Genomic DNA, 57671 nt, shown 5'->3' on the forward strand with positions numbered 1-57671 from the left:
CACAAATATCGGAAATACGGTAACTCCTTGAACCCCCTCAGGTTTTCAATTTTTTCTTGACGGCTATTTCCGATAACCATGTCTGTCCCTCCTGTGGGAACGCCTGATTGAGATGCTCTGGCCGAACTTGTATCTGGTCTAGCTCGCCGATGATTTCCTGGAGCGCTCCCATGATGCTCTCCGTTTGTTTTAGGTCCCTGGTTTTTAGGTTGACCAGGTCGGTGTTTATGCCGGCAAGGAAGTCGCGGAGCGGCTGAACCTCGTTGGCAAAAATCGTTAGCTGCACTTCAAACATGGCTGGGTTATCAGCTAACACACCAGCACCTGCGCAGTGGCTGCAAACTCTCCATTGTCGGTCGATGGCTATCCCTGCGCATTGACTACAAAGCCTCACGAGCAGCTGTTGTCATCCGGCTAGCTCTTCGCTCGCTGCGGGCGCTCGCTCCGCTCATTCGCTAGCCTCCTGCCATCAGCTGTAGAGGTTGCGGGTACTCAAACGGATCAGTGATGGGCTCTGGTTCGATCTTGCGGCACATCACAACTAGATACTGTTTGTCTGCGACGATTTGAGCCATGCAGCGATTAACAGGCCTAACGGCAAAGCCAAGCTTCTCAAGCTCTCTCGATGTAATCGTGAAAGTGTCTTTGCCGTCTTGAGCTTCAAAAATGTAGTGCTGGCGCTCGCCGTATGTGCCGTGGCCGGTGATGCGTGTCAGTTGGAACTGTGGTTGATTCGCTAAAGAAACGACGATGCCATCCCGAGCAAGAGCAGTCGTACTAGCAGCATGACGGACACCATCACTAACAGAAAGATCAAGATTCTTCGGAACACTACTCGCCACAGAATCTTTAACAGGCGCCCTATCGGCTTTGCGGCCTTCAACAACAGAGACCATAGCCATTCCAAAAGCAAGGAAGCCAAATAGCATAATCGCGAGATAGAAAAGTAGCTTCGGGCTTTTGAAAATCTTGAGGCCAACCAGTGAGTCTCTGTGTTCGCCGGTTTCTGTGGACTTGTAGCATTTCCAGATTCTGGGGTCTGCTTTGTACTCGCGCGCCTGGATGACGTGAGAAAGGGATTTTCCGCTGTTCTCTGGGTCATGCTTGACCTCCTTCCAGCATGGTTTGAACTTCCAGGGAAGCACGCCGGTCATGTTGCGGTGACGGAATGCAAACTCGGTATTAAGACGCAGCTCTTTGTGAACCTTGCCGATATTCGGAGAGACTAAAAACACATCCCAATTGAAGTGTCTGTGCCGCTCGAAGGCTTCCCATAAGGTGCTTGGGCGTTCGATGTGTTGGGTGTTGCCCTCGGAATCTGTCCAGGCAACCGGCTCAACATTGTCATCGGGTTTGATAGTGACCGAGTTTGGATCGAAGCCGCCCCGCCCTTCCCTATAAAGTGTTTGGCACTCATCCAAAACCAGGAGTGCGGCAAAGGGTGCCCAGTGAAACCAGCGCGCTAGATAATCCTTGGCTTCGTCATTGCCTTGGGTATCGATATATAGAAGCTCCGCATCCTGGGGAATGTTTACGCCCAGGGCTTCGCAGATGCGGTCAATGCAGTCGAAGCCTTTGATGTTGGTGATAACCGTGCGCCCTTCCTGCAAAGCAGGAACGGCGAAGCGCTGTACAACGCCAAAGGACTTAAAAGAACCGTTTGGGCCGTGGTGGATTGCAATCGCCATTACCAGCCCACCATGGAAAGAATAAATCGGGTTGTGGCCGCGTTCAGCAGTATGTTGATGCAATCCACCAGCCGGAAATAGTTGATATAACCCATCGTCTGAGAGTCAACGCCGCTAAAGGCTTGGCTCACTAATTGGCTCATCTGGAAGCTGTCGAGAATGGTCGAAGCTACTTCCCAAGCCATTTCGGCGGTCCAGATCTTCATTTCGATATACAGCGCAGCAAACCAAAGCAAGGCTTGCTCAAAGAATGAATCAGATTCTTCCTTGAGGTTGCCGAGCCAATCGGCGATCCATTGCAAAGATTCGAAAACTTCCATGGTTAACGCCTCAGTAAAATTAGAGCTGCGAGGAAGGCGCACGCGGCATAGAAAACGTTGCCAACGTTGCCGAGCTGGGGAGCAAATTTAGAAATAGAAAAATCGACATCCTGGCCCATGATGTTGCGGTGTTCGCTAGGTAAAGAGCCACCGCCCGAGGGCAGATCGAAGTCGAGCTTTGATTCAATCTCGCTTTGAATGGTGTTGACTGTGTCTTGCCAATCTTCCTCGGCTTTGTCGTAGCGATCTTGCGCATCTGAGGAATATTCGCCGGCTTCTGGCTCGGTAAAGTCGCCGGCGCACATGGTGTACCACTGCTGTAAAACTAAAGCGCACTGGGCATCATCGCCCGTACAGGTGGGCGCTAGATCACAAGATTCTGAGGCTGTGGCATCGCCGTCGCCGTCGCAATCGCTTTCATTTTCACTGTCACAATTGCCATCACCGGAACCATTGCCATCGCCGCCGCCATCGCCAGAGCCTGAGCCGTCGCCACTGCCAGAGCCATCCCCGGAGCCATCCCCGGAGCCGGAACCGTCGCCACTGCCAGAGCCATCCCCGGAGCCATCCCCGGAGCCGGAACCGTCGCCACTGCCGGAGCCGTCCCCGGAGCCCGAACCGTCGCCACTGCCAGAGCCATCCCCGGAGCCATCCCCGGAGCCCGAACCGTCGCCACTGCCAGAGCCATCCCCGGAACCATCGCCGGAACCATCGCCGGAACCATCGCCGGAACCATCGCCGGAACCATCGCCGGAACCATTACCTGCCGTGCAGTCTCTGCCGGTTACGAGCCCTTTGCCTGTGCAGTAGTTGCTAAAGCAAACGTTTGAGCCATAGGAAGAGACTTCGCAGCCTTTATTGCAAATGTTTTGAGGGGTGGAGTCGCCGTTATGGGGGAAGCTTGCAGAGCCAATAATTTCGCCGGCTCGGTCCGCACAATCTTCGCGGCAGAGGCCGTTTTCGTCTGGTGTCGTACCTTCTGGGCACTCATCATAATAATATCGATAAGAAACCGCCGAATAATTTTCAAGGTGGGGGTCTGGGGGAAGAGATGAGCAAGAGCCCCCGTATTGATAAGCGCTGACAGACCCGCTGTCTAAATTGGTTAGCTGTACATAGTCATAATAAGGGGTGGACGCTGAATTATGTTGTAAGCAGGGGGATACGCTCCCCGCGGCAGCTGCACAAGCGTCTCGCGCTTGGTTCCAAGCCTCGTAGGTTCCTACAACGGTGTCCGTACAAGAGGACACTTGCGCATTTGATGAAACCGAAAAGAAGAATAAAAAAAGACAGGCGAAAAACCGGGCCGCCTTTGCGGCCCACCTTGAAACGCTATCGATTGGAAAACCCAACATAGAAAGCTCCTATCGATAGCATTACAAGAAAAACGGTCGTGAGCACGGTTAGCCTTTTTTGAGCATGGAGATAACCATGTTCACACCGACAACCAGGGCAACCAGACCAACAACACCGGCAACGGCTGCAGCTACTGCGGTGCCGCCTGCGGTGTAGGCCGCATCGATGTCAGCGGTGTCTACTGCATAGGTTTGCGCAGAGGCAACCAGGGCAGTTGCTGCTGCGGCCATTTGGGTTTTTTTGGTGCGGATGAATTGAGTCAAAATTATCATTGGTAGCTTCCTTGGTTTAAGCGCGTCGCATCGTTGACACGACATAGTTAAGGGCTACCCCACCGATGAAAAAAGTGAGGGAGCCAACTGATAACACCCCGTACAGTTGAAGGTCGAAGGTGAACAGTTCGGTCATAACGGAGGCCAAGTTATTGATGGCCGCCGTTAGGTTTTGTATGTCCTGGGACGTTGGGTCCATCAGGCTGCTTTTTTGCTATCTACGGGCGCACACTTGCCGTCACCCTCGAAGTAGGTTGTGAAGTTGCCGCCGTTCTTCCATGGCTGAATCCAGATGGGGGCTGTAACTTCATTGCCGCGCAGTTTTTCGTAGTACGCGGGCAGACCGGCGTTGAGCTGGTCACGGCTCACTTGAACATCAGTGATTACGGTTTCGCCCTGATAGCCGTTGGCCTTGGGGGATTCGAAACCGACATAGGTAATTAAGTAAGGGTTGCCGTCGCGGTCTTTCTTGGTTACTTGCTTAACGCCGACAATTGTTCCGCGGATCATGTAAGACATAGTTCGAGCTCCTCTCGATCAAATGATTTGGCCCAATTGAGCCTTGCAGGTACGCCCCCGGAAACGCCCAGGGAATTAAAGATTTCGTTAGGAGAGAAACCGCCCTTGTCATGCAGCAGGCCAAGCAACTTGCCGTAGGCGGTGCGGGCGCATTGGACTAGGTGGAGGACGGTTACTTGCGCCTTTTCGCGAACGGTGCGGATCACCTCGCGGGCGGCAGATATCCAGTTAAGTGCGGGATAGGATCCAGCCAGATAGGCTGCGGGTTCCCGCAGTGCGTCGAGCGGAATTTCTCGGTGTTTGCTCTTAAATTCGATTTCCCATCGAACCCAGCGAGACAAGGCGTCGCCAAGTTGTTTGCCTTTTTCGTAGACCCGTAAGAATTTGCCATTAGCACGATTGCCAACGTTTAAGGTGCAACCGTTACCGCTGCCCATGTCATCAATGTAAGTAGAATTCGGGGGTCTGCCGCTGGTAGTGAAGGCGCCATCTACGTAAAGCTGCTTCGCATCATCGACTGTGCGAGAGCCTTCGTGATCGTCGTAGGCAATGTCCAGGCGGGTAATGCGCAGGTTTTCGAAGAGTGCGAGCTTGTCGGCTACCCTGCCCCAGTCTTGAACCTGTGTGCATCCCTCGCCGCTGATGTAAACCTGAAATCTGGCCGGAACTGTACGGATGGTGCCGTCTGGCATGGGTACAGAATCATTGCCACCCCATGCAACAAAGCCATGATTGTCATTGAATGGGCGGCTATGCTGGAAATTATTGCGGCCCTTGTCTGCCTGCTCACCTAGTGAAAAAGGTAAGACTTGGCGAAGGAAGGTCCAAATAGATTCAAGCGGGCTTTGATCATAGCCGGCCCCATTTTTTGGGTAGGTGGTATGAACATCTGCGATAGGAATCGTGAAGGACAGTGTATCGATCAGGATTTCGCCGCTATCGCGGCAAGGGTTTTGTGGTGTACCGGAGTGAAAGGGACTTTCACCCCGTATTACTGACGGGGTGCAACCAGCACCGTTGCGCTGTGATCCTACATTGTCCATAATTTGATCCGTTCATTCCTACTGAACACAAAAAGCCCCGTTGGCGCGGGCATCGGGAGAATTGGCGTTCTCCCATCGAAACCCGAGTAGTTGGCGCTACTCGGGTTTTTTATTGGCTCAAAGTTGATTGGCGTCAACCTTGTCAATCCCAATATATTGTGATTTTTTAATACAAAGAAGTTTGTCTGTCAACCTTGGCGCGGAAATACACAATTATGATTAGCAGGTCACAGGAAATTGGGATTGACCAAATGTCGGCGCTAGGAAACAACGTCAGGCGTATAAGAAAAGAGGTAGGGATTTCGCAACAGCAAGTTGCAGACGCGACGGGAATGTCGAAGAACACAATTTCAAACATTGAAACAGGAAAGACAGCAGCCAACTCAAACTCTGTTCTCAAAATATCAAAGGCGCTGGGCTGTACAGTTGATGAGCTGATGAAGGGCGTTGAAGAGGGATGGACTGGAACGGAGGGCGATCACATCAACAGGCTGTGTGAGGAGCTAAAGCAGCTACCTGACGAAGGGCGCAAACAGATAGTGCACACACTACAAGCATTAATTGTCTACTGGAAATACAGGCAAGAAGACTAACCGCCCTTACCCCGGGAAACCGGGGTAAAGTGTGGGTGTAACTGAGACCCACACTTGCTATCGCCTCGCTTCGCTCGTTGCTGGGCAACGCCGTCAAGCCGAGCAAGCACGGCCCGCCGACGCAGCCCGGGATTTAAGCGGCCGCCAGGCTCTATAAATATTTATATCTACAAAAACACTAATTGCAAAACAGCAGGCGTAAGTACTTGATATCAAAAGGATATAATTTTGCTCTGCCTGGTGTTTTTGATGGGAGCGCCGAAATTTTCATAACTCCTCAATATCCATTTGTGCCTCTTGGTCTACCGCCTTCCTAACTAGCGATGGTCTAGCAATTCTGTGCAGGGCCTGAATTCTTACCATGCGCGTAATTGAATAACTCTTTGGATAGCGTGCGGCCTCTTCTCTAATCCATGTGCGGCACTCTGCCTCTTCTCGGAAATCGCAAAGTAATAGCGCATATAAATCTTCGTCGATACTGACGCTCGTTGAGATTTCGTCCTTGGTTTTTACGGGAATTATCACGGAAGCCATTTGTATCTCCTTATAAATATTTATAGGTGGAGTGTATATAAATATTTATAAGGTGACAATATAAATATTTATATTGGGCGTACTTTCTAACTTGAAGAAATAGGGGTTTTAAATGTGGTGGGGAATTATTTATAGGTGGGTTCTATTGGGTTGACGGGCTTAATCAATTATCACAAATATCGGAAATACGGTAACTCCTTGAACCCCCTCAGGTTTTCAATTTTTTCTTGACGGCTATTTCCGATAACCATGTCTGTCCCTCCTGTGGGAACGCCTGATTGAGATGCTCTGGCCGAACTTGTATCTGGTCTAGCTCGCCGATGATTTCCTGGAGCGCTCCCATGATGCTCTCCGTTTGTTTTAGGTCCCTGGTTTTTAGGTTGACCAGGTCGGTGTTTATGCCGGCAAGGAAGTCGCGGAGCGGCTGAACCTCGTTGGCAAAAATCGTTAGCTGCACTTCAAACATGGCTGGGTTATCAGCTAACACACCAGCACCTGCGCAGTGGCTGCAAACTCTCCATTGTCGGTCGATGGCTATCCCTGCGCATTGACTACAAAGCCTCACGAGCAGCTGTTGTCATCCGGCTAGCTCTTCGCTCGCTGCGGGCGCTCGCTCCGCTCATTCGCTAGCCTCCTGCCATCAGCTGTAGAGGTTGCGGGTACTCAAACGGATCAGTGATGGGCTCTGGTTCGATCTTGCGGCACATCACAACTAGATACTGTTTGTCTGCGACGATTTGAGCCATGCAGCGATTAACAGGCCTAACGGCAAAGCCAAGCTTCTCAAGCTCTCTCGATGTAATCGTGAAAGTGTCTTTGCCGTCTTGAGCTTCAAAAATGTAGTGCTGGCGCTCGCCGTATGTGCCGTGGCCGGTGATGCGTGTCAGTTGGAACTGTGGTTGATTCGCTAAAGAAACGACGATGCCATCCCGAGCAAGAGCAGTCGTACTAGCAGCATGACGGACACCATCACTAACAGAAAGATCAAGATTCTTCGGAACACTACTCGCCACAGAATCTTTAACAGGCGCCCTATCGGCTTTGCGGCCTTCAACAACAGAGACCATAGCCATTCCAAAAGCAAGGAAGCCAAATAGCATAATCGCGAGATAGAAAAGTAGCTTCGGGCTTTTGAAAATCTTGAGGCCAACCAGTGAGTCTCTGTGTTCGCCGGTTTCTGTGGACTTGTAGCATTTCCAGATTCTGGGGTCTGCTTTGTACTCGCGCGCCTGGATGACGTGAGAAAGGGATTTTCCGCTGTTCTCTGGGTCATGCTTGACCTCCTTCCAGCATGGTTTGAACTTCCAGGGAAGCACGCCGGTCATGTTGCGGTGACGGAATGCAAACTCGGTATTAAGACGCAGCTCTTTGTGAACCTTGCCGATATTCGGAGAGACTAAAAACACATCCCAATTGAAGTGTCTGTGCCGCTCGAAGGCTTCCCATAAGGTGCTTGGGCGTTCGATGTGTTGGGTGTTGCCCTCGGAATCTGTCCAGGCAACCGGCTCAACATTGTCATCGGGTTTGATAGTGACCGAGTTTGGATCGAAGCCGCCCCGCCCTTCCCTATAAAGTGTTTGGCACTCATCCAAAACCAGGAGTGCGGCAAAGGGTGCCCAGTGAAACCAGCGCGCTAGATAATCCTTGGCTTCGTCATTGCCTTGGGTATCGATATATAGAAGCTCCGCATCCTGGGGAATGTTTACGCCCAGGGCTTCGCAGATGCGGTCAATGCAGTCGAAGCCTTTGATGTTGGTGATAACCGTGCGCCCTTCCTGCAAAGCAGGAACGGCGAAGCGCTGTACAACGCCAAAGGACTTAAAAGAACCGTTTGGGCCGTGGTGGATTGCAATCGCCATTACCAGCCCACCATGGAAAGAATAAATCGGGTTGTGGCCGCGTTCAGCAGTATGTTGATGCAATCCACCAGCCGGAAATAGTTGATATAACCCATCGTCTGAGAGTCAACGCCGCTAAAGGCTTGGCTCACTAATTGGCTCATCTGGAAGCTGTCGAGAATGGTCGAAGCTACTTCCCAAGCCATTTCGGCGGTCCAGATCTTCATTTCGATATACAGCGCAGCAAACCAAAGCAAGGCTTGCTCAAAGAATGAATCAGATTCTTCCTTGAGGTTGCCGAGCCAATCGGCGATCCATTGCAAAGATTCGAAAACTTCCATGGTTAACGCCTCAGTAAAATTAGAGCTGCGAGGAAGGCGCACGCGGCATAGAAAACGTTGCCAACGTTGCCGAGCTGGGGAGCAAATTTAGAAATAGAAAAATCGACATCCTGGCCCATGATGTTGCGGTGTTCGCTAGGTAAAGAGCCACCGCCCGAGGGCAGATCGAAGTCGAGCTTTGATTCAATCTCGCTTTGAATGGTGTTGACTGTGTCTTGCCAATCTTCCTCGGCTTTGTCGTAGCGATCTTGCGCATCTGAGGAATATTCGCCGGCTTCTGGCTCGGTAAAGTCGCCGGCGCACATGGTGTACCACTGCTGTAAAACTAAAGCGCACTGGGCATCATCGCCCGTACAGGTGGGCGCTAGATCACAAGATTCTGAGGCTGTGGCATCGCCGTCGCCGTCGCAATCGCTTTCATTTTCACTGTCACAATTGCCATCACCGGAACCATTGCCATCGCCGCCGCCATCGCCAGAGCCTGAGCCGTCGCCACTGCCAGAGCCATCCCCGGAGCCATCCCCGGAGCCGGAACCGTCGCCACTGCCAGAGCCATCCCCGGAGCCATCCCCGGAGCCGGAACCGTCGCCACTGCCGGAGCCGTCCCCGGAGCCCGAACCGTCGCCACTGCCAGAGCCATCCCCGGAGCCATCCCCGGAGCCCGAACCGTCGCCACTGCCAGAGCCATCCCCGGAACCATCGCCGGAACCATCGCCGGAACCATCGCCGGAACCATCGCCGGAACCATCGCCGGAACCATTACCTGCCGTGCAGTCTCTGCCGGTTACGAGCCCTTTGCCTGTGCAGTAGTTGCTAAAGCAAACGTTTGAGCCATAGGAAGAGACTTCGCAGCCTTTATTGCAAATGTTTTGAGGGGTGGAGTCGCCGTTATGGGGGAAGCTTGCAGAGCCAATAATTTCGCCGGCTCGGTCCGCACAATCTTCGCGGCAGAGGCCGTTTTCGTCTGGTGTCGTACCTTCTGGGCACTCATCATAATAATATCGATAAGAAACCGCCGAATAATTTTCAAGGTGGGGGTCTGGGGGAAGAGATGAGCAAGAGCCCCCGTATTGATAAGCGCTGACAGACCCGCTGTCTAAATTGGTTAGCTGTACATAGTCATAATAAGGGGTGGACGCTGAATTATGTTGTAAGCAGGGGGATACGCTCCCCGCGGCAGCTGCACAAGCGTCTCGCGCTTGGTTCCAAGCCTCGTAGGTTCCTACAACGGTGTCCGTACAAGAGGACACTTGCGCATTTGATGAAACCGAAAAGAAGAATAAAAAAAGACAGGCGAAAAACCGGGCCGCCTTTGCGGCCCACCTTGAAACGCTATCGATTGGAAAACCCAACATAGAAAGCTCCTATCGATAGCATTACAAGAAAAACGGTCGTGAGCACGGTTAGCCTTTTTTGAGCATGGAGATAACCATGTTCACACCGACAACCAGGGCAACCAGACCAACAACACCGGCAACGGCTGCAGCTACTGCGGTGCCGCCTGCGGTGTAGGCCGCATCGATGTCAGCGGTGTCTACTGCATAGGTTTGCGCAGAGGCAACCAGGGCAGTTGCTGCTGCGGCCATTTGGGTTTTTTTGGTGCGGATGAATTGAGTCAAAATTATCATTGGTAGCTTCCTTGGTTTAAGCGCGTCGCATCGTTGACACGACATAGTTAAGGGCTACCCCACCGATGAAAAAAGTGAGGGAGCCAACTGATAACACCCCGTACAGTTGAAGGTCGAAGGTGAACAGTTCGGTCATAACGGAGGCCAAGTTATTGATGGCCGCCGTTAGGTTTTGTATGTCCTGGGACGTTGGGTCCATCAGGCTGCTTTTTTGCTATCTACGGGCGCACACTTGCCGTCACCCTCGAAGTAGGTTGTGAAGTTGCCGCCGTTCTTCCATGGCTGAATCCAGATGGGGGCTGTAACTTCATTGCCGCGCAGTTTTTCGTAGTACGCGGGCAGACCGGCGTTGAGCTGGTCACGGCTCACTTGAACATCAGTGATTACGGTTTCGCCCTGATAGCCGTTGGCCTTGGGGGATTCGAAACCGACATAGGTAATTAAGTAAGGGTTGCCGTCGCGGTCTTTCTTGGTTACTTGCTTAACGCCGACAATTGTTCCGCGGATCATGTAAGACATAGTTCGAGCTCCTCTCGATCAAATGATTTGGCCCAATTGAGCCTTGCAGGTACGCCCCCGGAAACGCCCAGGGAATTAAAGATTTCGTTAGGAGAGAAACCGCCCTTGTCATGCAGCAGGCCAAGCAACTTGCCGTAGGCGGTGCGGGCGCATTGGACTAGGTGGAGGACGGTTACTTGCGCCTTTTCGCGAACGGTGCGGATCACCTCGCGGGCGGCAGATATCCAGTTAAGTGCGGGATAGGATCCAGCCAGATAGGCTGCGGGTTCCCGCAGTGCGTCGAGCGGAATTTCTCGGTGTTTGCTCTTAAATTCGATTTCCCATCGAACCCAGCGAGACAAGGCGTCGCCAAGTTGTTTGCCTTTTTCGTAGACCCGTAAGAATTTGCCATTAGCACGATTGCCAACGTTTAAGGTGCAACCGTTACCGCTGCCCATGTCATCAATGTAAGTAGAATTCGGGGGTCTGCCGCTGGTAGTGAAGGCGCCATCTACGTAAAGCTGCTTCGCATCATCGACTGTGCGAGAGCCTTCGTGATCGTCGTAGGCAATGTCCAGGCGGGTAATGCGCAGGTTTTCGAAGAGTGCGAGCTTGTCGGCTACCCTGCCCCAGTCTTGAACCTGTGTGCATCCCTCGCCGCTGATGTAAACCTGAAATCTGGCCGGAACTGTACGGATGGTGCCGTCTGGCATGGGTACAGAATCATTGCCACCCCATGCAACAAAGCCATGATTGTCATTGAATGGGCGGCTATGCTGGAAATTATTGCGGCCCTTGTCTGCCTGCTCACCTAGTGAAAAAGGTAAGACTTGGCGAAGGAAGGTCCAAATAGATTCAAGCGGGCTTTGATCATAGCCGGCCCCATTTTTTGGGTAGGTGGTATGAACATCTGCGATAGGAATCGTGAAGGACAGTGTATCGATCAGGATTTCGCCGCTATCGCGGCAAGGGTTTTGTGGTGTACCGGAGTGAAAGGGACTTTCACCCCGTATTACTTTCACCCCGTATTACTGACGGGGTGCAACCAGCACCGTTGCGCTGTGATCCTACATTGTCCATAATTTGATCCGTTCATTCCTACTGAACACAAAAAGCCCCGTTGGCGCGGGCATCGGGAGAATTGGCGTTCTCCCATCGAAACCCGAGTAGTTGGCGCTACTCGGGTTTTTTATTGGCTCAAAGTTGATTGGCGTCAACCTTGTCAATCCCAATATATTGTGATTTTTTAATACAAAGAAGTTTGTCTGTCAACCTTGGCGCGGAAATACACAATTATGATTAGCAGGTCACAGGAAATTGGGATTGACCAAATGTCGGCGCTAGGAAACAACGTCAGGCGTATAAGAAAAGAGGTAGGGATTTCGCAACAGCAAGTTGCAGACGCGACGGGAATGTCGAAGAACACAATTTCAAACATTGAAACAGGAAAGACAGCAGCCAACTCAAACTCTGTTCTCAAAATATCAAAGGCGCTGGGCTGTACAGTTGATGAGCTGATGAAGGGCGTTGAAGAGGGATGGACTGGAACGGAGGGCGATCACATCAACAGGCTGTGTGAGGAGCTAAAGCAGCTACCTGACGAAGGGCGCAAACAGATAGTGCACACACTACAAGCATTAATTGTCTACTGGAAATACAGGCAAGAAGACTAACCGCCCTTACCCCGGGAAACCGGGGTAAAGTGTGGGTGTAACTGAGACCCACACTTGCTATCGCCTCGCTTCGCTCGTTGCTGGGCAACGCCGTCAAGCCGAGCAAGCACGGCCCGCCGACGCAGCCCGGGATTTAAGCGGCCGCCAGGCTCTATAAATATTTATATCTACAAAAACACTAATTGCAAAACAGCAGGCGTAAGTACTTGATATCAAAAGGATATAATTTTGCTCTGCCTGGTGTTTTTGATGGGAGCGCCGAAATTTTCATAACTCCTCAATATCCATTTGTGCCTCTTGGTCTACCGCCTTCCTAACTAGCGATGGTCTAGCAATTCTGTGCAGGGCCTGAATTCTTACCATGCGCGTAATTGAATAACTCTTTGGATAGCGTGCGGCCTCTTCTCTAATCCATGTGCGGCACTCTGCCTCTTCTCGGAAATCGCAAAGTAATAGCGCATATAAATCTTCGTCGATACTGACGCTCGTTGAGATTTCGTCCTTGGTTTTTACGGGAATTATCACGGAAGCCATTTGTATCTCCTTATAAATATTTATAGGTGGAGTGTATATAAATATTTATAAGGTGACAATATAAATATTTATATTGGGCGTACTTTCTAACTTGAAGAAATAGGGGTTTTAAATGTGGTGGGGAATTATTTATAGGTGGGTTCTATTGGGTTGACGGGCTTAATCAATTATCACAAATATCGGAAATATTGGGCTTGTAACAAGCCCTCTAGCTTAGTGACTTTCTTACATCGCCAGCTTAAATCAGCTTTCTGGGCTCTTCTCCTTCTTCATGCTAGAAATCACTATTCCCTAAGCAAGTACCGAATTAGATTGACAGCTCAAGGCTAGATTCCAGATATTACTTCAACGCCACATGATAAAGGTCTTATGACATGGAATATCACCATATTAAATATGAGCAAAATGGCCCTGTAACCATCGTTACTTTTAACCGTCCAGAGGTTAAGAACTGCATTGGGACACGCGCTCACCGCGAGCTGGTGGATGCTTTCGATCGCTTTCGTACTGATAAGGGAGCTAAAGTTGCGGTAATCACCGGCGCTGGCGATTCTGCATTTTGTGCAGGGGGTGATTTGAAAAGCAATCTTGCTGCAACCGAACCCACCAATCACCCCGATCCTGACGAGGCTGTTTTATGTCCTGTAGAACCCGCTGATATTGCCCGGCATAATCGAGGTGAAGCTCCAGGCATTATAGGTCCATCCCGCTGGACCGATATTTATAAGCCTATCATTGCGGCTGTGAACGGAATTGCTTATGCGGGTGGCTTTGAGTGGGCATGTTTTGCTGATATGCGGATTGTAGAAGAACACGCATCCTTTGGTATGACTTGTCGTCGTTGGAATATCGGCTTAGCCGATGGTGGTACTCAGCGTCTGCCGCGTATTGTTGGTATGGGGCGAGCGCTGGAGTTAATCATCACGGGAAAAGTTATTAATGCTGAAGAAGCGTATCGCATTGGGTTAGCCAACGAAGTGGTGCCAAAGGGAGCCGCATTAGATCGTGCCGTTGAGTTAGCACAGTATATCTCCACCCTTCCCCAGCCAGCGATTCACTCTGATAAAGAAGCCGCCATTCGTGGTTATGGAAAGGATCTTGATGAAGGCCTACGAATTGAGGCTGAGTGCTTTAACCGATTATTCAGCGACTCTGAATCCAAAGCAGAGCTGTCCGAAGGCTTGAGGCGCTTTAACGAGCGCGATCATCCTGACCGAGTGCGAGGACAAGCCAAAACACCCGGTATTATTCGTAGCGAAATGGAGTAATTACGATAAACCAAAAGAAGGCTGTATTTGTAGTAGAGGCCCATAGTGGCTATATGGGCCTCATTACTTTGGTGAATCAGTGGGGTTCTTATCGTCACTTTTATGATCTGGACAGGCGCCCTCTTCCCAAGGCCCAGTCTTTATTAGACGCTTGAATCGGATACATGTTTTTTATTTGCTTTTGCGCTCAACCATTCGAATCCATATCCTTACTCCAAGCCATTGGCAAAAACGCATCATCGAGACTGACATTCAGATTGTGGGTAGAGTAATTCGAGAGTACTTTTAGGCTGGTTCCAACTATCACCTCTAGAATCGTCTCTTTCGTATAACCTGCTGCAAGAAACGCCTCAACCTCTTCTTCTGTAGCCCATCCACGTTTCTCATTGATAATGACACTGAATGCTCGGAGCGCTTCGAGTTTAGGGTCATCGAGTGTTTTGCCGCTACGCAGCGCCTTGATTACATTTTCATCTACACCAGCCATTTTGCAAACTGCGGTATGCGCAGCCATGCAGTAGGTGCAACCGTTAAGGCGGCTGTTTGTCATCAGGATTATCTCTCGCTCCGTTTCGCTCAAGCGAGAGTTATCAAATAATCCCATAAGTGTTAGATAGCTCTCTACCATTACAGGTGATTCGGCCATGGTTGCCATTAGATTGGGTACAAATCCCATTTTCTTTTTAGCGGCTTCTAGAGTTTGCTTAGAGGCTTCTGGTGCTGTTTCAATTGTGTAACGTGTAAAATTGACCATGAGTCTTACCATATAAGTTGGGTTTTACGGTGCTCGATATCGATTTATATTGAGTGCTCGCACCTCTTTGGCGCTAGTCAGCGCTAAAGAGGTGGAGTTGTTTACATACTATGCAGTTGTAGACTGACTCAGCTTTTCAAGTACGGGAAATAAGTCGCTGGGTTCGGGGCGACGCGTATAGTCAGGATTCACCTCCGCATATGCGATTGTTCCATCGGTATCTATGACATATCTTGCTGGCATAGGTAAGTTCCACGCGCCGTCACGATGGATGGTCGGGAGTTCGACTTTGAACACCTTGTGGAACTCAATTACATAAGGTTGTAATGTCCAGCGGATACCAAATTTTTCAGCAAGCTTTCCACTTTGATCAGTCAGAATTGGGAAGCTTAACTTGTTATCTCTCTGAGATTTGCGGCTTTCAGCGGGCCCTTGCATGGAAATAGCAGCCAGCGTTGCGCCACGCGCTTTGATCTCTGCAGCAACTTCTTCTAACGCTTGCAGCTCAATATTGCAGTAAGGGCACCACACGCCTCGATAGAACGTTAGAATAACGGGCCCTTTGGTAAGGAGTTCTTCCAGGGCAACGTCGTTACCTTCTGAATCTGGCAATGTAAAGTATGGGACTTTCTCCCCTACTTTAATCGAACGCTCAACTTGGCCACTAGCAGCCAATTCCTTGGATGATCTGGCAAAGGCTTCAAATGCTCCTTCCGGGGCCTGTTGCTTAAATACTTCTTTGAAAGCATCTAGTTTGTCTTGAAGAGACATAACCTATTCCTCTAATGGTTTAAAGTTTGGAAGCGCGAGCTTTGGGTAAGCCTTCGATGGGCCAAGAGGCGACGTGCTTAACTCTCCAATTGGCCTCTATGCAGGTACTTACGCCAAACCACTATTGGGAAGATTAGTTACTTTGATTTGCGCTATAAACATGCTATTTTGAAACTCATTGTATCCATTAGGGACACAATCTGTGTTTCAACAAGCCCATTTGAACGAAATAGTCGTATTTATTGCCGTAGCCGAACACGGAAGCTTTACAAAGGCAGCGGCATCATTGAACTCAACCAAATCAGGCGCTGGTAAGGCAGTTAAGAAGCTTGAGGAGGAATTGGGTCTTAAGCTATTCAACAGAACCACTCGAAGTATCAGGCTGACAGAAGAAGGCAAAATATTTCTGGATGCCGCAAAACATGCGTTAGAAACAATCAATGAGGCCAGGCTTTTGCTGCATGCCAGGAAGGATGAGCCTGCCGGACGATTGCGTATCAATTTGCCAATAGGAATAGGCCGAAATATTGTCAGTGCTTTAAAGGGGTTCACGCAGTTGCACCCCAAGGTTACGGTCGAGGTCTCTCTTTCAGATAGCCTGGAGGACGCTATTAAAGGAGAATGGGATGTCGTTGTTAGAATTGGCGAACTAGAAGATAGTTCTTTTATCGCAAAAACATTATGCGGATCTAGACGTATTTTGTGTGCTTCGCCTGAATACCTTTCCCAGAAAGGTAAACCTAAGAATTTGGAGGAGCTGAGAGAGCATGATGCTCTTGTTTTCAGAGCGCCTACAGGAAAAGTAAGAGCCTGGTCATTTCGAGAAAATGATGACTCAATTACTGAATTCTCCCCTTCCCCGCTGGCAATTTTTAGAGATGGACGAACACTGATAGATGCAGTAGTCGCTGGTATGGGTATTGCTCAGGTATATGATACTGCTCTCGGTTCTTCTATTCAGACTGGCGAAGTTATTGAGTTGTTTCCTGAGAAAGTAGTACCCGGTCCACCGGTTAGTGCACTGATTCCCAGTGGTAGAGCGATGCCTGCGAAAACGAGAGTTTTTATCGATTTTCTACAAAGCGTGCTGGATTAGGATTTAGGGTGTCAGGTGAAATCGCAGAATAATTTCATAAAGAGAACCCCCTCTCTAGTTCTAGAAAGGGGGAGATTGGTTGACGAAAACCTTCTGGTTGTTAAGTTTGGGCCTTTCGCTAAGCAATGCTTTTAAAGGTTGGTTTGTCCTTTTCTAGCTGTGGTGCTGAGTCAGCAAAAACATGCAGGAAAGTCGTAGGATTTGGGCGTCTGCGATAATTGTCGGTCTCATCTCCGAATAGAACCTTGCCACCTTCGTCCAGTGCTATCACCGTAGCCATAACAGTATCCTTAGGGTACCCAGGCATTCCTGCAGGAGAACCGCCAATATCTTCAATGCCTAAGGCTTTAGCACCCATTAGGTTGTCATCTTGAAGAATTTCAAAATGACCAGGCAGGTCAAGCTTGTCGGCTAACTTCCTTGAGTTGTCGTAGCCTTGGTTAGAGATAAACTTTACCTTCACATCATATTGCTTAAGTGTCTCAGCATACTTCTTCACTTCTTTTAACTGGTTCATACAGAATGGGCACCAGTTGGCTCTAAAGAACACTAATAGTGTTTTAGATTCGTCAAAAGAGGTGGAAGACACACTTGATTTATCTAATCGATTAAAGTTCATTTCAGGCAGTTTTTGGCCTTTTGATATGGCTTTGCTCTTTTTACGGTTGTAGACGGAGAATGACCAGATATACCAGTGAAGGGATAGGAAGCCCAGAGCAGCAGCTGCAATAGGAATGTATAGAGACAAGGACATTGGAGCCTGGTTCGAATAAGTTGAATAAGCAACCAATGCAACTCCTATAAAGTTAACGGCTTGAATAATTGGTAATCTTTCTGATGTTCTTGAAATGCTGAACACATTTGTTAAGACCATCAAGAAAAATGGTAAAGGCAGGGTCGCTAAAAGTGCGCCGACCCAAACCGGATCGCCACCAGATATATAGATCATGATGCCGGACCCTACTCCGCCAAGCATGTTTAATAGAATCATTGGTAAAATAAGTTTTGCTTTCATTTCAAGCTCCTGAAGCGTTGGGTTTATGTCCAAAACTTGCGATCTATCCTAGTACATCACATTGACTCAATAATCAGTTCGAATAGAGAAACAATGTTGCGAAAACGGATACAATTGAATTTATTTTATCGATCTATTAGTTGTGGCTGGCATGAGTAACTTACACTCAGTTCTAGCAGGAATTTAGTATTTCTTAACAAATAAAGGAGCTAGTAAGCTGGAAGAAGGTGTAAAGATGTAGACAAGATCAGACCACGATCTGACAGATCGTCTTGAATAAGAAGGGTTTATCGGTTTTGATGAAAGTGCCTAAACCTAAAAGCAAAACCAAAGATAAACCCCATGATCCATACTAATGATCGCATCATCAAACATTAACTGCTAGGTGATTTCGATTGCAATACCACTCCAAACGTAACTATGCCTTCCAGCGTTTTGATGGCGCAACGTTCGCCATCCAATATCAGCCCTCCAAACTGGTTGATCTTCATTCGGGTTATAATATTTGATTGTGGACCCATCCTTGGCAACCAGGATATTATGGAAACCCATTTCATGAGCAGACCCAGGGGAAGGGCCTCGAAACATCATAAAAGCGCAATTGTAAAAGGTGTCGGCACGCAAGTTCCTCGGCATTCCCCCATTACTAGCTGGCTGTATAAGATTTGTAAACAACGCATTATAATCATTTCTATTGGCCGCCTGCGCGAATTGAAGGCACATGTCTTTCTGAGTCGCGTCATATAAAATCCGACCGGTACGCCCAGGGCACTGGGTATTCACATAGTTTCGCACACGCATCGGCGAACTATTGTTGGCCGCCACTAAGGGATGGTCAGCACCGTTTGGCATAGGAGGTAGGTCCGCATTCTGCCATTTGACGGCGTTCCACAGAGTCCCTTCCACAAATGCCTGTGGCCTTGGTGCACGGATGTCGTATCCTGACACTGCGATCTCGGTGCAGTGAGCGGCGCAAGAGTTGCCGACCTGGCTGGGTAAAGTTTTTAGATGCAACATCAAAATTTCCTTTTTTGTTATGTCTGATAGTGAGAGTAGTGAATCCAGTGTACCAATTTGATAGGCATAATATATATAACGGAGTGGAAAAGAATAATACGAGTTATTACGTAATCCTCTCCTCGATGACGCTGATTGGCTGTAACAAAATTGAATTGATTACGGCGATGCTGATCGTTGTAACAGCTAACGAATTTCTGTGCTCAGACCCTGGCATCTCGTACATTTTTGCTTGTAGTGCATTACCTGCATTACCCGGTAGAGCAACCTCACTTGAAAGCTGCCTTGCTGTACCTTAATAATGCTGTACTTTTGAATCTACACCGGCCTTTTTTGAGATTTCCTTCTCTATCCGTAACTGCTTACTTTCTCGTCGTAATCGATATAATTTCGAAATTTCACTCAGAGTGCAGTCAAACTAAAGTAACTCATTCTTGAGTAAGTAGCGGCTGCGATGGATTGAGGCGATGATTCCTTGCGGAAGATCTATGCTTACAAAAACAAGGGTTTTCATCGTTTATTTTGAAAAATGAGCTTAATTAAGCTTCTGGATGTTTAATGTAATAAGGGAGCAATCCAAAGGCCATCTGGTACTGGCTATGTTGTTTGATCCAAAGGTTCCTGGAAGTCAGTAAAGCTCAGTTATACAACTTAATCCTTAACAGACGAGTCCATATTTTTATTGGATTCTAAGCTCCAGCATTATTCTCTATTATATGTCGTATTAACTAATGTATCTTTGAGCCCAGGCTCCAATAACATTGCCGACATATTCAGCATCTGATTTCTTCATAAGCAAGTGATCGGCTTTATCTAAGGAAATAAAACTTTTTGGATGGTGCGCGGCGCTAAATATTTTTGCAGCATGATCAATAGAAACAGTGCTATCTAGTGGTGAATGCATAACTAGTAAAGCTTTCCTTAATTCCTTAAGGTTAACCAAGATGTCTGCTTCATTTATATCGTCGATAAACTGCTTTTTAAGTGTAAACTCTCGGCCAGCAAGCACCACTTTTGCCTGTCCTGTTTTATTGATGTTATCGAGCTCATCTTTAAACATATGTTGGATATGTTTTACATCACTTGGAGCGGCTATAGTAACAACAGCTTTAGCTGTCTTTAGCATACCAGCGGCTTTTAATACGGCAGCACCACCAAAACTATGCCCAATTAGCAATTTTGGCGCTTCAAAGCGGTTTTTAATTTCATTGCAAGCACTAAGTAAGTCTTCAACATTAGATGAAAAGTTAGTATTGGAAAAATCTCCATCACTGTTACCTAACCCAGTAAAATCAAATCTTAATACTGATATTCCTTTGCTAGTCAATGATTTGCTAATAGCGCTCGCAGCAATGATATCTTTTGAGCATGTGAAACAATGTGCAAAAATTGCATAGGCCTTTGGGTTCCCGGTGGAATTTTCTAATTTACCCTTTAATTCTACACCGTCACGATTTGGGAAATTAAATTCCATAATATTATCCAATATATATTGATGAATTACTTCAACTTTTCAGCATACTTCTTCACTTCTTTTAACTGGTTCATATTGAGGTAAAGACGCCCCATTGTCCGCTCCAGTTACTTCAACTATTGCATGGACCTACAAAGCCGCATTCGACTTTGCCAAAGTAATTAATGCTTGTATCGCCTTCTATCCGAATCAAGTGGTAACCGAAAAGGTTGAGGCCTTATTATGACAGTATAAAAATTGGTGATTACACCGGTATAAGATAGATGGCTATTTGGACTGTATCAATCAATCCATATGACTGCTGGAATATAGGAATTCCACGGATTTCCGTGAAGGCCTAATGCCCTTAAAGAAAATAGAAACTTTGCGATTCGTTATACTTCTCCACCTTTCTGCAAGCACTTGTAGCGAAGGATCACCCCGCCCGATTTAAGGGCGTCCGCCCGCATGAGTTCAAAATTCTTCTGGATGGCGTCAGCTTTGAAGAGAGGTGAGCCTGCTCCAAGCACGATGGGGGCAAGGCATATCCTGTATTCGTCTACCAAGCCCCTTGCGAGCAGAGTAGCTACAAGGTCTGCGCTTCCGAAAACGAAGATATCTCTCTTCCCTGTCTCCCTCTTCAGCGCGCGAACGTGTTCGCCGGCCTCGCCTTTTAAAAGGCGAGTGTTTGACCAATCGGCGGTTTCAAGTGTGCGAGTGATGACAGCTTTCTCAAGTGAGTTCATCATGTCCGCAACCGCCCCCGTTTCATTCCTCCAATGACTGGCCATCCCCTCATAGGTGCAGCGTCCAAACAACAAGGTGCCGATTTCATCGCCCTGCTGAAGAGAGAAAGCTTCTAACTCGTCGCCCCACACTGTTCCGTGATGGTCCAACGCCCAGGGCGCAGTGCCTTCAAAGTACCCGTCCAACGTCATCACATTCCAAACAACTAAACGCCTCATATCCTGTTTCTCCTAAACAAGCGATTGAGTAGATGAATTCTTCCCTTTGTAGCTGGATGATGTGTGGCAGGCACCCGTATTAGCCATATTCGTTGTGTCTACGCCACCAATGATATGGCTGTGTCTGCTGAGTGCCGTCGGGAGCCGCTTCCCAGTTTTCCTGGCGGCCGAGCGGTGTGAGATCCAAAAGAGTCCACACCGTGCCAAGTGTTTCGACACCTCGGCCGTTAGTGAAATAGGTTCGATAGAGGTCCTCTCCATCGCGGAAGAAAACGTTGATACCAAATCCGGTAGCCACATCTAAATCAGCGTTGAAGCTGTCCTTGGTTTCATACCAGGGGATGGCCCAACCCATACGTTTCTTGAATGCCTCTATCTCAACGATCGGCGCTTTTGACACTAAGACGAGAGAGGTGTCTCGGGCATGCAGATGGGCAAGATGAGGGATCTGATCGGCGACCATGCAGCAGCCTTCGCATGGGCTGGGATCAGCGGGCTTCAACATATGGTGGTAAACGATGAGTTGTGAATGGTCATCGAACAAGTCAGCCAGAGTCGCAGTGCCCCCTGGACCCTCAAAGGCATAATTTTGTTCGATCTTCACCCAACCCGAATACCGTCGTATTTCTGCCATCTGGTCGTGCGCACGGGTCAGCTCCTTTTCTGCTTTGCGGAGTTCAGCGAGTTCATCCTTCCAGGCCTCCGGTGACAGGATCTGCCGGACTACTCCGGAGATCTCCTTAGTTTTCCTGCTCTGAATTAAAGCCATAATCAGCTCCAGATCTTGAGTAAAGTTGAGAAGAGTACTTCCCCATGAACTCATACTTCCTCGGCGGCTGCCTCTATCGTGGCGATATCGATCTTACTCATGGACATCATCGCCTTAAAGGCACGCTTCGCTTTGTCACGATCAGAGTTCGTTGTCAGATCCAGAAGCTGTCTTGGTGTAATTTGCCACGAGTGGCCCCAGTGATCCTTGCACCAACCACAGGCGCTTTCTTGTCCACCATTACTGATGATCGCCTCCCAGTAGCGGTCGGTTTCTTCCTGATTCTCGGTGACAACCATGAAACTAACGGATTCATTTGGCCTGAAATTCGGACCGCCATTCAGACCAATAAACTTGCGCCCGAGTACGGTAAATTCGACAGTCAGTTCACTGCCTTCCTGACCGCCAGGGTAGTCGGTCACCGCTTGATTAACTCGATCTACATGACTATCTGGAAAAGTTGCGGCGTAGAATTCCGCCGCCTTCTTTGCTTCGCCATAGTCAAACCACAGGCAGTTTACGAGTTCAGTCATATGTATTCTCCTATGCTTTGGACAGTATGCGGTCTCTTCACCGTCAGCTTTGAAGGTTGCTGCAATGCGCTCCATATCGTAACTGCGCCCTGGTTCAGGTTTGATAAAGACCCCTGCCCCTTTGGTATTTGTGATGAATGGCGGTCTCGGTACCCTCTCGAGGAGGATGTTCTGTTACCTCACTCGGCATGATAAATATCGTCTAGAACTGCTTAGTCAAATCTGCGCTATGCCAAAGGTCGCTTGGGATCGATGCGAGTTGTTCATCGATGCATCGTTTTTTATCGCTCCATAGCGCCTTTGCCTGAAATTATTTTGTTGCGGAACTTGGCTATTCTCGAAACCCGTGTAGCCGGTTTCTTGGCTGAATTTAAGTTGAAGGCATAGCTTCGCTGGCGCCCTGGTGTTAATGCATGAAACGCTTCTGCAAGCTCGGGGTCGGCATCCATGGCTTCAACCAGTTCATCTGGGAGCTTGATATCGCGTTCTGCTTTTGGGGGCTTAATGCCGGCTTTGGCATATCCCTTCGCTTCCTCGATGTAAGCCCGTATAACTGATTCGAGCTTTGTCACTTGGTCGTTGGATTTCAGGGGGATCATATGTGGGTGTTGGGTATTCTCACCAAGCTTTTGAAGTAAGCCTTTGGGGTCTTTCAATAACGCCGCATCCATAAAGCTAATGAGGAATTTCTCTCGAAACGCTCCAAGGATGACAATATTCCGACCGGCGAATGTGTAGCAAGGCTGCCCCCATTTTACGTGCTCTTCCAGATCCATGCTCTGGCATATCCGGCGCAACTCATTAAGGCCGGATTTCCATTTCTGGGTCGAGCAATCAGGCGTTGCAAAGCGTTCACAACGTCCACAACCTTTCGAAAAATAATCTGCGATATCTGAAATCATTGCCATAACCGGTTGTCCCGTACGAGCAAAGTCCCTGCCACTATCAAACTATCATTTTTCCGGAGTTAGATTTTGATGTCTCCTCCTCTACGGCTCCTGCCTTTGAACCCTTGTAATTTAGCAACTATGGCGTTCCATATTTATCTGTGAGTTTTGATCAGCGTCATAATATGCCAGCTTGCGATTGGGCTGCCGGCGTTAATCTTGTTGAAGCGAGAAATCTCCAGTGGTGATACTTCCATCCCGCATGTAAGTTACGCAAATAGCGCCACAATCTGTCGTCGTAGATTGCTGTACATCGAACCCCAAAGGGGTCACACCAGCACCGAAGAGGCGCTTTCCTTTGCCCAGAACCAAGGGAAAAATCAGCAGTTTAAACTGATCTACCAGGTCTGCTTTAAGTAGAGTCTGAATAAAATTGGCACTGCCCGGAACCAGCAAGTCAGGACCATTGATAGCCTTGATTTCACGAAGTCGTGCGACCGGATCATCGCCCAGCCATTCGCTGCCTTCCCAGGTAAATTCAGGTTTCGTGCGCGAGGCCACATACCGTATTGTACTGTCAATTTTTTGGGCCATCTGGATTTCTCCATCATCAACACCCTCAGGTGGAGGGTCAGCAGCTACTTTTGGCCAATGAGCAGCAAAAATATCGTAAGTCCGATGGCCAAGCAGGAGTTCGAATGGGGCTGCGAAGACATCTCCCATAAATTTACCTACACCTTCATCGAAATAAGGTACCACCCATCCACCATGCTCAAAGCCCCCTGAAGTGTCCTCCTCTGTACCACCGGGAGCCTGCATCACGCCATCCAGACTAACAAATGTGTTTACAATTATTTTTCGCACACAGTTCTTCCTTGGTGATTTTGTTGATCAAAATGGCGTCTCGAGTTGTGCTTAGGCTATTGCTTTCAATCACCATTGAGACTTGAAGAGATAGGTTATTGATCTTCTTTATTCGACTTCCACCCTTGTTGCCTCCAGGTAAGCGGCGAGATTAGAAAGAGCGCACTGCCATCCATTGCGTGTTCCGTCGATCATTCCCAAACCGACCAAAGAGGTGATCTGTATCGTCACCTGGAGTTCAGTCGCGCGCTTATTTTGACTAATCGCCACGGTGATCAAAGAGGCACTCAATAAAGAGTCGTCGGTATACACACGCTCGGTAAAAAGCAGGCGATGCGGCTTACTGATGTCGTAGTAGTGTGTTTCGACTCGGAATTGCAGATCATTCTTTTGGCCGCACCGATGTACGTCAAGGCCTCCGACACGAAAGTCGTTTTCAATAAACTCGACTGCCTCATCCTTAGAAGGTGCCCCCCATATTGATCGGGCTTTTGGGTTTTCCCATGCTGAAAAAACCTGTTCTGCTGGTGCTTTGATTGTTTTACTGATGGATATGGTGTCGTGCGATAACTGTTGGCTCATGCTAGTCCCTTTGCTTAATGGCAGTTCCCAGGCTACCGACTAATAGTTAGCCGATTGGATAACTATAAAAAGCAATAATAGTTAGGTCAATGGATAACTTCCTAGTGGCGCAAATGAGTAAGAGAATTGTCCTCTATCTGCTCAAAGTGAGGTGCAATGACATAACAACTATGATCGGCAATGTCATAAGGGGGTGCGGTATGTGAGCCGATCACGCCCTCCATTTTTTTAACAGAAGATCAAGTAGTCGGCTATTAGAATGGAGTGGTGACCTACAGGGTTTGTAATATGGCACCCTGTATCTCTATCGTACTCAGTCATCCTGTCCTTCAGCGCCAAGTGCTTCGACAAAACTCGCCATTCTTGCCATCCGGCCTTCCCACTGGGCCGTCTGTTCATTAATCCAAGTTTCTGCAGCTGTCAGTTGCTTCGGCTTGATCTCGCAGGTTCGTACGCGCCCAATTTTCTTGGATCGGATCAAACCCGCATCCTCCAGTACACCAATGTGCTTCATGAATGAAGGTAGTGCCATTTCAAACGGTTTAGCGAGCTCGGTGATTGATGCCGGTCCGCTGATCAGGTGCTGAATGACAGCGCGGCGCGTTGGATCTGCTAAGGCTTGGAAGACTGTATTCAGATTTTCGTGATTGTTACCCATTTGACTAAGTATATAGGTGTAAAATCGTTAGGCAATGGCCGCGGTTTGCTAATGCCCGAAAAAACAACCTAACAAAAGTGCTTCATCTCTTCCCTAAAAGATATGTTTTAGTGTTAACAGAAAGCAGGAAACCTCCTGATAAAAAGAACAAGGTGCAATAGTGATCGATTTTTCCTATCAAGCGGACGTTCAAACCAAGCCTATCTCCTACACCGTCAGGGCAACACCGGAAGAAGTCTTTACAGCCTGGGTTACGCCGAGCATGGTTGAAAAATGGTGGGGGCCTGACGGTTTCACTACGCGTGTGCTCAATCTCACGGCAGAGGTTGGCGGGAGTTTTGCTTTTGAGATGACAGCTCCAGACGGTAGCTCTTGCGTAATGTCTGGAGTATATCGTCGTGTCGATAGACCGAAGTTTCTAAATTTTGAGGTCCATAAACATTGAAATCTCAGCTTGCCACATGGCACCGAACCGCAAAAGAATTCGTCATTGGTCGAAGTTGTGTTCAAAAGCAGTGAACTTGGCACTGTCGTTTCGCTTACGCATTCACTTCTAAACCCTGACTACGCAGAGCTGGCAGCGATCAGTTGGGCCCAATCACTTCGATGTATGGAGGCTCGATTTTCTGGATCGGCAAATCTGATCTGAGATGGCAAGGTGTCTTGATGGCAGTCATGAGTCTGTGCACATCTTACACGCTGTCTAATTTGATACTACCAACCACATGCGCATTTAAGGCCTTAAATTCTTCATAGCGTTTTCGGCCGTATAAAATTTGACCAATATGCCTATCAGATGTGTGAAGAATTTTCATTGAAGGCAGCGGCTAATTTACCGCTGCCAGCGTATATCTGATCAGTTAGAGGTTCTGCACTTTAAAAGTCAGAAAGTAACCTTCGGTACTTAAGAAAACCTGTAGTTGCTGATTCAGTACACCACCCTGCTCTTTTGCTGTAATAACCCACTGACGCTGATCGTTAACACGCTGCATAGCTGCGCTGAGCGGCTTGTCAGACCAGGACTTGTTAAGCTTACCCTCTTTGATTAGGCGAGCGACTTCCTGGCTGGCGATACCTTTGGCTTCTACCATGGATACAGTGGCAAAATTGTCTCTCTCATGGTCACCATGGGCGAAAGCAAGATTTGCGAAGCCTAAGGTAACTGATACACAGATGACTGGAATAAGTTTGTTCATAATACTCTCTTTCTTCTCGGTTTTAGCGAATGTTGATCAAAAAGCGTTACTGTTTGAGTCCAATAACCTCGTAGAACCCCTTTGTTTTTAGAGTGATCTTCACAGATTCCTGACCGTTATTTTTCCAATACCAGCCATGGGAACCATCAAAAGGCGTGGTGAGAGAGCCACTCATCTTGTTTGCGGTAGCAATAGCAAAACTCTCAAAGTAGCCGGTAGTATCGCCTGCGGGTTCGCCGTGAAAATCAAAGTAAAGTTCACCACTCTCCGTTACCCACTCGTACTCCAGATGGCCGTATTTATCCAATTGAAATTTGTATTCAATCCCACGGCCAGCGGGCACTTCAATAGTTGTAGTGTCAGTCCGATAAGCAAAGGACTGCTCGCCACGCTGCACTACTTCTGGTACAGTAATTTCCTGCTCTTGACTGTTTAATTCAGTCAGCCCCAGTGCACTGCCGATTCCAGTAGGATCTATATTGTATTCAGCTGGCAGGATTACTGTGGTCAACATAATGGCTGCAAGCACGCCAGCAGCAAGTGTGGATTTAATCAGCGTTTGTGCAGACTGCACTGGCATTTCAGTTGTATTCATTCTTTAAGCTCTAAATTTGAGTTCTTTCTGTTCAATTAACTTAATAAAGTCACTTTCTGGCTAACTAACCTACGAAGTAGCCTGTCATCTGGTAACCCACCAACATCAGTCCACCACTCATTAGTAAGGTATTTGTCATAGTGGAAAAGCGCAGAAAACTGTCAAAGCGACGCCAATAATTGATGGCGAGAAGAATAAACAGCAACGCAACAAACTGACCAATTTCTACTCCGACATTAAAGGCCAGAATGTTCTCCACCAACCCATCGCTGGACAGCTTGAATTCCTGTAATTTGGTTGCCAAACCAAAACCGTGGAAGAGTCCAAAAATCAGTACGGCAGCCTTGGTATTAGGCTGGAAGCCAAAAACCCGTTTGAAGCCGCCGAGATTGTCGAAGCCTTTATAGACAATGGATAATCCAATAATGGCATCGATCAAATAGGCATTCACATGGGTGTCGTTAAGCACTCCAAATAACAAAGTTAAGCTATGACCGAGCGTAAAAAAGCTTACATAGATAAGAACATCTTTTGATCGATATAAAAAGAAAATGACTCCCACCAGAAACAGCAGGTGGTCATAGCCAGTCACCATATGCTTAGCGCCAATATATAGAAAGGGAATAATAGATACCCCTTCATTGCCGGCGAGAAAAGTCTTGGTCGCATCGTCCACCCCATGGGCAAATAGCGGCATGGATATCACCATGCCTGCTATCAGCGCCATCAAGCCGAAAACCGTTTTTAAACTATTGTGCAACGTTACTATCTCCCGTTATTAAAGTTCTAAATTCTTGTGAACCAGAGCGCACACAGGCCCAGTTAACTGGCTCCAGCCAGAGCCACTTCAGGGTTATCTTGTAAGCTCTCCGACTTGGCATTCCTGCCATGTAAAATTCTGTAGAGTGCCGGCAACACTAAAAGTGTCAGGATTGTTGATGAGACAATACCGCCAATAACCACCGTAGCCAGTGGGCGCTGTACTTCAGAGCCAATACCAGTATTCAGGGCCATGGGCACAAAACCGAGTGAGGCAACCAGTGCAGTACTAATGACCGGACGTAATCGGATCAGGGCGCCCTCAATAATGGCCTTTTCTATGCTGTAACCTTGGTCACGCAGGTCGCGAATAAAGGAAACCATCACCAGGCCGTTAAGGATGGCAATCCCGGAAAGTGCGATAAAACCAACGGCTGCGGAAATGGAGAAAGGGATATCCCGCAACATTAAAGAGAGCACACCGCCGGTTAATGCGAGGGGTATACCGGTAAAGATAATTGCCGCATCTTTTATGGAGCGAAGCGCCAGCAGGAGAAGCCCCATAATCAACACAAGGGTCAGCGGCACTACAATCGATAAGCGTTCAGTAGCAGACTGTAGCGTTTGATAGGTTCCGCCGTATTCAACCCAGTAACCGGGTGGTATTTCCACTTTATCGGAAACGGACTGCTGTACATCAGCAACAAAGCTACCCAGATCCCTACCCCGCACATTGGCCGTTACCACTACCCTGCGTTTACCGTTCTCGCGGAAAACCTGATTGATACCGGTAGTGAGTTCCAAGCTGGCAATTTCCTCCAGGGGCACATAGTTGCCATTGGGTCGATGAATCGGCAGTTTCTTTAGCGCATCCAAATCCTGACGCAATACCTCTGGCAAACGCACAACAATATCGGTGCGGCGGTCTCCTTCATAAAAGCGGCCAGCAACCGTACCTCCCAGGGCGGTTGCCAGCTGCTCCTGTACCTGATTGATAGCCAGCCCATACTGGGTTAGTGCGGCCTGGTCAGGAACAATGGCGAGAACCAGTAAACCGCTGGTTTGCTCCATCTGTATATCAGCAACGCCTTCTACACTGCCAATAGCCGCTTCAATTTCACCGCCCAAACGCTCTAATTGCTCAAAGTCATCGCCAAAGACTTTGATCGCCAATTCCGCACGCACCCCCGCTAAAAGCTCGTTAAAGCGCATCTGGATTGGCTGGAGAAATTCATAGTGGTTGCCGGGGATTGGCTCTACCAGCTTTGCCAGCTCTTCTACCAATTGCTCTTTCGGCTTATCCGGATCTGGCCACTGAGACCTGGGTTTCAGGATAATAAAATTATCGGCAACACTTGGGGGAACGGCATCGGTAGCCACTTCCGCAGTCCCAATTTTGGCGAATACACGCTCCACTTCGGGCAACTCTTTAATCCGCGCCTCCAAGGATTTTTGTAGTGCAATCGCTTGTTCCAGGGATGTGCCGGGAATACGCAAGGCGTGCATGGCAATATCGCCTTCATCCAGATTCGGCACAAATTCGCTACCCATTCTGCTTGCCGTATAGCCGGAAACCAACACCAGTAGCGCAGCAATAGCGACAACCATGCCACGCTGGCGCAGTGCAAACTCCAGGGCCGGGCGATAAAAGCTATTCAGCTTCTCAAGTGCAGGGTTTTTCTTTTCGATCACCGGTTTGCGAAATAGCAGCGCTATGCCGGCTGGCACCAAAGTGATGGAAAGAAACATCGCAGAAAGCAGCGCAATCACCACGGTAATTGCCATCGGATGGAACATCTTGCCCTCCACTCCAGTCAGGGCAAAAATGGGTAAATACACGGCTGTGATAATGAACACACCAAACATGGCCGGGCGAATCACTTCCCGCGTCGATTGAAATACCAGGGTAAGCCGTTCTTTTAGATCTAACTGGCCACGCTCGCGGGCGGATTCGCTGAGGCGTCGCAGACAGTTCTCGACAATAATGATGGCTCCATCCACCAACAAGCCAAAGTCCAGCGCCCCCAGACTCATCAGGTTTGCACTTACGCGGGCCTGAACCATGCCTGTGATGGTCATTAACATGGCCACCGGAATGACCAGCGCAGTGAGAATTGCTGCGCGAACATTCCCCAGCAGCAGGAAAAGAACCGCGATAACCAGCAGCGCACCTTCCATAAGATTGGTTTGGACCGTGCGCAGTGTCTGGTCAACCAGACCGGTACGATCATAAACTGCTGTCAATGTGATACCAGGCGGTAGACTCTGTTTGATACTCTCTAATTTTTCACCAACTGCACCTGCAACGGTGCGACTATTTTCGCCAACCAGCATGAAAACGGTGCTCATCACCACTTCCCTGCCGTTCTGAGTAGCCGCCCCGGTGCGCATTTCGCGCCCCTCTTCGATCTTGGCCAAGTCGCCAAGGCGAACAGCAACGCCATTCACTTCCGCAACCGGGAAATCTTTCAGTGTCTCTAACGAGCTTGCCTGCCCAGGAACCCGCAACAACCACAGGGCGCCACTGTGTTCAATAAAGCCTACACCACGGTTACGATTGTTCTCCTCGATCGAGCGAATCAGGTCTTCCTGCGTCAGGCCGAATGCCAGCAGTTTATCCGGCTCTATAGCAATCAGAATTTCTCTCTTGAACCCGCCGATCGGATTGACTTCCACCACACCAGGTACACGCAGTAACTGCGGGCGCACAATCCAGTCATGCACCGAGCGCAAGTCCTTGGGCGTTACGGCACTGCCATCAGCATTGGTGGCTCCAGGTTCGGAGTCCACTGTGAACATAAAGATTTCGCCAAGACCTGTGGCGATGGGTCCAAGCTCCGGCTCCAAACCAGCAGGCAGTGCACCACGTACACTAGTGAGCCGTTCATTCACTAACTGGCGGGCAAAATAAATATCGGTGCCATCTTCAAAAATCACCGTAACCTGGGACAACCCATACCGCGAAACGGAACGTGTATAAGCAAGGCTCGGCAATCCAGCTATTGCATTTTCCACAGGGTATGTAACCCGTTGCTCAACTTCTTGTGGGGTATACCCCGGTGCCTCCGTATTAATAACCACCTGGATATTGGTGATATCCGGTACTGCATCAATGGGCAGCCGGGTGAAATTCCAAATGCCCAAACCGCACAGTAGTAGCACAAGGGCAATAACCAGCCCGCGATTTTGAATTGAGGTTCTTATCAAGTACTCAAGCATGCCGAACCCTCAGTGATCGTGGGATGCACCGGACTTTTCAATGTCCGCTTTAATGATGTAGCTGTTACCGGTGACATATTCGATTCCCGGTCGAATCCCCCCCAGCACTTCTACCCAATCACCGGCTTCACGCCCTAACTCCAACATACGCACTTCATACAGGTCGCCCACCTTGGCATAAACGACAGTAAAATCGCGGAACGCCTGTAAACCGGAACGCTTTACGGCGAGAGGCACCTCATACTCAGCAACTTGGATATCGCCGCTTACAAAAGAACCCGGTGCGAGGCCTGCGGGAATATCTTGCAGTGACACTCGAACGGCGGTGGCCTGGTTGGGGTTCATCAAAGTATCAATTTGTTTCACTACCCCGAGCAGAGGGGTTTCCAGGGACTTGATATTTACGGAAACGGGCGCGCCCGGGCGAATCTGGGGGCGTGTCGAGGGAAAAACATCCAACTCTGCCAACAATGCAGTATCATCGGCAACCGTTAATAAAACTCGACCTGCGGTCTGTTCACCAGGGTTTACATTACGCTGGACTACTACACCGGCAATTGGGGATTGAATAGTGTAGGTGTTTAGGTTTTGATTGCTGTTAATGGCAATTAGGGGTTGCCCTTTATTAACGCGCTCCCCCAATCCCACCTGCACAGTTTCTACAAAGCCATCGAAACGCGCACTAATTTCACGAACCTGCTCTGGATCTACAATAAGCCTGCCGTAAGCGCGGCTGGTTTCACTCATCCTGGCTGGGCCAACGGTTTCCGTATCAATTTCCATGGATTCAGCAATACCGGATTCGATACGGGTTCGCCCCTCAAAATTATCGTATTGCCAACGGTATTCTTGCCCCTGGTACTTGGCTGTTAGAGTCACAACAAATGAGTGGGGCTCATAGATCACCATATCACCACGCAGAAAATCCCCCTCGGGCCTGAATTCGATGTGGTCCTCTCCATCTCCAAGCCTTGTAAGAATCACTTTAAGATCAACCTGTTGAGGATTAACCAGCTCTCCATCGTTACTCACCCAAACCCGAAACTCCGGGGGAACACCAGTTTCATAAATACTTAGCTCAACGGCAAAATCACCTTCTCGCAACATGCGCCCACGATTGGGCCCTTTTTCCGGTTCCGCCTCTGCGACAGCTCCGGCCGCATAGACACTGCCGCTGCCACTAAGGAACAAGGAAAGTAAAGCACTGAATATCAGGCTGGAAAAAACTGCGGATCTCATATCTCGCTCTCGCTTATCTGTGCCAATGACAGGCCGGTAAGTTTTTCAATTTCAATCAGGCTAAGGTGTGCGTTGTACTGTGCCTGGAGCAGTGAAAGCTGCGCATCGCTAAGCCCTTGTTGGGCTAGAGCCAATTCCGAGTAGTTGTAGCGGCCACGTCGATAGGCTTTTTGCGTAGCGGTGAGCGCTTTATCCAAACTGGGAATCATCTTTTCATTCAAGGCGGCAGCCACGTGCCGGTGATGCTGTAGCCTTTGGGTCATCACAAAGAGTTGTGTATCCAATGCAATCTCTTTCGCATTTCTTTCTGCTCGAAAACGATTCTGTTCCGCCCTCAAAGCAGATACCTTGCCGCGATTGCGATCGCCCTTACCTAGAGGGATTGCGAAGCCAGCCACTAATCCATAATCTCCGCTCGCTTCGTTGCGACGAATTCCTGTATCAATCCGCCACTGAATGCCCGCTTCTGCACGTGCCAAATCAATTTCCGCCTGCGCCACGCGCTCGCGGCTCATGAATATTTCCAAATTTGGGTTGCTCGCCACCAAGCTTCGCAATCTAGATAAATCAACCTCCGGAATGACACTGGAAAGAGAACCAACCACCGCTCGAAAACTGGGCTCTCTGGAGCCCCACTGGGCAGCTAATTGATATCTGGCAATATCCAACTCGTGCTCGACATCTTCCACAGCTAAGAGTCGACGCTGGAAGTCGACTTCCGCCCGAAAAGCATCGGCTTCATTCGTTCTGCCAACACTAACCTGGCGATTAATTTCGGCGGATATCCCGCGAGCCAGGTCGACAGCTGTTTTAGCAATTTCCAGGCGTTCCTGCTGAGCCAGGACTTGGAAAAAGTAACGCGCGGTATTTGCGGCAACTTCTAATTCAAGAACCTGCTTTTGGGCCTCAATCACGGAGGTCTTACTGCGTGTAGCCAATACACGTTTTTCTGCGAGATCACCCTGTAATAGCCAACTGATGCCTACTGTTATCTGGGAACTGCCGTTGCCATCGCTGTCCTTTTCCTCCCCCACCCCCTCGGCGGCAACACTAAGCTCCGGGCGTGGTCCAAGCTTGGCGTGCTTCGATAAAGCATCCACAGCCTCAAAATGATATCGGTAACCCGCCAGTTCAGGATGATTTTGCAAGCTTTTAAGAATTGCCTGCTCATAAGTGAGGCCCGATAACTCCTCGCCCTGCTCTGCCTTAAGGGACCCACTTAATGCGACTAAAAAGAACACAGCTCCGGCCACAAAAAACCGATCAGCAGTCGGTTTTTTAGTTATGACTAAACGCAAACAATTAAACACTTCGGCTTCCTTAGTGGGAGAAAAGGGTTTCGACGGTGTGGTGGAGCGCATCCACCGACACAAGGCAAGTGCCAGTGAGAACTACGAACAATCCAGCTAACAATAAAGGGGATAAGTTTCGCCCCTTATTATCAGACAGCAAATAACGAATACGGGCATCCAACTGGTCAAGAGCGAAATAACAGACCAATGCTGAACTTCTCTCTTTGGGCTGCAACCCATTGGAGATACGGGTTACCTTAAGCAGGGTTTGGGCGATAAAGGTCTCACTCCACCCCTGCCTATGGGCATAAGCGTCTGCACGCTGCTCCATACACAGCGCCATTTGCTGATTCAGGTAATTCCCCAAACGCGTAGGGAAAAAGCTGGCAAACAAAGCGAATATTAATTTCTTCAGAGGATCAAATTTTTGCGCATGGGCTTCCTCATGTAGGCGCACCACCTCAAATTCTTCCGCTGTTAACTGGTCTCGCAGACCGCTGGTATAAAACCCTTGCGGACGGAGCAGACCACTGGTGAAAGCTTGGGGACCCTGAGCCTGGATAATGCTCTGATCAGACTGATCCCTTTCGCAAAGTTGCATTAACAAACGGAGCTGGGCCAAATGGCGATGAGCTCGTTTAAAACTTTGAAACACCAAAAACCCGGTAAGAAAAAGAAATGCAATGGTAAAAACACCATGCCAACTGTAGAGGTTAAAAGCATTGATATGGTGCCAGTGCGCCAGTGATGCAACGCCCCCCAAAAGGCTGGGGAATGCCAGGATAACAGCGGCAGTGGAAGCCGCGAACCACGGCAGCAATACCGCACTCCATAGCAGTAAACGTCGGCTACTGGCAGACAGGCGAGGTGAATGCCGGGAAGCAGAAAGGCAGGCAGCTGATACCAGTAAAATACCGACAAACAGGCCAAGCGCTGCAATAGTCAGCAGGTTTAGCCAGAGTGCAACCTGCCCCAAAATCATTAGCGATCACCCTGCTGGCGCTTAATCTTCTGGCTTTCGATCAACTGCTCCAGCTGCTCCAATTGGCTTTTGCTCAACTCCGATGAGATGGAGGTAAATGCGGCTACCAACCCGTTCTCATCATCAACGAACTCACGAGTAACGTCTTGAATCAGCTGTCCGACAAACTCGTAGCGCTCCACTGCCGGGCTGTATTGGAATGCATGCCCCTGCTTCTCCCGGGACAGCAAACCTTTCTTGTAAAGGCGATCCAGCGTGCTCTGGATCGTATTGAGAGAACCTCCACGGGCCCTGCTCAAGTCCGAGTGGACCTGTTTGGCATCCGCAGATTTTCTATCCCAAAGATATTGGAGCACCTGTTTCTCAAGATCGCCAAGTCGCATAGACCATTATTCCAACTGTTAAAATCATTCCTTGAATGATGGTAGAGCGACAAAAACCGATCGTCAATAGGTTTTTGATCTAGACTATGGATACATCAACTAAAGCCTCCTTACTAAACTGTTATCAAGCGGTGAAAGTATTGGACGAATGTTAGTTAGGTATAATCAGGGCTCGCAAGGATTTGTCCGCTTATATTTTTTATATAGCGATCTATTTTGTGGTCAGATAATGATTTGTATTGACGACTTAATATGTCGTCTAATAAATCAAAATGTCCTGCAAAATTCTCTGTAGGTTTCATCTCAATCTTATTACGAATGTTATTTATATTTTCTTGAAATTGGTGGAACTCATCCAAAGTGAGGGGTTCGGGATCTGGAGATATTGGAAGAAAGCCAGCCGAAATTTCTTGTATGTCCCCGTTTGCATCAAAATGATAAAGAGAGCCTGCATGCTGGAATCCTGGTGGGATTCTAGTAATAAGATCCCTATTGTTAACAAACCGAAAGAAACTGTCTGGGTATGAATTTCTTATTGTTTCAGAAAAATCTTGATGCCCTGTACGAGGTTGCCCAAATGTACAAATACCATAGATTTCAAACTTACTACGCCATTCTACACTAGCAATTGCTGCTAAGGCTCCCCCTAAACTATGCCCAGTTATCCACATAGGTTTATCCTTGGGAAGATGCTCTATTAGCAATTTTTCAACATCATAAAACGCATCAAAAAAACCATTATGCACAGTGCCATAGTTGGGGTTGTGAATTGGAAATAAGTTAATATTTCCAACCCAGTCGCCAATTCCTTGAGTCCCTCTAAATGATAACAATACGTGTGAATCGGTTTCAGCAAGAAAACACTCAGTATTTTTTATATCCAGAAATAAAGCGTATAAGTAGCCCCAATCATCTAATGCTGTGCTCTCGACAACTTCCTTCTCCTCATATGATAACTTGCTAGCGAGTGCCATAGAGAGAACACTAGGCCATGAGAAACCGGGGTTTGCTAAGCTATTAATGGAGAAAGTCACAAAGAGGTGCTCCGCTAAATGTGGAAAAATCAACTAAATGCGCCAAGTACTCACTTCTAGGATGGATCTTCACGTTATTCAGCTTTGCACTCTCTTTAGCCTAAATAAATATCGATAGAAGTATAGGTCACAGATGGTATTGGCAGGCGATGTAAACGCCTGCCGTACTTTCTGTTCATCCTGAATATCTTGAGCACCTAAAAACAGAGTTCCTAGGCCAAACTTTTCGTTGATTCAGTCCATCATTGGTATGGTCTCCCCTGCCTTATAGGCGTTCATGATCCCTGCTCAACTGAGCGCAAGCTCAGCTGTATCGGCCTCGCTTTCCGAATCGATGCCGGCTGGGTTGCCCTCAGTTGGATCAAAACTGTCGGCACGTGCCATACGCCAGGCCCGGGCATAGAAGCCCCCCTCGTCATGTGCCCTGAGCAATTCGCCAGGCTTGAGGTAGACGTGGATTTGCGAAAATAGCTGAACTTCTGTGCCACCGGTACGGCGTACTAGGTGTTTTCCTTCTAGCTGTGCTGGATGCTCTAATCCGGCGGCGGCTAACATCTCGGCCAGGGTACTAAGGGTGTTGTTGTGGAAATTATGTACCCTGTCAGCTTTCTCCGGCACCACCAGGGCTCGCTGTCGCAGCTTGTCTTGGGTGGCTACGCCCGTGGGGCACTTGTTAGTGTGGCAGGATTGGGATTGGATACAGCCGATTGCAAACATAAAGCCGCGTGCCGAGTTGGCCCAGTCGGCCCCTATAGCCAGCACACTGGCAATATCGAACGCCGAGATTATCTTGCCGCTGGCACCTATCTTGATCTTGTCTCGCAGGTTCAGGCCTACCAGGGTATTGTGGATAAACAGTAGGCCTTCGCGCAGGGGCACGCCGATATGATTGGTGAATTCCAACGGTGCTGCTCCAGTACCCCCTTCCTTGCCATCTACCACGATAAAATCTGGCAATATGTCACTTTGGAGCATGGCCTTTGCGATGCCCATAAACTCCCAAGGGTGTCCGAGGGCCAGCTTAAAACCTACTGGTTTACCGCCGCTAAGTTCCCTCAGTTGTTTGATAAAAGTCAGCAACTCAAGGGGGGTAGAAAAGCTGTTGTGGCTCGAAGGTGAGATGCAGTCCTCGCCCTCAGGTACGCCGCGGGTGGATGCTATCTCCGCAGTCACCTTGTGCCCGGGTAGGATGCCGCCATGGCCGGGCTTGGCGCCCTGGCTGAGTTTTAGCTCAATCATCTTAATTTGCGGGTTACGAGCCTGTGCCTTGAAGCGGTCTGGATCGAAGCTGCCGTCCTGGGCTCGACAACCAAAGTAACCCGAGCCTATTTCCCAAATCAGATCGCCGCCGAACTCGTGATGATAGTGGCTGATGCTGCCCTCCCCTGTATCGTGGGCAAAGTCCCCCAGCTTGGCGCCCTTGTTCAGGGCCCTGATGGCGTTGGCACTGAGGGACCCAAAGCTCATAGCGGAGATATTGAAGATCGAGGCCGAATAAGGCTGGCTGCACTGAGGTCCCCCTATGAGCACCCTGAAGCTCTTGTGCTCTCTGACCTCCTTGGGGCGTATGGAGTGATTGATAAACTCAAAACCAGGTTTGTAGACGTCAATCAAGGTACCAAAGGGTTTGGATGCATTCTCATTCTTGGCCCGGGCATAGACCAGGGAGCGTTGGGCCCGGGAAAAAGGCAGCTCGTCTTCTTCTCCTTCTAACAGGTACTGGCGTAGCTCTGGGCGAACACGTTCCATGAGATAGCGAATATTGCCCAATATGGGGTAGTTACGGCGCACCGCATGGGATTTTTGAATCAGATCGTAAATTCCTAGGAGACTCAGAAGGCTGCTGATTGCGGCAATAGACCAGAGCCAGGAGTAAGAGTCCAACAGAGGCAGGCTGACGATAGTCGTGAGAACACAACAGCCAAAAAATGTATAGCGATTGAGCAGGAATAGTTTCATCATTGTATTTCGTACAGGCTATTGCTGTTTTCTCTCCTTGAAGAATGTATTTTCTACCAGCTCGGAGTCAATCGCATTTACGTGGATATTCTATGTAGTTACTTCACTAACTCACGTCTTGATCAATCTCGCCAAGAAAAAGCTAGTGTATCAATTAATACATAACCATCAATAAACTGCATATCATCTATATAAAAAGTCTCACAATAAGTTTCAGTTTTGAGGGTTATATATAATCCACTACGTCAAAAGACTGCCCAGTTTCATTGGTTAAAACTGCATGACGATACGCTTTTGCAGTGTCCGACGCTGAGATGCCGCTAGAACTATCCATACCCATTATATCCATGGTTTCTTTCACAAAATGTGGACTAACAGCATTCAAACGAAGCTTATGGCCGAGCTCTAACGCTGTGGCTTTCACAAAGGATTCAATGGCCCCATTCACCAGGCTGAGTGCAGAACCGCCCCGCATAGGATGTTGAGCCAAAACACCTGAAGTTAAAGTGATACTGCCACCCTCTCGAATATAGTCACGGCCAATCTGGAAAATACTAATTTGCCCTAACAACTTACTGTTGATAGCTGCCTTAATTTGATCAAATGTCAGTTCCTCAACTGGCGCAAAAACTGCATTTCCTGTGGCTGAAACTACGGCGTCAACTTGGCCGACTTTCTCAAACATGGCCTTGATAGATGCCCTGTCCTCAATATCAACTCTGTAGTCGCCTTTGCTGTGACCTACTTTTACAACTTCATGGTCTTTAAGTTCAGCCACAACTGATTTACCAATGGTTCCGTTAGCGCCAATCACTATAATTTTCATGCTATAACCGTCCTTAGTTTATTAATTAAAATATTTAGCTATTCTTTGGTCATAATGGAAAAGTTGTGCCTAGAAATGCACCGCGTTAAAGGTTTTAGTGTAGCTACTAATCAAATGGAATCTTGTGTTCCGGTTTACCTTCAAACTCAACTCTTATCAGATAGCTTGCGCAATATATATTGGAAAACGCAGTGAAATGGTTTTGATTTGGATGTGAATATGATCCTTGTAGGTAATTTTTCATTGTGAGTTCATTTGATCTATCTCATCTTGCAGTTTCTCCAATTCCTCCAATACATTTAAAAATTTTTCACCAAATTTTGTAACTGTGTATTCAACCCTGGGAGGAATCTCGTTATAGCTCACGCGTTCCAAGATACCAAACTCTACGTTTTTACGGAGACATTCATTAAGTACTTTTGCACTCAGACCCTCCACACTGCGTACCATCTCTCCTGGTCGATTTATTTCCAAAGCCAGCAAACGGTAGACTGTAAGCGACCATTTACAGCCATAGATAGTCTCAACCATCCGGGCGCTTTGCTTTGGTGGCGCCTTTCTTAGGACTTTCTTTTTGTTTGGTTCCATAAATACTTACCAAAAAGTAACTAATACACCGAATTGTACCTACTTTTCATCAGGGCTTTGCTTTGCCTAGACTACTTGCACGCTATCTACATTATCTTATCGAGGAAAATTTGTGAACGAGACTATAGTTGAAGCTAAAGACAAAGATAGACGTGAGTTGGCCCTTGTTGTGGGAGGATCAAGTGGAATTGGGCTAGCTACTGCGGAGCAGCTGATAAAACAAGGGATAACGCCCATAATCGTTGGTAGTAAGGAAGCAAAGCTAAAAAAGGCAGAGGATTATCTATCTACCTATGGTGAAGTGAAAACGCTCCAGGCAGATCTTTACCAAGAAAAAGATGTCAGTGCTCTCATTGAGCTTATCGAGAAAGATGAAGCTCATTATCGATACTTGGTTAATGCTGCGGGTTATTTCAACCCCAAGCCATTTCTATTGCATGAAAATGATGACTATGACAGATATCTAGAAATCAATCGTTCGTTATTTTTTATTACCCAAGCTGTTGCGAAGAATATGATAAAGCATGGCTCTGGTAGTGTAGTTAATATTGGTTCTATGTGGGCCCAGCAAGCAATTAAAGCCACTCCATCTTCAGCATATTCAATGGCAAAGGCTGGGCTCCATGCCCTAACCCAGCATTTAGCCATGGAGCTTGCCGAGTACAACATAAGAGTTAATGCAGTCTCTCCAGCAGTCGTGAAAACACCAATTTATGAGAACTTTATTGATCCTAATGAAATAGATGAAGCACTATCCGGATTTGATTCTTTTCACCCCATTGGGAGAATTGGTGTGCCAAATGATGTTGCAAATGTTGTTAACTTCCTTCTAGGTGAAAACTCTAGTTGGGTTACCGGTGCAATTTGGGATGTAGATGGTGGTGTAATAGCTGGAAGAAACTAACAGATATCTATTAAGTTATTCTTTGTGAAGATAAAAAGCTCAAGTATGCCTAGTTAAATACTGTGGCCGAATCAGTCATAAGATTTGGCCACACTCTGACCTTTCTATCAGTAAGTTAATGAAAATCTTTTCTTAAGCAATAATATCGCCCAACTGGAAAGTACAAATGGTGCTGTTAATACAACGATGCCAGTATTGATAAAAGCCATTGCGATGGGCACGGTTAATGCACTCCCCACAAGTGGAGCAAGCCACTGCTTACTTCTACTTGTTAAGGCAATAGCACAAAGTGATGCATTGTAGCCAAAGATTCCGGCAAGAATGAGTGTTGTCGATAAAGATAGAAGCTCAGCCAATAATGTAGCAAATAGCCCACCAATGATGCCCCAAAGGGCATGTAACTTATTGGAAATGAAAATCCCAAGCAAAAAACAAGCCCCCGTAATGGCATTATTTTGGAAGATAATCTGTCCTATACCTTCGAATATCCCCCAAGTTGAGATTTTCTCACTCATCGATGTTATAGCTGGCTCTAGATTGAGTGCCGGAGCCATGGCCCAGATAACCCATATCACCATAATGTATGGTGCGGTATAAGCTGGAAGAGGAAAGTGAATCATCATTAAGCGCATTATTAAAACGGTTAGAGCGCTTCCAGCAATAATTAAGAAAACGGTGAGTGACGAAGGTGCATATAAAGAGAATACGACTACACCAATCAATGCGCCATTGTACCCAAATAGCCCCTCTTCAATATCATTCACCGGGTAATGTTTAATATGTGCAAAAATTGTTGAGGAGATAACACCAACTAGGACTCCAATAGCCATAGTGATGGAGTTAACTGCCACACCAAACAAAAACAAAGCTCCACTCAATGCGTTCTTCTGTAGGATGACTTGGCTAATTCCCCTGAGTAGGCTGACAAGGAAACAACAGACCTTTGTGGGTATCGATTTCTTCATAAGTCGCTCAATCTAATTCACTCCTTTGTACTCATTGACAATATGACGAATGAAATACTGAAACTTCTGTAGATATTGGTAGTCGATACTCTTTCAGCAATTTGATTGTTTTAAATTAACTATTGGTTAGGTATTGTAAACGTATATTGATTTTCCTGACTGACTTCTTCAATAGGTACTGATCGCCATGGATCGACGTGATTTTTCTAAAGTTTTTTTGGGGGCTGCCATCGCATATACCCTGCCCCAGCCACTCTTTGCGTTAGACGCTTTATCAAATAATACAGCGAAAGGTGTAGACGAGCTTCAACGTCTTGTACGTCATCGTATTCTTAAGCAGCATGGGGCACATGCCGCGGTTACAGGCACCCTGAAGCCCTCTGGTCGTCGCATCATTACCGTTCGGGACCCTGAAGCCAAGGATGACTACCAGCTAGGCGGTGATACCATTTTTGAAGTTGCCTCGCTAACTAAGATTTTTACCGCTCTGCTACTAGCTGTTGAAGTCGTACATAAGCGCGTAAGGCTCGACGACCCACTTCAGAATTACGTACCAGATGGAGTAAAGGCTCCAACTTTTAAAGGACGACAAATCACCCTCACCGACCTGGCTACACATGGTGCTGCATTGCCGCTTAGGCCCAACAACCTTGCTACATCTGTACCCGATGCGCCGAATAAATATGCAGGTTATTCCTTTGAACAGCTCTATGGCAGCTTACCAAGCTACCACCTGCAAACTAGTCCAGGCTCTCAATTTAACTATTCAAACCTGGCTTTTGGACTTTTAGGTCAAGGCATTGCTTTGAAGTCAGGCCGCTCTTTTGCAGAGATACTGCGAGAGCGTGTGACAGAGCCACTGGGGTTGAGTGACACTACTTTAGAGGATGACCCGAGAAAGGCAGCACGACGCGCTCAAGGCCATGACTTTTACCTCAGCCCGATTGGCCCCACTAGTGATGGTGTACTCGCTCCGGCTGGTGGTTTGCGCTCTACTGCCAACGATCTCCTCACTCTTCTCGACTTGTTCACCAACGGCCAGGGCCCTAAGGATTTGGTGGCTGCCTCGCGTTTGATGTTGTCGGTCGATAGGCCTGGAGGCAGTGATATCACTCGTATGGCCCTGGGTTGGCGCAGAACGACGACCCATGGAGAAACCTATTATTGGTCTAACGGCAGCAGCGATGGATCACGCACATTTATGGGCTTTAACCCAGCACGGAGAGCCGGTGTTGTTGCCTTGGCAGATGCTGCGAGTGGCGAAGGATTAGACGATATCGGCCACCATTTTTTGAACCCCCAGCAAACAGTATCTACTAAGATCGTCCCTACCCCAGATTTCATTACTTTACCTGAGAAAGTTCTTTTAAGGGGGATCGGACGCTATGAGCAGGCTAAGGACGATGTCATCGAGATTAGTCGTGGCTATACGGGCCTTATTGTTTCAGCGGGATACGGAGAGTTCGTCATTCGACCGCAATCATCCACACTATATGCATCTAAGATGGTACCAGGGCTAACTATCGAATTTGAGGGAGCCGATGTGGGCCCTGTTGTTTCGCTGACCCTCCGCCAAGATGATAAAACCTATATCTACAAGCGTGTACCTTAACTTGGAAGTCCAGAGAAGAGCTCAAACTCTTCTCTCTTCTCTTTATTATTAAGAAGGCCCCTACCCACTCAACGTACAGTAAGAACACATAGTTTTTATACTTCGTGACTGGGATGGAATTGACAAGAACGAATTACATAGCGGCCGGCGATCACCAATTGTTAACATAATCCAACATTAGCAAAAGACAGTTCAAGTTTTTGTGGTTTCAGCGGGCCACATGGGAAATAGTTGAAAACCCCAGCGCAAAATCATCTGGGCTTAATTTAGGGGGTAAGTTTATCTCTTAAAATGGGTAACTTGGTGTTTTCATTTTGATCTTAGAAATTTAATTAGATCAATACCTTCTGGTGAGATGCGTGCTGAATCAATTGAATTTATTTATGTATACGCTTGGGGTTTCTCAATAAGTTTTGAGGGGTATTTCTGAGAGGTTTTTCCGCCTTTGTGTTGAGATTACTTGCAGAAATTCATTTCTCTACTAATTACATACCTTATCCCTACGTCGTTAAGGATGCTCAGAATTTACTCATTATTGGGGATTTTGATAATAATTTCGATACTAATTTTGGAGAGTTAATATGAAGATGTCCTACCGGTGGCTTAAATATACCCTCGCCACACTTGTCAGTTTCACAGCGGCTTCACAGATGGTAATTGCGGGCAATAAAGATAATCTAATTACTAATCCGGCGGCACTTGAAGCCATGGGTTTTGATAGGGCGGCGTCTAATGTATATGTAGCTGAAGGGCTTGACCCAGAAAGTCCATTTGATTTTTCCTTATATGCATCGGGTAATCCTGATTCCCAAGAGGGGCTATTCCCCACAGGGAGCACAGACTATTCACCAATTATGCCGAAGTCATTTATTGGGCGGCAGGATACTACTGGGTCGGAATGGTTATATTCCGTAGGAGGTGGCACTGAGCTGAGCCGGCTTGGCACTGAGCGGTTTGCCGATGCCCAATTTTGGGATCTACCTAATGGTGGAACCTTGGAGTTTTTTCGGTGGTGGTGGTCTGATAATGACCCCAATTCTTCGATGGCAGCTATGCTATTTGAGGTTTGTCAACCGGCCTTCGGCGCTGGTGCAATAACATTCACACTTGTAGTCAATAGTACGAGCACTGATGCAGCTAATGGATCAACCGCAATTAACATCCCTAGCCGCCCGATTAATACACAAAGCTGTTATTACCTTGCAAGGGTAAGGTTTGATGCTGCTACCAACCTTCTAAGACTGCAAAAAGTTCGGCTCCAATTTATTCACCCATGAGATTGTTCAAACGCTAGTGGTATTCTTATGTGAGGTCTCCTCTGTATGGACGAGGCCTTGCTCATACTATTCATCACAAATGATTGTGGTCTAAGGTATACCATATTTTTCAGCGAGGCGTTCAATATCCGCTTGGGATCTAGAGTTCTTGGGACATTTGGCTCTAAACCAGGGGTTCACATCGCTATCACTGCCAGCCGGTAAATCTTTCAGGTCAAAGCATTTATCACCGAGTTGAACAAAAGTACCTGTCGCTGTTGTGTAGAGGGCATCTTTTGTTTGAAGCTGGCGAACTTTGTTGTTCTCTCGGTCTAAAGCTCTCTTTAATCTCGGATCAAAAACCACCGCTTTGCTTTTTGCTCCAGATTCAGCGGGAACCGTTAAAGTAACGGCTTTTTGAGACGATAAGTTTTCGGGCTGAGTAGTATTTGCTAGGTCTCTATGTTCACTGGTTGTCACTCTACTCGGGGCTTCATGTTTTGCTGAATTCCGGATGAGGGCGGTTTTGCAGTAGCTGAAGCCGCAGGCAATACTTCATTCTGCCCTACTTTCGGTTTTGTAGTGGTTACAGACCTTTTGGGCCTACCTGCACTGTCTGGGCTGTTTATTGGCGAGTTCGCAGTCGGTTTTTTATGTTTTAAGATAAACCTAAATGTAGATTGTTTGTTCAACTGATTATCTGGTGGCACGGACACTGGAATTGTCAATAAAACCATATGCAAACTCAGTGCTATCGCCAGGGAAACCCAAAGGCGCCATGAAATTGATGTTTCGTTATCTTTATATACTAAGGGGGGAGGCTGGAATTCCATCTGACTTAATCACTTCCGTAGAATGCCTCGGCAAGCACCCAAAAAGAAAAGATCTGACCTGTTGGCTTGCGAGGTCCCAGATCTGACTAGATTTAAGCCAAAAAGTTCTTTGTAAGTAATCCCCCGGTTTATATGGCGAAGTCCAACCCATGCTTTAAATATGAAGAGCTACCTAGATTACTAACATAAGTGACACACGTCTGCCCGCCAAAAAATCCAGCGGACTCAAGTAATTTAACGCCTTCCTTGGGCGAGTATTGATTCGGAACACTGGATCATCAATGCGTCTTTTGGGTATCTTGCTAATTTCTAAACTCGCAAGGATAGAAAAATCACTACTGAGGCGGTTGGCGCTTCATCATGACACTAAGAGCATGAGTGGTATTCAGACAGCGAAGTTCACTAAATTTTCAAAGAAAGGCTTGGTGCTACCAATGAAAAAGCGAAAACTGCTAGATCTAGTCAGAACTGGGATAAGTTCAATAATGCTTTCTTTTCAATGGGGGCAATCATAATAATCCCATGAAGGTTGCGAAAAGCCATCCTTTCCCAAAATATCTGGCCTCCCCTTGTACATAGAGTAGACTTTAAGGATTTGCTGAAAAGCTACATATACATAGTCGGGAGACTTAATAAACCTATCTTCCCTGAGGCTCCAATAATACATGGCATCACTATTATAAATAGCAAAGTGGTAATTTCGTTTTCTTGCGCTGGCTAATCCACTTCCAACTTCCTGTGAAGGCAAGTATAACTTGAAGTATACAGCCTGCTTTATAACCTCCTTCAAATTTACATGTTTAAAGTTGGTGATAAAACATGCAGCCTCCGATCTTTTATGTGGGGCAATAATACAGTAGTTACCTATTCCCAGAAGTCGGTCCGCATCAGATTTTGCCCTGTTTGAGAAATCACTACCAATAAACCAGTAAATCACTGTCGTTATTATGGTGGGGGTAACCAAAATAAGTAGAACGCTAAAAGCAATCGTGAGAAAAAATTTTGAATTGATCGTATTTGAAGCCATATAAGGCAACCTGCTGACCACACTGAAAAATTTAATAGTGAAGTATTTAGTTGTTATTTGGGGGATTAAAAACAGGCTTGAATACTAAAGCTACCTGATGCTCCTGGCCGCTGTCTTTTAACGGAATGACTCCTGAAGTGAGTCTTTCTCCATCCAGCGTCAGTGATTCGATCTCCCGTGGACAGCCACCGCAATTACTGATGTCGATCTCATAGCGACTGCAGCCAAAGCGCAGGGATAAGTGATAGTTATGCCAGGTTTGCGGTAGGCAGGGTTCGATCACCAAGTGATCGCCATCAAGAATTTTTGCCCCAAGTAATGCTTCTAGTGCACTGCGATACAGCCAGCCGGACGCTCCGGAATACCAAGTCCAGCCACCGCGCCCCACATGGGGGGCCACACCGTAGACATCGCCGGCTAATACATAGGGCTCTGTGCAATAGCGCTTTACGCCTTCAAGGGTATCGGTGTGGGTAATTGGGTTTAACAAATTAAAGTAATGCCAAGCCCGCTCGCTCTGGCTGAGTCCGGCCGCGGCCCAGACGGCCCATGTGGCGGCGTGGGTGTATTGACCACCGTTTTCACGAATTCCCGGTGGATAACCTTTTATATAGCCGGGGTCCTTCTTGGTTTTGTTAAACGGTGGCTTAAGCAACAGTATTTGCCGAGCGCACTCGTTTACCAGGTGCTGGTCGGCCGATTCCATCGCTTTGCGGGATCGCTCAGTGGGTTCCTGCTGGGATAGCACCGACCAGGTTTGTGCAATTAGGTCGATTTTGCACTCGTCGCTGTTCTTAGAACCAATCGGTGTGCCGTCATCGTAATAAGCGCGCCGATACCAGGCGCCGTCCCAGCCGCTGTCTTCTACTTGCTGACGGAAATTTTCTCCCAGCTGACGGTAATATTCCGCCAGTGCAGAATCGCCGATGTAGTCGCACAAGGGCGCCATATCCCGACAAACTCGCAGTAAAAACCAGCCCATCCACACACTCTCACCGCGGCCGGTGGTACTGATACGGCTGAAACCGTCGTTCCAGTCGCCATTGCCGATTACCGGTAGCCCGTGAGGCCCTACGGCGCCGGCGCGCTCAATTGCGCGGCAGCAGTGCTCGTAAAGAGACCCAGATTCATCGCTGCTTTCAAACTCGGCGTAGCGTTCGTGCTCATCTTTGCCCAGTGGTGCCCCGGCAAGATAGCTGACCGGTTCATCCAGGATTTGGTAATCACCCGTGGTGCGAATGTATTGGGCTGTAACAAATGGCAGCCACAGTAAGTCGTCGGAGCAGCGGGTGCGCACACCGCGCAAGGGATTTTCATGCCACCAGTGCAGTACATCTCCATCCTGGAATTGGCGTGAGGCAGTGCGCAAAATATGTTGGCGTGTCCAATCGGGATGTGTCCAAAGCAGTGCCTGTACATCCTGAAGCTGATCACGGAAACCAAAGGCACCACTGGATTGATAGAAGCCGCTGCGGCCCCAGAGGCGGCAGGCCAGGGTTTGATAAGGTAGCCAGCGGTTTACCATCAGCTCGGTGGCCTTATCGGGCACTCGCACCTGAACAGAGCGCAGATAATTCTCCCAAAACTGTTCGAACTCGGCCTGGGAGTTTGCGGCTCTTTGTGGATCCCGGAATTCACCGGCCAAATCCAATGCCTGGGCACGATCAATCCCCTCCCCCATCACAAAATAAATGTGTTGGGTTTCGCCGATAGCCAGATCAATATGGACTTGATAAGCGGCGCAAGGGTCGCCGCCAGACTGCACCTTCCCGGAGAGGCCAATCCGAAACAGTGCCTCCGGTGCCTGTGGGCTCCCGGTACTGCCAATAAACTCATGCCGATCTGTGGTCAGACCGTGAGGTGGCAGGCTGGCAGTCAGGAAGGCGACACCGGGTTTGGCATCCGGGACAAAGGCGTTGCGGGCCAATAACGTATTGCTTTCTGGTATGAACTCATTGACCTGATGAGCCCAACTGTTGCCGCGGGTCAGTCCCATTACCCACTCCACGTAGTAGGTGGCAGTTAATCGGCGAGGCCTGTTCCAGCCATTTTTCAATGTCAGCCGGCCAATTTTCACCGGAGCAGTGCGATCGACCGTAATACGCCAGGACTGCTCAAGGCCGTGGCTGTTATGGCGATACTCGGTGTAACCTGCCCCATGCCTTACCTGATAGTCGGTCTCGGCGGGCCGCGGGGCCGGGGTTGGAGACCAAACCTGGGCGCTCTCTTCATCGCGTAGGTAGAGGGTTTCACCACTGGGGTCGCGGACCGGATCGTTATTCCAGGCGGTCAGCCGGTGTTCACCACTGTTGCCGCTCCAGGTACAGCAGGAGCCCCCTTCGGATACCAGACAACCGAAGTTGGGATTAGCGATGATATTTACCCAGGGTGCAGGAGGGCGCTGGCCCGGTTTTTCCGGCTTGCCTGACTGTAGATGCAGGATGTACTCGCGCCCATCCGCTGAAAATCCACCCAGGCCATTATCAAATATAAGATCATTTGGGCGTTGCAGGGCTGGTGTTGGTAACTGGACATAACCTGCAGATTGCACCGGTACAAAAGGAGGCAATGGCTGCATCTGAGCCTGTAGTGCGGTGGCACTATTCTCCAGCTGTGTGGCCACTGGCCCTGCTGAGGAATCGAGCAATACCCGTGCTGCAGCCAAAAGGCCCATACGATCAGACTCTGGCAGCTCCTGGCCTGGCACCATCACCACTGAGCCGTTTAGTTTGCGTATAGTGCGACCGCGAATATCGGCGATCATCTCCTGTAACCTGTCGCGGGTCTGCTGGGAATAACCGGCGGAATCCTCATCAACAATAACCAGGTCAATAGCCAGGCCGCGGCCGCTCCAGAGAGTGTGGGCTTGCAGAATGGGCTCGGCAAAATCAATGCCCTGCTCACTGCGCACCTGCAGTAACAGGATTGGGTTATCTCCGGAGATGCCACGGCTCCACAGGCAACGCTGAATATGATGACTGCGGGCCAATACTCGGGAAGAGGCGCGCAGCCCGCCGGAGGGAGCTAGTACAGCGGAGAGCAACTCCATCATCCAGTAAACATCTGCCGCAGGGATACGCAGGTTGTGTAATTCCTGTTCAGACTGCATTCGCGCCAGGTCGTATACCCAACGTGCCTTGGGCCGCGAGCGATAAGAGCGCAATACAGCCAACAACTCCCGGCGTGATTTACTGGCGCCAGTCAGGTAGATCACTTCGACTTCAGAATGAGGCGAAATAGAAATTTCTTGGGCTGAGGCAATTACCGGGTCTAATACAGGGCCAGTGGTTCCCGTGAAGCCTTCCAGGCCTCGTTGCAGAGCCAGAGGCCTTGCCGGGGACCCGCCGCGGCCGAGGAAACGTACCCGATCGGTTTCCCAGCCCAGCTGGTGACTTACATCGGCAGAAACCAATGCGCAGTGGGCTAGATATATCGGTTTTTCCTCGCCGCTGCGAGGCCGCCTTCGATAGAGCATCACCTGCTCATCGGGCAGGTACTGGCTCTCCACAAACAGTTTGGCAAAGGCGGGATGACGCTGGTAATCGCGTTCTGGCGCTAGCACCACCTCGGCATAATCCGCCAGCAGCAGGTGGCGGCTGCGATTGCTCTCATTTTTGATTACCAGTCGGCGAGCTTCTAAGTCATGCTGGGAACTGAGGGCAATGTGTAAGCGGCAGAATAACTCCGCTTCACGGCGCTGGAACTCTACTTCCTGTGGTGAGAAGTTGGCCATACAGTGGCCGGAGTCTCCGCCACAGGGGGCCAGCCCCACAGAAAATAGTTCGCCGCTATCCAGATCGCGGACATAATTCCAGTGCCCGCCCTGGTGTTGGGTCGGATCTGGCTGCCAGCGTGTCAGGGCAAGATTGTGCCAATAGCTGCCACCTGAACCATCTGCTCCCAGCAGCAGTGTGTGGTGGCCGTTAGAGAGCAGGTTGTATTGTGGATAGGGTCTCCCCGGAAGAGCAGACCAGCTCTGCAGGGCTCCTTCGGCGTGGAAACTGCGCTGTAGCCCCGGCTGTTGCCAGGGTCTTAGGGCCGGCCGCGCGGTGGGCAGGCGCTCGTGCAGTAGTGGCGTCAGGCCGGCAATGCGCACATCGCTGTGGAAGCGTTGTTGCATTATGTCATCGTGGAGGTAGTTATTAATGGCCAGCAGGATCATGCCCTGGTGGTGGCTCATATAGGAGCGCACAGTGCGTGCGCGTCGAGGTATAGCTTTGGCCGTACGGCCATAGTCAATCGCTTCATACAGGCCGAACTGGCCGTAACCACCTTCGGCGCGAAGCTGGCGCAGGTTCTCCATAACCCCTGCGGCATCGAATGGTAGTGCCATCATGGAAGCATAAGGCGCTATAACCAGGCGTTCACCGAGGTCGCGACGAAAACCGATACCTGGCACTCCAAAGGCACGGTATTGGTAGTGCAATTGGCTGTCCAGTTCGTAGTAACCGGATTCGGCGATACCCCAGGGCAGTTCGAAACGGCCGGTAAACTTGCGATGCACTTCAATGGCATTGCGACAGGCCCGCCCTATCAAACTGTGCTCTGGCGTTTCCATAAACAGCCGCGGCATTAAATATTCAAACAGGGTCGCACTCCAAGACATCAACACCACCCGGCGATGAAGGTGCCGAAATGGTCGCTCAAGGTGGCGCCAGTGGCGCGCCGGTACATCGCCTTTGGCAATAGCGAGGAAGCCGGTCAGGCGCGATTCTGAGGCGAGTAAATCGTAGTGGTTGGCGTCTAGTGCAGCATCGGTAATGTTGTAACCGATATGAAATAGATGCTGATCGCGATCGTAGAGGAAGGCGAAATCCATCTCTTCCACCCAGTTGAGTGCCCTGGTGGAAAGGCTGGTAATGTCTCGGCAATAACTGGCGGCATTTTCCCGTGCGCTTTCCAGTGCGTTGTGCATTTTTTCACACCAAGAGGCGGCTTCATCGTGCCCTTGTGGTTCTGCAGCGAGGTGATTTTGCAGTTGCAGCAGTTGTTGTTCCGCAGCATCGCAAAAGTCTGGCATGGTCGATAGAGAAACCGGGATTTTCAAAGTGTCTGCGAGGGAGAGGTAAGCTTTTCTGACTTGCTCCACACCCTCCCGGCAGACTTTGGGTGGTACCTGCATAAGTCGCAGCCAGGGTTCGAGCGCCTCCTGATAGCGCCTCGCGGCCACCGCATGGCGGTGCAATTCATCGAGCCATTGGCGTAGTCGACCGAGATCCTCTGCGCTGAAGTTTTTTTCGTCACCCTCGATCAGCGCCAGCATCTGCTTCTGTAGCCAGGGTACATCTCTCTCATAGATATCGTCGATGGTTTGCCACCAGCGATTGTGCTCCGCGCCGGCTTGTAAACGTTGGCGAAACTGCGCTAGCTGCGCGTTGATCTCACGGATTTCATTGGGGGCGGAGTCCGTATCGACCGGCTGCAGGGTTTCTGCCATGGCATCGAGGGTATCGGTGATGCCCAGTACCAGCTGGCGTCCACTCAGTGGTTCAGTTTTCAGGGATTCCAGGCCGGAGGCCAGGGTTAGTAGGCTGCCGGCCAGGTTGCCGCTATCCACGGTGGAGACATAGCGGGGGTTGAGCGGGTGTAGTTCGCGGGTTTCGTACCAGTTGAGGAAGTGTCCGCGATAGCGCTCCAGTCCGCGCATACGGTCGAAGCTGTTGTTGAGTCGAGCTAATAGCAGGCTGAGATCAACGTAACCAAAATCGTAGGCGCTGAGAATAGAGAGCAAGCCCAGCCCGATATTGGTGGGGGATGTACGCCGGGCCAGGACCGCCAGGGGTTCTTCCTGATAATTATCTGGCGGCAGCCAGTGATCGTCAGGCCCCATAAAGTGTTCGAAGAAAAACCAGGTTCGCCGGCTTAGCAAACGCAACTCGCGCTTGTCCTCTTCTGTTAGAACTGATGGCTCCAGCTCTCGCGGTAAATTGATATGGTGAAGAAGTTGGGGTGCAAAGAGCCAGGCCAACAAAAACGGTGCTGCAGGTAAGAGACTGGCGGGAACCCAATAAGCCAAGCCTGCAGTTACCAATAGAGCGATCAGTGGGGAAACCCACATCGCACGCCAACTGCCAAACGCAGTCAGTGCACTGCTGACAGAGCGATTCACATGTGCCGCTGATGTCCACTGCAACAAATGGCGGTGGGAAACGCGCAGCCGATAGAGTGTGCGTACGATCGCATCCAACGCGTTAATCGCTTGCACCGGGAGCAGAACCAGCGATAGCAGCCAGTGTAAAAAGCGCTGCTGTAGAACCGCCGGCCCTCCCCGGAAATGAAGATGGGCGCGGCTGGGATCAGCGATGCTGCGCCAGACCATCGATAGTAATTCCTGCCATACCGATGCGGAAGACAACAAAAGTAGCGCCGAAGTCCAAGCCCAGGCATGGCCCGGTAGCCAACCGCTCCAGGCGAGCAGAAAAAGTGCCAACAGGCAGGGGGCCTCCAGGCTGCGTCGCAGATTATCGACGATTTGCCAGCGCTGAATTGTCGGTAAAGGGTTGTCGACTTGTTCACCGCTATCGACCGGTACACGTTTGCCCAGCCAGGAAAGTATCTGCCAATCACCGCGAATCCAGCGGTGCGAGCGGCGCAGCATGGCGAAAACATTAGGTGGGTATTGTTCGTAGAAGACTGCATCCGACAGCAGCCCTACACCACCGATGGCACCTTCGATTAAATCGTGGCTGAGGATGGCATTTTCTGGAAGATGCCCGGCCAGGGTCTGGGAGAAAACCTCCGGGTCGTAAATTCCTTTACCGGTAAATATCGCCTCGCCAAACAGGTCCTGGTAGGCATCCGAGACGGCGTGGGTGTAGAGGTCTACGGTGCGATCACCGGCAAAAATCTGGCTGAATAGAGTTCCATCAGAGCTAGCCGGGTCGGTTTCCACCCTGGGCTGTAAAAATCCATAACCTGCTACCACTCTTTGTGTGCTGCTTTTGACCACTGCGCGATTGAGTGGGTGCGCTATGGCACCAACGAGGCGTCGTGCGGTGTCTGGTGGCATCTGGCTGTCGGCATCGAGAGTGATGACATAGCGAATGCCTTGCAGTTGTTTGCGATCGCCAAAACAAGTGGTAAAACTGTGCTCCTCATTGCCAGACAATAGTCTGTTGAATTCGATCAGTTTGCCGCGCTTGCGCTCCCAGCCCATCCAGCAGTTTTCCAACGCATTCCAGCGACGCTCACGGTGTAATAGTAAAAACGGTGATCTGCCCTCATCGACCCTGTGGCGTTCGTTCAGGGTTTCAATAGATGCTTTGGCGATTTCTAATAATGTTGTGTCCTCACTGGTACTTTGCGTATCGGCGTCTGCAAAATCACTTAAAACTGCGTAAACAAGATTCCTATCTCCGTTGTTGAGGAAATTGATTTCCAGACACTCGAGAATCCTTTGCATATCCTCCGCATCGGCAAACAGTACCGGCATAACCACAACCGTGCGGTATTCACTGGATATGCCCTTATCAAAATCCAGTTTTGCCAGCAGGCGCGGGGGCAAGCAGTGGGTAATCAAGCCGTTAACCAGAGCCAGGGCCATACCGACCACTGGCACTGCGGTAACCAGCAGTACCAATAACGTCAAAATGATAGAAGCACCGCTCCAGAGTAGATAAACAGCCAGGGCAAGTAGCGGTGGAATCGAGAAAAGAGCCAATCCGGAAAAGAATACCCTGGATGCCTTGTGCAATAGCTGCCAATGAAGGCGCTGCAGAAAGCCAGGGCGATAGTCCATCAGGGTTTCCAGCTGTGGACGCCCTTCATCTATCAGGTAGTATCCCACATGCCGGGTGCGCTTATCGGTTTTCTGTACGCCGCTCAGTTCCACCACGCACTGGGCAACCTGCTGCTCGGTTTTGCCACTGCCGCGTGCCAGCTTTTCTATCACATCCCGGTATCTATCGCGGGTTTCAAAATCCATTCGGCGGTAGGCGTCTGCAGGGTCTTTGCGCAATATATGTTCTACACGGCTGAGGGACTCAACAAAATCCCGCCAGTTACAACTGCGCAGTTCTCGCAGGCTAATGATACCGCTGGCAATGCCAACGCTGAGTTCCTCTTCTGTAGCGGTATGTCCTCCCAAGGCATCCTCGGCCAGCTGCGCCAAGTGCTCCAATAGGCAAAGGCGTAAAAGTGCGGGCAGTGCCCAGAGTTCGCCGGTGGTTAAAACAGCATCCTCCTGGTAGTGCTCAACCAACAGGTGAATGGATTGAATATCTACGGGTTGGGAGAAGTCGGTGATCAATGCATCGGCAAGGACATGCAAACGCAGGTCGACACTGCCGTCTTCGGCAGAAACTTGTGGCAACTGCTTTAAGTAGTTCACCGGCAGGGACTCACATACCAACTGCAGGGCTTCCTGGACCACATGGCGGTTATCTAGTAGCCACTCTTCACTGCGAGTACTTTTTTCGCCCGCCTCTACCCGAGTGGCGAGATGCCGATAGATTTTCTCGAAATGTTTTTCTAACTGACGCAAGTGCAGTCGCAAGCGGTAGCCACCACCGGTACCGACAGGGCTTGCGTGCTGCTTGGCCAGCGCGGCTATGTCTTCCAGGCGCTGCTGTTCATTATCCCGGTTCGAATTGTTACCAATCCCGTGGGCGGTACTCCCAGATTGAGTACCGCTTTGCTCGGACTTTGCATGTACAAAGAACTTGTACCCCTGGCGAGCGCCCTGCTTTTTCCAAAACCGCAATTTCATCGATGCGCTTCATTTCTTACCGGAAGAGTTGAGTGGCGAATTTGGCAGGCTATGTTGTCAGCGCGCAGAGCCTGTAATTGGGATTCCTGCAAATCCTGGAATACCAGAACCGGCAGGTTACTGTGGGATATAACGGAGTGGCAGACGGTACCCGTTACGTGTTGCTCACCGGTTTGCCAGTCGTGCGCGCTCATCGCAATCAGATCGACATCCTCTTCCGCAGCAGTGGCATAAATACACTCGGCGACATTCTGTGCAACCAGCAGCAAGGGCCGCACTTTGATGCCGTTTTCCAATTGGCGAGCCATCTCCTCCAAGTAGACTTCACCCGCGCGTCGATTGCATTCGACAAACTTTTCCCGTGTGGCGTGTTCTTCACGGGTGATCGGCATTTTGCGGGGCATATCTGGCACAGCAATCACTTGCAGCAGAATCATTTCCATTTCTTGCCCACGCATCATTGATGCCGCCTGGCAAGCAACCCACTCGGAATGAGAGGAACCATCCATCGAGACCAAAATACGGCGGTAAGCCATGTTTTCCTGGGCCGGAGGTTTTAAACCCGGATGCACTATGATGAAGGACCGCCCAGAGCCACTAAAAATCTTTTGGGCGGTGCTGCCGAAATCGAAACGGCTGACGCCACCCTTGCCGTATGCAGTGAGTACAATCAGATCGATATCGACCTCATCGCAGTACTCTACAATCTGCTCTGCTGGGCGCCCCTCCACCACAGACTGGCTTACAGTAATACCCTGCTCCGAAATGGGCTCAGCCAAACGGTTGAGGTAGCTACGCAGCTCTACTCTGCGCAGCCGCCAGTCCACGGGATCTATGCTCTGCTCTTCAGAATTTTGTACATGAAGAAGGTGAATTTTTGCACCACTGTTCTGCGCCAGCATAACTCCATGGGCGATGGCCTCTTCAGCGATAGCTGAGCCATCTAGAGGAAGTAGGATTTGTTTAAACGGCATCTCATCACTCCCTACCGGGGCCCGGCCTGGATCTTCACTAAATGTCATAAGGTTTTTTGGCGGAAAGTTTTACTTGCTCGCTACACTGCTGTTCCGGGTTTTAACCTTGTGTTAAACGCGATCCCTGAAAAGCTCTCTAGCACGGTTAAGCTCAAGCGTATTGCAAAGTGTCTATGACGGTGTTGCCCCTGCTGCCAACCTGCAAAAATGTGCTCTATGTCACTGAAAGTTTCAGTTTTGGTGGAGCTTCTCTGGCTTTCAACACACATTGAGAGCATCTGATCACTAGTAATAAGAATAAACCCATAAAGAGGCAGCAAATTGTGAGCCAATTAAAGCGGGGCTTAGGCTGTAGCGCTGGTCAGGCTGAGAACAGGTCAAGGTACGGAATTAAGAATTTCCCCTGGCAGTGAAGCTTTGTGTCTGGCGGGAAAGGCGTATACGCATCTGTTTTTCGATCTCGATAATGGCAAACAGCGCCACGCCAATCGCAACGATCAGAATGCCATCAAAAAGTGGCACTGCCTCAGTAGCAAAGACTTCCTGCAGGAGTGGGACATAGGTAATGGCAAATTGCCCCAAAGTGACCATGATGACTGCCATCCACACCACTTTGGTGCCGCGCACTGCCTTCCAGGTGAGAGAGGTGCCATACATATTGCGAATAAAAAACAGGTGGAAAATTTCCATTACCACCAATGTATTCATGGCCATGGTTCGCGCCAATTCCAATGAGTAGTGCTGCTGAATGGCGTAGGTATATATTCCGAATACGCCACACAGGAATAAGGTGCTAACTAATGTGATATGCCATACCAGTACACTGGTAAGGAGCGGTTGGTCGCGCAACCGTGGTGGGCGGTGCATGGTATTTTCTTCTGTTGGCTCAAAGGCGAGCGCAATACCGAGCGTAACAGCGGTAATCAGGTTGACCCAAAGTATTTGGATCGGTGTTATCGGCAGTACCATGCCAAAGAGCAGCGCCACAATAATGGTTGAGGCTTCCCCTGCGTTGGTGGGCAGCGTCCAGCTAATCACTTTCTTTATATTGTCATAAACTGTGCGCCCCTCACGGACCGCAGCGCCGATGGAAGCGAAATTATCATCGGCTAGAACCAACTCGGAGGCCTCTTTGGCAGCCTCTGTTCCCCCCCGGCCCATGGCAATACCCACATCGGCGCGTTTTAAAGCGGGGGCATCGTTTACGCCATCGCCAGTCATTGCCACAGTCATATCGTGGGCCTGCAATGCGGTTACCAGCCGCAATTTATGCTCAGGCCTGTTGCGGGCGAAGATATCCACCTTCAGGACTTCTGCCGCTAATGCCGCGTCATTCAGGTTGTCGATGTCCACTCCCGTTAGGGCTTTGTTAGGCCGCTGTAAGCCTATCTGTTGACCGATGGCTTTTGCGGTCGCGACATGATCGCCGGTAATCATCTTCACTCGAATACCCGCGCCCCTACACTCCGCAACTGAGGTTATAGCCTCCTGACGGGGTGGATCGATCAATCCCACCAAGCCGAGAAGAGTCATAGTTCCCTTCACGTCTGAGTGCTCCAGCACCGTGTGCTCTGGCTTTACCTCTTTTGTGGCGAGCGCCAAGACACGCTGTCCCAATGCCGCCACCTCCTCGGTCTTTTGTCGCCAGTAAGTCTCCATCAGCGGTTCGCAGCCTCCATCCTCGCTGCGATAGGTTTTGCACATTGCCAAAACCTGTTCCGGCGCCCCTTTAACGGCGATCAGTGCATGATTCTCATGGTTGTGGTTTAGGCTGGCCATAAACTTATGCTGGGCATCAAAGGGGATAATATCGGTACGGGTCCACTGCTTGCGCACCTCCCCGCTATTCATT

56 protein-coding genes (1 of these 56 running past the window's edge) are annotated in these 57671 nt (G+C 49.1%); 8 read left to right on the forward strand and 48 right to left on the reverse strand.

Features of this window, described 5'->3' with window-relative positions:
• Nucleotides 1–37: 37 nt before the first annotated feature.
• The 8 genes from ACJJIV_RS00005 to ACJJIV_RS00040 all read right to left on the reverse strand — a co-directional run bounded on the left by ACJJIV_RS00005 (nucleotide 38) and on the right by ACJJIV_RS00040 (nucleotide 5198).
• On the reverse strand, nucleotides 38–316 hold the full coding sequence (locus tag ACJJIV_RS00005) for a hypothetical protein (RefSeq protein WP_444890265.1): 279 nt from the start codon (nucleotides 314–316) through the stop codon (nucleotides 38–40).
• Nucleotides 317–455: 139 nt separating this feature from the next.
• Complete coding sequence (locus tag ACJJIV_RS00010) at nucleotides 456–1688, reverse strand: zonular occludens toxin domain-containing protein (protein ID WP_444890266.1); 1233 nt, start codon at nucleotides 1686–1688, stop codon at nucleotides 456–458.
• Complete coding sequence (locus tag ACJJIV_RS00015) at nucleotides 1688–2008, reverse strand: DUF2523 family protein (RefSeq protein WP_444890267.1); 321 nt, start codon at nucleotides 2006–2008, stop codon at nucleotides 1688–1690. Before ACJJIV_RS00015 ends, ACJJIV_RS00010 begins: the two co-directional genes overlap by 1 nt.
• Nucleotides 2009–2010: 2 nt before the next feature.
• The gene (locus ACJJIV_RS00020; RefSeq protein WP_444890268.1) at nucleotides 2011–3363 is read right to left on the reverse strand and encodes a hypothetical protein; all 1353 of its coding nucleotides are present in this window, start codon (nucleotides 3361–3363) and stop codon (nucleotides 2011–2013) included.
• Nucleotides 3364–3411: 48 nt separating this feature from the next.
• Entirely contained in the window at nucleotides 3412–3636 is a 225-nt protein-coding gene (locus ACJJIV_RS00025; protein ID WP_444890269.1) for a hypothetical protein, read from the reverse strand.
• A 16-nt stretch (nucleotides 3637–3652) separates the two neighbouring features.
• Nucleotides 3653–3835 carry a hypothetical protein gene (locus tag ACJJIV_RS00030; RefSeq protein WP_444890270.1) on the reverse strand — a complete coding sequence of 61 codons (183 nt, stop codon included), beginning with the start codon at nucleotides 3833–3835 and terminating at the stop codon, nucleotides 3653–3655.
• Nucleotides 3835–4155 carry a DNA-binding protein gene (locus tag ACJJIV_RS00035; RefSeq protein ID WP_444890271.1) on the reverse strand — a complete coding sequence of 107 codons (321 nt, stop codon included), beginning with the start codon at nucleotides 4153–4155 and terminating at the stop codon, nucleotides 3835–3837. The genes ACJJIV_RS00030 and ACJJIV_RS00035 overlap by 1 nt, the downstream gene beginning before the upstream one ends.
• Nucleotides 4143–5198, reverse strand: coding sequence for a replication initiation factor domain-containing protein (locus tag ACJJIV_RS00040; RefSeq protein ID WP_444890272.1), 1056 nt, complete (start codon nucleotides 5196–5198; stop codon nucleotides 4143–4145). The genes ACJJIV_RS00035 and ACJJIV_RS00040 overlap by 13 nt, the downstream gene beginning before the upstream one ends.
• Before the next feature lie 251 nt (nucleotides 5199–5449).
• On the opposite strand from ACJJIV_RS00040, the gene ACJJIV_RS00045 reads away from it, so the two are divergent.
• On the forward strand, nucleotides 5450–5791 hold the full coding sequence (locus ACJJIV_RS00045) for a type II toxin-antitoxin system RelB family anti-toxin (RefSeq protein WP_444890273.1): 342 nt from the start codon (nucleotides 5450–5452) through the stop codon (nucleotides 5789–5791).
• 267 nt (nucleotides 5792–6058) lie between these two features.
• On the opposite strand, the gene ACJJIV_RS00050 is transcribed toward ACJJIV_RS00045, so the two are convergent.
• The 9 genes from ACJJIV_RS00050 to ACJJIV_RS00090 form a co-directional block, all read right to left on the reverse strand.
• Entirely contained in the window at nucleotides 6059–6325 is a 267-nt protein-coding gene (locus tag ACJJIV_RS00050) for a hypothetical protein (RefSeq protein ID WP_444890274.1), read from the reverse strand.
• A gap of 208 nt (nucleotides 6326–6533) precedes the next feature.
• Complete coding sequence (locus tag ACJJIV_RS00055; RefSeq protein WP_444890265.1) at nucleotides 6534–6812, reverse strand: hypothetical protein; 279 nt, start codon at nucleotides 6810–6812, stop codon at nucleotides 6534–6536.
• Nucleotides 6813–6951: 139 nt separating this feature from the next.
• Nucleotides 6952–8184, reverse strand: coding sequence for a zonular occludens toxin domain-containing protein (locus tag ACJJIV_RS00060; protein WP_444890266.1), 1233 nt, complete (start codon nucleotides 8182–8184; stop codon nucleotides 6952–6954).
• Entirely contained in the window at nucleotides 8184–8504 is a 321-nt protein-coding gene (locus tag ACJJIV_RS00065; protein ID WP_444890267.1) for a DUF2523 family protein, read from the reverse strand. Before ACJJIV_RS00065 ends, ACJJIV_RS00060 begins: the two co-directional genes overlap by 1 nt.
• A 2-nt stretch (nucleotides 8505–8506) precedes the next feature.
• Nucleotides 8507–9859: a hypothetical protein gene (locus tag ACJJIV_RS00070; RefSeq protein ID WP_444890268.1), complete on the reverse strand. Its 1353-nt coding sequence runs from the start codon at nucleotides 9857–9859 to the stop codon at nucleotides 8507–8509.
• 48 nt (nucleotides 9860–9907) lie between these two features.
• Nucleotides 9908–10132: a hypothetical protein gene (locus ACJJIV_RS00075; RefSeq protein WP_444890269.1), complete on the reverse strand. Its 225-nt coding sequence runs from the start codon at nucleotides 10130–10132 to the stop codon at nucleotides 9908–9910.
• 16 nt (nucleotides 10133–10148) lie between these two features.
• Complete coding sequence (locus tag ACJJIV_RS00080) at nucleotides 10149–10331, reverse strand: hypothetical protein (RefSeq protein WP_444890270.1); 183 nt, start codon at nucleotides 10329–10331, stop codon at nucleotides 10149–10151.
• Nucleotides 10331–10651: a DNA-binding protein gene (locus tag ACJJIV_RS00085; RefSeq protein ID WP_444890271.1), complete on the reverse strand. Its 321-nt coding sequence runs from the start codon at nucleotides 10649–10651 to the stop codon at nucleotides 10331–10333. The genes ACJJIV_RS00080 and ACJJIV_RS00085 overlap by 1 nt, the downstream gene beginning before the upstream one ends.
• Complete coding sequence (locus tag ACJJIV_RS00090; protein WP_444890275.1) at nucleotides 10639–11652, reverse strand: replication initiation factor domain-containing protein; 1014 nt, start codon at nucleotides 11650–11652, stop codon at nucleotides 10639–10641. Before ACJJIV_RS00090 ends, ACJJIV_RS00085 begins: the two co-directional genes overlap by 13 nt.
• Before the next feature lie 309 nt (nucleotides 11653–11961).
• Here ACJJIV_RS00090 and ACJJIV_RS00095 point away from each other — a divergent pair, with 309 nt between their 5' ends.
• Nucleotides 11962–12303, forward strand: a complete 342-nt coding sequence (locus ACJJIV_RS00095) for a type II toxin-antitoxin system RelB family anti-toxin (protein ID WP_444890273.1) — start codon at nucleotides 11962–11964, stop codon at nucleotides 12301–12303.
• A 267-nt stretch (nucleotides 12304–12570) separates the two neighbouring features.
• Here ACJJIV_RS00095 and ACJJIV_RS00100 read toward each other — a convergent pair whose 3' ends face one another.
• On the reverse strand, nucleotides 12571–12837 hold the full coding sequence (locus ACJJIV_RS00100; RefSeq protein WP_444890274.1) for a hypothetical protein: 267 nt from the start codon (nucleotides 12835–12837) through the stop codon (nucleotides 12571–12573).
• A gap of 374 nt (nucleotides 12838–13211) precedes the next feature.
• Here ACJJIV_RS00100 and ACJJIV_RS00105 point away from each other — a divergent pair, with 374 nt between their 5' ends.
• A complete protein-coding gene (locus ACJJIV_RS00105) occupies nucleotides 13212–14105 on the forward strand; it encodes an enoyl-CoA hydratase-related protein (RefSeq protein WP_444890276.1) in 894 nt (297 codons plus the stop codon).
• A gap of 187 nt (nucleotides 14106–14292) precedes the next feature.
• On the opposite strand, the gene ACJJIV_RS00110 is transcribed toward ACJJIV_RS00105, so the two are convergent.
• Entirely contained in the window at nucleotides 14293–14859 is a 567-nt protein-coding gene (locus ACJJIV_RS00110) for a carboxymuconolactone decarboxylase family protein (protein ID WP_444890277.1), read from the reverse strand.
• 108 nt (nucleotides 14860–14967) lie between these two features.
• On the reverse strand, nucleotides 14968–15630 hold the full coding sequence (locus tag ACJJIV_RS00115) for a peroxiredoxin-like family protein (protein ID WP_444890278.1): 663 nt from the start codon (nucleotides 15628–15630) through the stop codon (nucleotides 14968–14970).
• Between the two features lie 202 nt (nucleotides 15631–15832).
• On the opposite strand from ACJJIV_RS00115, the gene ACJJIV_RS00120 reads away from it, so the two are divergent.
• The gene (locus ACJJIV_RS00120) at nucleotides 15833–16726 is read left to right on the forward strand and encodes a LysR family transcriptional regulator (protein ID WP_444886208.1); all 894 of its coding nucleotides are present in this window, start codon (nucleotides 15833–15835) and stop codon (nucleotides 16724–16726) included.
• A gap of 118 nt (nucleotides 16727–16844) precedes the next feature.
• Here ACJJIV_RS00120 and ACJJIV_RS00125 read toward each other — a convergent pair whose 3' ends face one another.
• The 9 genes from ACJJIV_RS00125 to ACJJIV_RS00165 form a co-directional block, all read right to left on the reverse strand.
• A complete protein-coding gene (locus ACJJIV_RS00125) occupies nucleotides 16845–17741 on the reverse strand; it encodes a TlpA family protein disulfide reductase (RefSeq protein ID WP_444886207.1) in 897 nt (298 codons plus the stop codon).
• A gap of 1741 nt (nucleotides 17742–19482) precedes the next feature.
• The gene (locus tag ACJJIV_RS00130; protein WP_444890279.1) at nucleotides 19483–20232 is read right to left on the reverse strand and encodes an alpha/beta hydrolase family protein; all 750 of its coding nucleotides are present in this window, start codon (nucleotides 20230–20232) and stop codon (nucleotides 19483–19485) included.
• Between the two features lie 374 nt (nucleotides 20233–20606).
• Nucleotides 20607–21176, reverse strand: a complete 570-nt coding sequence (locus ACJJIV_RS00135) for a dihydrofolate reductase family protein (protein WP_444884874.1) — start codon at nucleotides 21174–21176, stop codon at nucleotides 20607–20609.
• A gap of 79 nt (nucleotides 21177–21255) precedes the next feature.
• A complete protein-coding gene (locus ACJJIV_RS00140; protein ID WP_444890280.1) occupies nucleotides 21256–21945 on the reverse strand; it encodes a DUF899 domain-containing protein in 690 nt (229 codons plus the stop codon).
• Between the two features lie 50 nt (nucleotides 21946–21995).
• Nucleotides 21996–22478 carry a VOC family protein gene (locus tag ACJJIV_RS00145; RefSeq protein ID WP_444886205.1) on the reverse strand — a complete coding sequence of 161 codons (483 nt, stop codon included), beginning with the start codon at nucleotides 22476–22478 and terminating at the stop codon, nucleotides 21996–21998.
• A gap of 281 nt (nucleotides 22479–22759) precedes the next feature.
• Nucleotides 22760–23386 (reverse strand): YdeI/OmpD-associated family protein, encoded by a 627-nt coding sequence (locus ACJJIV_RS00150; protein ID WP_444890281.1) that lies wholly within the window; start codon nucleotides 23384–23386, stop codon nucleotides 22760–22762.
• 192 nt (nucleotides 23387–23578) lie between these two features.
• The gene (locus ACJJIV_RS00155) at nucleotides 23579–24229 is read right to left on the reverse strand and encodes a dihydrofolate reductase family protein (protein ID WP_444890282.1); all 651 of its coding nucleotides are present in this window, start codon (nucleotides 24227–24229) and stop codon (nucleotides 23579–23581) included.
• Between the two features lie 108 nt (nucleotides 24230–24337).
• A complete protein-coding gene (locus ACJJIV_RS00160) occupies nucleotides 24338–24811 on the reverse strand; it encodes an SRPBCC family protein (RefSeq protein WP_444890283.1) in 474 nt (157 codons plus the stop codon).
• Between the two features lie 313 nt (nucleotides 24812–25124).
• Nucleotides 25125–25469, reverse strand: a complete 345-nt coding sequence (locus ACJJIV_RS00165; protein WP_252081673.1) for an ArsR/SmtB family transcription factor — start codon at nucleotides 25467–25469, stop codon at nucleotides 25125–25127.
• A 160-nt stretch (nucleotides 25470–25629) separates the two neighbouring features.
• On the opposite strand from ACJJIV_RS00165, the gene ACJJIV_RS00170 reads away from it, so the two are divergent.
• On the forward strand, nucleotides 25630–25914 hold the full coding sequence (locus ACJJIV_RS00170; RefSeq protein WP_444890284.1) for an SRPBCC family protein: 285 nt from the start codon (nucleotides 25630–25632) through the stop codon (nucleotides 25912–25914).
• Between the two features lie 415 nt (nucleotides 25915–26329).
• On the opposite strand, the gene ACJJIV_RS00175 is transcribed toward ACJJIV_RS00170, so the two are convergent.
• From ACJJIV_RS00175 to ACJJIV_RS00235, 13 genes are all read right to left on the reverse strand, one after another.
• On the reverse strand, nucleotides 26330–26665 hold the full coding sequence (locus ACJJIV_RS00175; protein ID WP_444890285.1) for a DUF6488 family protein: 336 nt from the start codon (nucleotides 26663–26665) through the stop codon (nucleotides 26330–26332).
• A gap of 46 nt (nucleotides 26666–26711) precedes the next feature.
• Entirely contained in the window at nucleotides 26712–27260 is a 549-nt protein-coding gene (locus ACJJIV_RS00180; RefSeq protein WP_444890286.1) for a hypothetical protein, read from the reverse strand.
• A 64-nt stretch (nucleotides 27261–27324) separates the two neighbouring features.
• Nucleotides 27325–28020, reverse strand: a complete 696-nt coding sequence (locus tag ACJJIV_RS00185) for a HupE/UreJ family protein (RefSeq protein ID WP_444886199.1) — start codon at nucleotides 28018–28020, stop codon at nucleotides 27325–27327.
• 62 nt (nucleotides 28021–28082) lie between these two features.
• Nucleotides 28083–31238: an efflux RND transporter permease subunit gene (locus ACJJIV_RS00190; RefSeq protein ID WP_444890287.1), complete on the reverse strand. Its 3156-nt coding sequence runs from the start codon at nucleotides 31236–31238 to the stop codon at nucleotides 28083–28085.
• Between the two features lie 9 nt (nucleotides 31239–31247).
• Nucleotides 31248–32477: an efflux RND transporter periplasmic adaptor subunit gene (locus ACJJIV_RS00195; protein WP_444890288.1), complete on the reverse strand. Its 1230-nt coding sequence runs from the start codon at nucleotides 32475–32477 to the stop codon at nucleotides 31248–31250.
• On the reverse strand, nucleotides 32474–33787 hold the full coding sequence (locus ACJJIV_RS00200) for a TolC family protein (RefSeq protein ID WP_444890289.1): 1314 nt from the start codon (nucleotides 33785–33787) through the stop codon (nucleotides 32474–32476). Before ACJJIV_RS00200 ends, ACJJIV_RS00195 begins: the two co-directional genes overlap by 4 nt.
• 10 nt (nucleotides 33788–33797) lie before the next feature.
• Nucleotides 33798–34751, reverse strand: a complete 954-nt coding sequence (locus tag ACJJIV_RS00205; protein WP_444890290.1) for a hypothetical protein — start codon at nucleotides 34749–34751, stop codon at nucleotides 33798–33800.
• Nucleotides 34751–35134, reverse strand: coding sequence for a BlaI/MecI/CopY family transcriptional regulator (locus tag ACJJIV_RS00210; protein ID WP_444890291.1), 384 nt, complete (start codon nucleotides 35132–35134; stop codon nucleotides 34751–34753). The genes ACJJIV_RS00205 and ACJJIV_RS00210 overlap by 1 nt, the downstream gene beginning before the upstream one ends.
• A 155-nt stretch (nucleotides 35135–35289) precedes the next feature.
• Entirely contained in the window at nucleotides 35290–36168 is an 879-nt protein-coding gene (locus ACJJIV_RS00215) for a lipase family protein (RefSeq protein ID WP_444890292.1), read from the reverse strand.
• A gap of 78 nt (nucleotides 36169–36246) precedes the next feature.
• Nucleotides 36247–36402, reverse strand: a complete 156-nt coding sequence (locus ACJJIV_RS00220) for a DUF4113 domain-containing protein (RefSeq protein ID WP_444891739.1) — start codon at nucleotides 36400–36402, stop codon at nucleotides 36247–36249.
• Between the two features lie 54 nt (nucleotides 36403–36456).
• Complete coding sequence (locus tag ACJJIV_RS00225; protein ID WP_444890293.1) at nucleotides 36457–38130, reverse strand: FMN-binding glutamate synthase family protein; 1674 nt, start codon at nucleotides 38128–38130, stop codon at nucleotides 36457–36459.
• A gap of 223 nt (nucleotides 38131–38353) precedes the next feature.
• A complete protein-coding gene (locus ACJJIV_RS00230; protein ID WP_444890294.1) occupies nucleotides 38354–38953 on the reverse strand; it encodes a short chain dehydrogenase in 600 nt (199 codons plus the stop codon).
• Between the two features lie 240 nt (nucleotides 38954–39193).
• Nucleotides 39194–39541 carry a winged helix-turn-helix transcriptional regulator gene (locus ACJJIV_RS00235; RefSeq protein WP_444890295.1) on the reverse strand — a complete coding sequence of 116 codons (348 nt, stop codon included), beginning with the start codon at nucleotides 39539–39541 and terminating at the stop codon, nucleotides 39194–39196.
• Nucleotides 39542–39653: 112 nt separating this feature from the next.
• Between ACJJIV_RS00235 and ACJJIV_RS00240 the strand changes: the two genes are divergently transcribed.
• Complete coding sequence (locus ACJJIV_RS00240) at nucleotides 39654–40445, forward strand: SDR family NAD(P)-dependent oxidoreductase (RefSeq protein WP_444890296.1); 792 nt, start codon at nucleotides 39654–39656, stop codon at nucleotides 40443–40445.
• A 107-nt stretch (nucleotides 40446–40552) separates the two neighbouring features.
• On the opposite strand, the gene ACJJIV_RS00245 is transcribed toward ACJJIV_RS00240, so the two are convergent.
• On the reverse strand, nucleotides 40553–41410 hold the full coding sequence (locus tag ACJJIV_RS00245) for an urea transporter (protein ID WP_444890297.1): 858 nt from the start codon (nucleotides 41408–41410) through the stop codon (nucleotides 40553–40555).
• Between the two features lie 187 nt (nucleotides 41411–41597).
• Here ACJJIV_RS00245 and ACJJIV_RS00250 point away from each other — a divergent pair, with 187 nt between their 5' ends.
• Both ACJJIV_RS00250 and ACJJIV_RS00255 read left to right on the forward strand, forming a co-directional pair.
• Nucleotides 41598–43022, forward strand: a complete 1425-nt coding sequence (locus ACJJIV_RS00250; protein ID WP_444890298.1) for a serine hydrolase domain-containing protein — start codon at nucleotides 41598–41600, stop codon at nucleotides 43020–43022.
• A gap of 581 nt (nucleotides 43023–43603) precedes the next feature.
• On the forward strand, nucleotides 43604–44299 hold the full coding sequence (locus ACJJIV_RS00255; RefSeq protein ID WP_444890299.1) for a hypothetical protein: 696 nt from the start codon (nucleotides 43604–43606) through the stop codon (nucleotides 44297–44299).
• 90 nt (nucleotides 44300–44389) lie between these two features.
• Here the strand turns inward: ACJJIV_RS00255 and ACJJIV_RS00260 are convergent, their stop codons facing one another.
• The 5 genes from ACJJIV_RS00260 to ACJJIV_RS00280 form a co-directional block, all read right to left on the reverse strand.
• Nucleotides 44390–44758 (reverse strand): hypothetical protein, encoded by a 369-nt coding sequence (locus tag ACJJIV_RS00260; protein WP_444890300.1) that lies wholly within the window; start codon nucleotides 44756–44758, stop codon nucleotides 44390–44392.
• A gap of 849 nt (nucleotides 44759–45607) precedes the next feature.
• Entirely contained in the window at nucleotides 45608–46138 is a 531-nt protein-coding gene (locus tag ACJJIV_RS00265; protein ID WP_444890301.1) for a hypothetical protein, read from the reverse strand.
• Between the two features lie 46 nt (nucleotides 46139–46184).
• A complete protein-coding gene (locus ACJJIV_RS00270) occupies nucleotides 46185–54845 on the reverse strand; it encodes a GH36-type glycosyl hydrolase domain-containing protein (protein WP_444890302.1) in 8661 nt (2886 codons plus the stop codon).
• On the reverse strand, nucleotides 54842–55819 hold the full coding sequence (locus tag ACJJIV_RS00275) for a universal stress protein (RefSeq protein ID WP_444884900.1): 978 nt from the start codon (nucleotides 55817–55819) through the stop codon (nucleotides 54842–54844). The genes ACJJIV_RS00270 and ACJJIV_RS00275 overlap by 4 nt, the downstream gene beginning before the upstream one ends.
• A gap of 390 nt (nucleotides 55820–56209) precedes the next feature.
• Nucleotides 56210–57671, reverse strand: partial view of a cation-transporting P-type ATPase gene (locus ACJJIV_RS00280; RefSeq protein WP_444890303.1) — the 3' portion only. Its footprint extends 1268 nt past the window's final position; 1462 of the gene's 2730 nt are visible here — the last part of the coding sequence; its start codon lies off the right edge, out of view — the gene reads right to left on this strand; its stop codon occupies nucleotides 56210–56212.

The organism is Microbulbifer mixtoriginis (SeqCode) (genome assembly GCF_052466765.1).

Coding starts and splice junctions, on each gene's coding strand:
- ACJJIV_RS00145 (WP_444886205.1), bottom strand. CDS start 22,478: ATGACTGAACTCGTAAACTGCCTGTGGTTTGACTATGGCGAAGCAAAG.
- ACJJIV_RS00160 (WP_444890283.1), bottom strand. CDS start 24,811: ATGAGCCAACAGTTATCGCACGACACCATATCCATCAGTAAAACAATC.
- ACJJIV_RS00025 (WP_444890269.1), bottom strand. CDS start 3,636: ATGATAATTTTGACTCAATTCATCCGCACCAAAAAAACCCAAATGGCC.
- ACJJIV_RS00040 (WP_444890272.1), bottom strand. CDS start 5,198: ATGGACAATGTAGGATCACAGCGCAACGGTGCTGGTTGCACCCCGTCA.
- ACJJIV_RS00060 (WP_444890266.1), bottom strand. CDS start 8,184: ATGGCGATTGCAATCCACCACGGCCCAAACGGTTCTTTTAAGTCCTTT.
- ACJJIV_RS00250 (WP_444890298.1), top strand. CDS start 41,598: ATGGATCGACGTGATTTTTCTAAAGTTTTTTTGGGGGCTGCCATCGCA.
- ACJJIV_RS00035 (WP_444890271.1), bottom strand. CDS start 4,155: ATGTCTTACATGATCCGCGGAACAATTGTCGGCGTTAAGCAAGTAACC.
- ACJJIV_RS00275 (WP_444884900.1), bottom strand. CDS start 55,819: ATGCCGTTTAAACAAATCCTACTTCCTCTAGATGGCTCAGCTATCGCT.
- ACJJIV_RS00270 (WP_444890302.1), bottom strand. CDS start 54,845: ATGAAATTGCGGTTTTGGAAAAAGCAGGGCGCTCGCCAGGGGTACAAG.
- ACJJIV_RS00205 (WP_444890290.1), bottom strand. CDS start 34,751: ATGATTTTGGGGCAGGTTGCACTCTGGCTAAACCTGCTGACTATTGCA.
- ACJJIV_RS00020 (WP_444890268.1), bottom strand. CDS start 3,363: ATGTTGGGTTTTCCAATCGATAGCGTTTCAAGGTGGGCCGCAAAGGCG.
- ACJJIV_RS00130 (WP_444890279.1), bottom strand. CDS start 20,232: ATGGAATTTAATTTCCCAAATCGTGACGGTGTAGAATTAAAGGGTAAA.
- ACJJIV_RS00080 (WP_444890270.1), bottom strand. CDS start 10,331: ATGGACCCAACGTCCCAGGACATACAAAACCTAACGGCGGCCATCAAT.
- ACJJIV_RS00225 (WP_444890293.1), bottom strand. CDS start 38,130: ATGATGAAACTATTCCTGCTCAATCGCTATACATTTTTTGGCTGTTGT.
- ACJJIV_RS00085 (WP_444890271.1), bottom strand. CDS start 10,651: ATGTCTTACATGATCCGCGGAACAATTGTCGGCGTTAAGCAAGTAACC.
- ACJJIV_RS00150 (WP_444890281.1), bottom strand. CDS start 23,386: ATGGCAATGATTTCAGATATCGCAGATTATTTTTCGAAAGGTTGTGGA.
- ACJJIV_RS00095 (WP_444890273.1), top strand. CDS start 11,962: ATGTCGGCGCTAGGAAACAACGTCAGGCGTATAAGAAAAGAGGTAGGG.
- ACJJIV_RS00110 (WP_444890277.1), bottom strand. CDS start 14,859: ATGGTCAATTTTACACGTTACACAATTGAAACAGCACCAGAAGCCTCT.
- ACJJIV_RS00045 (WP_444890273.1), top strand. CDS start 5,450: ATGTCGGCGCTAGGAAACAACGTCAGGCGTATAAGAAAAGAGGTAGGG.
- ACJJIV_RS00190 (WP_444890287.1), bottom strand. CDS start 31,238: ATGCTTGAGTACTTGATAAGAACCTCAATTCAAAATCGCGGGCTGGTT.
- ACJJIV_RS00015 (WP_444890267.1), bottom strand. CDS start 2,008: ATGGAAGTTTTCGAATCTTTGCAATGGATCGCCGATTGGCTCGGCAAC.
- ACJJIV_RS00050 (WP_444890274.1), bottom strand. CDS start 6,325: ATGGCTTCCGTGATAATTCCCGTAAAAACCAAGGACGAAATCTCAACG.
- ACJJIV_RS00245 (WP_444890297.1), bottom strand. CDS start 41,410: ATGAAGAAATCGATACCCACAAAGGTCTGTTGTTTCCTTGTCAGCCTA.
- ACJJIV_RS00230 (WP_444890294.1), bottom strand. CDS start 38,953: ATGAAAATTATAGTGATTGGCGCTAACGGAACCATTGGTAAATCAGTT.
- ACJJIV_RS00100 (WP_444890274.1), bottom strand. CDS start 12,837: ATGGCTTCCGTGATAATTCCCGTAAAAACCAAGGACGAAATCTCAACG.
- ACJJIV_RS00115 (WP_444890278.1), bottom strand. CDS start 15,630: ATGTCTCTTCAAGACAAACTAGATGCTTTCAAAGAAGTATTTAAGCAA.
- ACJJIV_RS00065 (WP_444890267.1), bottom strand. CDS start 8,504: ATGGAAGTTTTCGAATCTTTGCAATGGATCGCCGATTGGCTCGGCAAC.
- ACJJIV_RS00125 (WP_444886207.1), bottom strand. CDS start 17,741: ATGAAAGCAAAACTTATTTTACCAATGATTCTATTAAACATGCTTGGC.
- ACJJIV_RS00030 (WP_444890270.1), bottom strand. CDS start 3,835: ATGGACCCAACGTCCCAGGACATACAAAACCTAACGGCGGCCATCAAT.
- ACJJIV_RS00075 (WP_444890269.1), bottom strand. CDS start 10,132: ATGATAATTTTGACTCAATTCATCCGCACCAAAAAAACCCAAATGGCC.
- ACJJIV_RS00070 (WP_444890268.1), bottom strand. CDS start 9,859: ATGTTGGGTTTTCCAATCGATAGCGTTTCAAGGTGGGCCGCAAAGGCG.
- ACJJIV_RS00255 (WP_444890299.1), top strand. CDS start 43,604: ATGAAGATGTCCTACCGGTGGCTTAAATATACCCTCGCCACACTTGTC.
- ACJJIV_RS00210 (WP_444890291.1), bottom strand. CDS start 35,134: ATGCGACTTGGCGATCTTGAGAAACAGGTGCTCCAATATCTTTGGGAT.
- ACJJIV_RS00180 (WP_444890286.1), bottom strand. CDS start 27,260: ATGAATACAACTGAAATGCCAGTGCAGTCTGCACAAACGCTGATTAAA.
- ACJJIV_RS00105 (WP_444890276.1), top strand. CDS start 13,212: ATGGAATATCACCATATTAAATATGAGCAAAATGGCCCTGTAACCATC.
- ACJJIV_RS00140 (WP_444890280.1), bottom strand. CDS start 21,945: ATGGCTTTAATTCAGAGCAGGAAAACTAAGGAGATCTCCGGAGTAGTC.
- ACJJIV_RS00175 (WP_444890285.1), bottom strand. CDS start 26,665: ATGAACAAACTTATTCCAGTCATCTGTGTATCAGTTACCTTAGGCTTC.
- ACJJIV_RS00165 (WP_252081673.1), bottom strand. CDS start 25,469: ATGGGTAACAATCACGAAAATCTGAATACAGTCTTCCAAGCCTTAGCA.
- ACJJIV_RS00265 (WP_444890301.1), bottom strand. CDS start 46,138: ATGGCTTCAAATACGATCAATTCAAAATTTTTTCTCACGATTGCTTTT.
- ACJJIV_RS00235 (WP_444890295.1), bottom strand. CDS start 39,541: ATGGAACCAAACAAAAAGAAAGTCCTAAGAAAGGCGCCACCAAAGCAA.
- ACJJIV_RS00010 (WP_444890266.1), bottom strand. CDS start 1,688: ATGGCGATTGCAATCCACCACGGCCCAAACGGTTCTTTTAAGTCCTTT.
- ACJJIV_RS00135 (WP_444884874.1), bottom strand. CDS start 21,176: ATGAGGCGTTTAGTTGTTTGGAATGTGATGACGTTGGACGGGTACTTT.
- ACJJIV_RS00195 (WP_444890288.1), bottom strand. CDS start 32,477: ATGAGATCCGCAGTTTTTTCCAGCCTGATATTCAGTGCTTTACTTTCC.